37 protein-coding genes and 1 pseudogene are annotated in these 42,790 nt (G+C 61.0%); 18 read left to right on the top strand and 20 right to left on the bottom strand.

Features of this window, described 5'->3' with window-relative positions:
* Positions 1–63 precede the first annotated feature (63 nt).
* The 3 genes from NW858_RS07780 to NW858_RS07770 form a co-directional block, all read right to left on the bottom strand.
* Complete coding sequence (locus NW858_RS07780; protein ID WP_414338575.1) at positions 64–1,230, bottom strand: response regulator; 1,167 nt, start codon at positions 1,228–1,230, stop codon at positions 64–66.
* 91 nt (positions 1,231–1,321) lie between these two features.
* Positions 1,322–2,056 carry a ribonuclease PH gene (gene rph, locus NW858_RS07775; RefSeq protein WP_414333437.1) on the bottom strand — a complete coding sequence of 245 codons (735 nt, stop codon included), beginning with the start codon at positions 2,054–2,056 and terminating at the stop codon, positions 1,322–1,324.
* 175 nt (positions 2,057–2,231) lie between these two features.
* A complete protein-coding gene (locus NW858_RS07770) occupies positions 2,232–2,984 on the bottom strand; it encodes a DUF561 domain-containing protein (protein WP_414520235.1) in 753 nt (250 codons plus the stop codon).
* Between the two features lie 186 nt (positions 2,985–3,170).
* On the opposite strand from NW858_RS07770, the gene speB reads away from it, so the two are divergent.
* From speB to proC, 4 genes are all read left to right on the top strand, one after another.
* On the top strand, positions 3,171–4,076 hold the full coding sequence (gene speB / locus NW858_RS07765; RefSeq protein ID WP_414333441.1) for an agmatinase: 906 nt from the start codon (positions 3,171–3,173) through the stop codon (positions 4,074–4,076).
* A gap of 147 nt (positions 4,077–4,223) precedes the next feature.
* Positions 4,224–4,946, top strand: coding sequence for a YggS family pyridoxal phosphate-dependent enzyme (locus tag NW858_RS07760; RefSeq protein WP_414333442.1), 723 nt, complete (start codon positions 4,224–4,226; stop codon positions 4,944–4,946).
* Between the two features lie 572 nt (positions 4,947–5,518).
* Positions 5,519–6,088: a cell division protein SepF gene (locus NW858_RS07755; protein WP_414333495.1), complete on the top strand. Its 570-nt coding sequence runs from the start codon at positions 5,519–5,521 to the stop codon at positions 6,086–6,088.
* Between the two features lie 5 nt (positions 6,089–6,093).
* Positions 6,094–6,897, top strand: coding sequence for a pyrroline-5-carboxylate reductase (proC, locus tag NW858_RS07750; protein WP_414414347.1), 804 nt, complete (start codon positions 6,094–6,096; stop codon positions 6,895–6,897).
* On the opposite strand, the gene NW858_RS07745 is transcribed toward proC, so the two are convergent.
* Positions 6,883–8,100, bottom strand: coding sequence for an NAD(P)/FAD-dependent oxidoreductase (locus tag NW858_RS07745; RefSeq protein WP_414426842.1), 1,218 nt, complete (start codon positions 8,098–8,100; stop codon positions 6,883–6,885). The two genes, proC and NW858_RS07745, sit on opposite strands and share 15 nt — an antisense overlap.
* Before the next feature lie 138 nt (positions 8,101–8,238).
* Positions 8,239–8,751 carry a Holliday junction resolvase RuvX gene (ruvX, locus tag NW858_RS07740; protein ID WP_414333448.1) on the bottom strand — a complete coding sequence of 171 codons (513 nt, stop codon included), beginning with the start codon at positions 8,749–8,751 and terminating at the stop codon, positions 8,239–8,241.
* A 110-nt stretch (positions 8,752–8,861) separates the two neighbouring features.
* On the opposite strand from ruvX, the gene ahcY reads away from it, so the two are divergent.
* Positions 8,862–10,142, top strand: a complete 1,281-nt coding sequence (ahcY, locus tag NW858_RS07735; RefSeq protein WP_414333450.1) for an adenosylhomocysteinase — start codon at positions 8,862–8,864, stop codon at positions 10,140–10,142.
* Between the two features lie 78 nt (positions 10,143–10,220).
* Here ahcY and NW858_RS07730 read toward each other — a convergent pair whose 3' ends face one another.
* Entirely contained in the window at positions 10,221–11,432 is a 1,212-nt protein-coding gene (locus NW858_RS07730; RefSeq protein ID WP_414333452.1) for an argininosuccinate synthase, read from the bottom strand.
* A 180-nt stretch (positions 11,433–11,612) separates the two neighbouring features.
* On the opposite strand from NW858_RS07730, the gene NW858_RS07725 reads away from it, so the two are divergent.
* Entirely contained in the window at positions 11,613–13,541 is a 1,929-nt protein-coding gene (locus tag NW858_RS07725) for an FAD-dependent oxidoreductase (protein ID WP_414520234.1), read from the top strand.
* A 15-nt stretch (positions 13,542–13,556) separates the two neighbouring features.
* Here the strand turns inward: NW858_RS07725 and secF are convergent, their stop codons facing one another.
* Together secF and secD are read right to left on the bottom strand one after the other, a co-directional pair.
* Positions 13,557–14,552, bottom strand: a complete 996-nt coding sequence (secF, locus tag NW858_RS07720; protein ID WP_414333455.1) for a protein translocase subunit SecF — start codon at positions 14,550–14,552, stop codon at positions 13,557–13,559.
* A complete protein-coding gene (gene secD, locus NW858_RS07715) occupies positions 14,549–15,895 on the bottom strand; it encodes a protein translocase subunit SecD (RefSeq protein ID WP_414348413.1) in 1,347 nt (448 codons plus the stop codon). Before secD ends, secF begins: the two co-directional genes overlap by 4 nt.
* 257 nt (positions 15,896–16,152) lie before the next feature.
* Here secD and tatC point away from each other — a divergent pair, with 257 nt between their 5' ends.
* From tatC to NW858_RS07685, 6 genes are all read left to right on the top strand, one after another.
* Positions 16,153–16,935, top strand: a complete 783-nt coding sequence (gene tatC / locus NW858_RS07710) for a twin-arginine translocase subunit TatC (RefSeq protein WP_414333459.1) — start codon at positions 16,153–16,155, stop codon at positions 16,933–16,935.
* The gene (locus NW858_RS07705; protein WP_414333461.1) at positions 16,925–17,536 is read left to right on the top strand and encodes a nucleotidyltransferase family protein; all 612 of its coding nucleotides are present in this window, start codon (positions 16,925–16,927) and stop codon (positions 17,534–17,536) included. The genes tatC and NW858_RS07705 overlap by 11 nt, the downstream gene beginning before the upstream one ends.
* Positions 17,537–17,557: 21 nt before the next feature.
* Positions 17,558–18,898: an NAD(P)/FAD-dependent oxidoreductase gene (locus tag NW858_RS07700; protein ID WP_414520233.1), complete on the top strand. Its 1,341-nt coding sequence runs from the start codon at positions 17,558–17,560 to the stop codon at positions 18,896–18,898.
* Between the two features lie 108 nt (positions 18,899–19,006).
* Positions 19,007–19,873: a DUF2993 domain-containing protein gene (locus tag NW858_RS07695; RefSeq protein ID WP_414520232.1), complete on the top strand. Its 867-nt coding sequence runs from the start codon at positions 19,007–19,009 to the stop codon at positions 19,871–19,873.
* A 251-nt stretch (positions 19,874–20,124) separates the two neighbouring features.
* Positions 20,125–21,561: a hypothetical protein gene (locus NW858_RS07690; protein WP_414520231.1), complete on the top strand. Its 1,437-nt coding sequence runs from the start codon at positions 20,125–20,127 to the stop codon at positions 21,559–21,561.
* A 77-nt stretch (positions 21,562–21,638) separates the two neighbouring features.
* The gene (locus NW858_RS07685) at positions 21,639–22,556 is read left to right on the top strand and encodes a methylenetetrahydrofolate reductase (RefSeq protein ID WP_414333468.1); all 918 of its coding nucleotides are present in this window, start codon (positions 21,639–21,641) and stop codon (positions 22,554–22,556) included.
* Here NW858_RS07685 and dapB read toward each other — a convergent pair.
* From dapB to rpsL, 6 genes are all read right to left on the bottom strand, one after another.
* Positions 22,553–23,389 (bottom strand): 4-hydroxy-tetrahydrodipicolinate reductase, encoded by an 837-nt coding sequence (gene dapB, locus NW858_RS07680; protein WP_414333497.1) that lies wholly within the window; start codon positions 23,387–23,389, stop codon positions 22,553–22,555. The genes NW858_RS07685 and dapB overlap by 4 nt on opposite strands.
* A gap of 91 nt (positions 23,390–23,480) precedes the next feature.
* On the bottom strand, positions 23,481–23,798 hold the full coding sequence (rpsJ, locus tag NW858_RS07675) for a 30S ribosomal protein S10 (RefSeq protein ID WP_414328725.1): 318 nt from the start codon (positions 23,796–23,798) through the stop codon (positions 23,481–23,483).
* A 92-nt stretch (positions 23,799–23,890) separates the two neighbouring features.
* Positions 23,891–25,120 (bottom strand): elongation factor Tu, encoded by a 1,230-nt coding sequence (gene tuf / locus NW858_RS07670; RefSeq protein WP_414333470.1) that lies wholly within the window; start codon positions 25,118–25,120, stop codon positions 23,891–23,893.
* A gap of 31 nt (positions 25,121–25,151) precedes the next feature.
* The gene (gene fusA / locus NW858_RS07665) at positions 25,152–27,275 is read right to left on the bottom strand and encodes an elongation factor G (protein WP_414349227.1); all 2,124 of its coding nucleotides are present in this window, start codon (positions 27,273–27,275) and stop codon (positions 25,152–25,154) included.
* A gap of 153 nt (positions 27,276–27,428) precedes the next feature.
* A complete protein-coding gene (rpsG, locus tag NW858_RS07660) occupies positions 27,429–27,899 on the bottom strand; it encodes a 30S ribosomal protein S7 (RefSeq protein ID WP_414333474.1) in 471 nt (156 codons plus the stop codon).
* Between the two features lie 61 nt (positions 27,900–27,960).
* Positions 27,961–28,368 (bottom strand): 30S ribosomal protein S12, encoded by a 408-nt coding sequence (gene rpsL / locus NW858_RS07655; protein ID WP_414333476.1) that lies wholly within the window; start codon positions 28,366–28,368, stop codon positions 27,961–27,963.
* Between the two features lie 161 nt (positions 28,369–28,529).
* On the opposite strand from rpsL, the gene NW858_RS07650 reads away from it, so the two are divergent.
* A complete protein-coding gene (locus tag NW858_RS07650) occupies positions 28,530–29,231 on the top strand; it encodes a ComF family protein (protein WP_414333478.1) in 702 nt (233 codons plus the stop codon).
* On the opposite strand, the gene NW858_RS07645 is transcribed toward NW858_RS07650, so the two are convergent.
* Together NW858_RS07645 and NW858_RS07640 are read right to left on the bottom strand one after the other, a co-directional pair.
* Positions 29,232–30,170 carry a prohibitin family protein gene (locus NW858_RS07645; protein WP_414520230.1) on the bottom strand — a complete coding sequence of 313 codons (939 nt, stop codon included), beginning with the start codon at positions 30,168–30,170 and terminating at the stop codon, positions 29,232–29,234.
* Positions 30,171–30,276: 106 nt separating this feature from the next.
* Positions 30,277–31,080 (bottom strand): prohibitin family protein, encoded by an 804-nt coding sequence (locus NW858_RS07640; RefSeq protein ID WP_414333482.1) that lies wholly within the window; start codon positions 31,078–31,080, stop codon positions 30,277–30,279.
* Positions 31,081–31,316: 236 nt separating this feature from the next.
* Here NW858_RS07640 and NW858_RS07635 point away from each other — a divergent pair, with 236 nt between their 5' ends.
* Positions 31,317–31,598, top strand: coding sequence for a hypothetical protein (locus NW858_RS07635; RefSeq protein ID WP_414333483.1), 282 nt, complete (start codon positions 31,317–31,319; stop codon positions 31,596–31,598).
* A 20-nt stretch (positions 31,599–31,618) separates the two neighbouring features.
* Here the strand turns inward: NW858_RS07635 and NW858_RS07630 are convergent, their stop codons facing one another.
* From NW858_RS07630 to NW858_RS07615, 4 genes and pseudogenes are all read right to left on the bottom strand, one after another.
* Complete coding sequence (locus NW858_RS07630; RefSeq protein WP_414368027.1) at positions 31,619–32,254, bottom strand: 4Fe-4S single cluster domain-containing protein; 636 nt, start codon at positions 32,252–32,254, stop codon at positions 31,619–31,621.
* Positions 32,255–32,653: 399 nt separating this feature from the next.
* Positions 32,654–34,699, bottom strand: coding sequence for a PhoX family protein (locus NW858_RS07625; protein ID WP_414520229.1), 2,046 nt, complete (start codon positions 34,697–34,699; stop codon positions 32,654–32,656).
* A gap of 211 nt (positions 34,700–34,910) precedes the next feature.
* Complete coding sequence (locus NW858_RS07620) at positions 34,911–36,347, bottom strand: DUF2079 domain-containing protein (protein WP_414520228.1); 1,437 nt, start codon at positions 36,345–36,347, stop codon at positions 34,911–34,913.
* Positions 36,348–36,521: 174 nt separating this feature from the next.
* Positions 36,522–37,637: pseudogene (locus NW858_RS07615) on the bottom strand (anhydro-N-acetylmuramic acid kinase).
* A gap of 136 nt (positions 37,638–37,773) precedes the next feature.
* Here NW858_RS07615 and NW858_RS07610 point away from each other — a divergent pair.
* The 4 genes from NW858_RS07610 to fmt all read left to right on the top strand — a co-directional run bounded on the left by NW858_RS07610 (position 37,774) and on the right by fmt (position 42,750).
* On the top strand, positions 37,774–39,498 hold the full coding sequence (locus NW858_RS07610; protein WP_414520227.1) for an electron transfer flavoprotein: 1,725 nt from the start codon (positions 37,774–37,776) through the stop codon (positions 39,496–39,498).
* A 73-nt stretch (positions 39,499–39,571) separates the two neighbouring features.
* Complete coding sequence (gene mgtE / locus NW858_RS07605) at positions 39,572–40,972, top strand: magnesium transporter (protein ID WP_414520226.1); 1,401 nt, start codon at positions 39,572–39,574, stop codon at positions 40,970–40,972.
* A 76-nt stretch (positions 40,973–41,048) separates the two neighbouring features.
* The gene (locus NW858_RS07600) at positions 41,049–41,756 is read left to right on the top strand and encodes a hypothetical protein (protein ID WP_414520225.1); all 708 of its coding nucleotides are present in this window, start codon (positions 41,049–41,051) and stop codon (positions 41,754–41,756) included.
* Positions 41,757–41,781: 25 nt separating this feature from the next.
* Positions 41,782–42,750, top strand: a complete 969-nt coding sequence (gene fmt, locus NW858_RS07595) for a methionyl-tRNA formyltransferase (protein WP_414520224.1) — start codon at positions 41,782–41,784, stop codon at positions 42,748–42,750.
* The last annotated feature ends 40 nt before the right edge of the window (positions 42,751–42,790 follow it).

The raw sequence follows: 42,790 nt of genomic DNA, 5'->3' as shown, positions 1-42,790 counted from the left end.
CTCACCCCTGGCCCCTCTCCCACTGGGAGAGGGGAGGCGAGCGGTTAGCTCTTCGGGGGATCCCTAGAAATTGGAAAAGAAATTGGAAAAGAAATTGGAAACAAACAGAAGCCGCCTCACTTCTTCGTTAAGCTGGCTTTCGTTGAAGGGTTTGGTCAGGTAGCCAGTTGCTCCCGACCATTTGCCGCGGATGCGAGCTAGCAGGCCATCGCGCGAGGTAACCATTAGGATGGGGAGGGACTTAAACTCTTCCAAGCTGCGCACAATGCGGCAGAGCTCCAGGCCATCGATCCCCGGCATGGCGATGTCCATCAACAGCAGATGAGGCCGATGCTGAAACAACAGAGGGAGCACCTCGGCGGGGTTGCCTGTTGTAATCACTCGATAGTTGGACAAATATTGCCGCAGGATCTCTTGCATGACCACGCTGTCGTCCACCGCCAAGATGGTTATCGGGTTGTGGGGCTTGGTCTGCAGCAGCTCTTGGGGTGTTTGCAGGCTGACCAGCCCTTTTTTGACCCAGGCCGCAAAGAGATTGGCCACCTCCAGACGATCCCGACACAGCTTCTTGGCGATCACCTCTAGCGACTGGCCGTCTTTGGTGAGGGCGTGGAGCTTCTGTCGCTGCTCATCGGTGATGCGATAGCGGTTGACCCGCTCCCAGTTGACCACCGGTATCGCCAGCATCGTGGGAATGGCCACCTTCAAATCTGCCCATCGATCGTGGCGGCGGGCTGCTTCTTGCAACAGAGGCTCCAACTCAAACCCGCCGATGGGGGCCTCTTGGGCGACCCGTTCCTGCACTTCGAAGTAGCAGGCGCCTGACCGCTCAAACAGGTAGCGGTCGAAATCGGTGAGCAGGTTGAGCCACAGGGCATCTTCCAACTCTCCTGGCTTGAGCAAGCCCAACTGCGTGATGGCCTCCAGCAGCTCGGGCAGGGAACGGTTCTTCAGCAGGCGCTCTTGCACCACCGAGATGGCCCGCTGCGACCATTCCAAGTTGAGGCGGGCGATGAAGCGAGATAGGCGTTTCAGCAGGATTTGCGTGTTGAGGGGTTGATCGGCAGAAAAGAGGAGCCTGCCGTAGTAATAAGTCAGTACCCAGGGTTCTGCGACCTCGGCAGGATCCAGCCCTCTGAGGTGAAGGTGCAGGTAGCCAGTGGTAAACCGCCGGCCTTGCTGCCTGAGCAGGGGCGCAAGTTCCTCCGAACCGAATACGAAAGGGGACATGCGGCATTCTCCAGGCCAACTTCTTCAGGCCAATTGCCGGCCTTGTTCTAAGCTGTACCAACGCCTTGAAGGGTCGCCGTTGCAAAGCTGGCTACGGTTCCCAATTGAGAGCTTGCTGTTGCGCCTGCAGCAATTCTCGGATCCCGGCTTGGGCCATCTCCACCATTTGCAACAATTGCGGTCGGCTGAAGCAGCCGGCTTCGGCAGTGCCCTGAATCTCGATAAAGGATCCCTGCTCGTTCATGACAATGTTCATGTCTACCTCGGCTTGGCTGTCTTCCTCATAGCACAAATCTACGAGGACTTCCCCCTGCACAATTCCCACCGAAAGGGCCGCCACTTGCTGCCGCAGCGGCGATCCCTGAGCCGGATCCAGCAACCCCTGTTTGCATAGCCAAGTGACGGCGTCGTGCAGGGCCACATAGCCCCCCGTGATCGCGGCGGTGCGAGTTCCGCCATCGGCCTGCAACACATCGGCATCGAGGGTAATGGTGCGGGATCCCAGCTTCTGGAGATCCAGAGCGGCGCGCAGGCTGCGTCCGATGAGGCGTTGGATCTCGGCAGTACGGCCCGATGGTTTCAACATCTCCCGTGGCTGTCGTTGTGGGGTGGCTCCGGGCAACATGCGGTACTCCGCCGTCAGCCAGCCTTGACCGGTATTCTGCAAAAAAGGGGGAACTTCTTCCGCCACACTGGCGGTGCAGAGGACATGGGTATCGCCAAACTTCACCAACACCGATCCGGGCGCATAGCGGGTGAAGCGGCGCTGGAAGGAAACCGGGCGCAATTGAGCAGCCGTGCGGCCATCGGGGCGTTGCCAGCTCATGGGCAGTTCAAAAAGGGATCCCTCGCATTGTCAACCATGTCTGGGCTCAGGGATTGGAAACTATACAGAGCATGACTCGGCTGCCGGCGAGAAACGGATGCGGACGGAAGCGATAAAAAAATGCACCAGCACAAGCTGGCGCCAGCAGTTTAACTCTCACCGGTCAGGCATCAACCTAGACAAAGGCAGGGATCCGAGAGTCTCCCAGGGCCTCTACCAGCGCCCGCACTTGGGCCACCATGGCCACTTCATCCTGGAGCCGGCTGACAGCTTTGCCCACCCCCACACCTGAGGCACCGGCAGCGATGGCCAGGCGCACCGTTACCGTTGAGAGGCCGGAAGCGCAGATGACCGGCAGCGAGACCACACGGCTGATCTCATAGGCGGCAGCCAAGGTGGGGGCAGCCTTCTCGATCAAGCCCAGGGATCCCCCGTGAACCGGCTCGGCACTGGTGCTGCCCTCGGTTTGGATGAGATCGGCCCCCAGATCTTCCAGTTTCTCGGCCAATTCCGCCTGCTGATCCAAAGGCAGCGTGTGGGGAACGGTAACCGACAAAAGCGTGCGCGGCAGCAGAGAGCGGGTTTGGCGAGTGAGCTCCAGGACTTCCGCAGCGGAGAAGATGCGGCCCGAAGGGTAGAAGCTGTCGTAATTGCCGATTTCAGCCATGTCGGCCCCCGCTTGGACGGCGGCAGCCAATCGCTGCGGCTCCACCGCCGACACGCAGATGGGCAGCTCGATCTGGGCGCGCACCTGCTGCACCAATTCGGGACTGGCGGCGATGTCCACCCAAGTGGCTCCTCCCTCCTGGGCGGCACGGGTGACTTTCAGCACCGACTGCAGGTCGAAATTTTGCAGGCCGCTGATGATCTTGAGGGCACGGCGCCGGGCAAGGGCGTCGAAAAGGGCAGCTTGAGAGGCTGTGGTCATAGGCTCGTTAGCTTGTTGAAACGGGACACAAGAGGAGTGAAAGCAAATCGGCTGGGGCAACCTTTGCTCAGTCTAGAGGGTTTGCTGCCATCCTACAAGGGATCCGCCCTTGGCCGGTCACCCCAATCTTTGCGGGCTATCCCAAGATCTTTCAATACAATAGGGATCCCCTCTTCTGCTCTTGCCATGTACCGCTCTCCTTTCCCCTTCTTGGGCCTGGCTGAGCCGGATCCGGAGCTGGCCCAGGCCATTGTGTTGCCTATCCCCTACGAGGCCACCACCTCCTACGGCAAAGGCACGGCCAAAGGCCCTCAGGCGCTGTTGCAGGCTTCTGCCTATGTAGAGATCTACGACGAGGTGAGAGACTGCCAGCCGGCTCTCCACCCCGACTTTGCCGCAGAGACCTCCCGCTACTGGACGGCGCCGCCAGTGGAGTTCGAGGGGCTGGACGCCCACGAGTTGGCCATGGCCGCAATTCAGCGCCGCGCTGCCGAGTGGGTAAGGCCAGGGCGGTTCCTGCTCTCCATTGGCGGGGAGCACTCCATCACTGGCCCCTTGATTGCCGCCCACCTGCCCCACTACCCAGAACTGCACGTGCTGCAGATCGATGCCCACTGCGACCTGAGAGACAGCTACGAGGGATCCCGCTACTCCCACGCTTCCGCCATGGCCCGCGTGGTGGAGCAAGTGGGCGGCCGCCTCACCCAAGTGGGGATCCGCTCCCTCTGCGCCGAAGACCGCCAGGCCATTCGCAAGCACCGCTTGCACACCTTCTTTGCCCACAGCCTGCACGGCAAGCCAGCCCAGGAGTGGATCCCCGAGGTGATCGCCACGCTGGGATCCCAGGTGTACCTGACGGTGGATGTGGACGGGTTGGATCCTGCGGTCGTGCCGGCCACGGGCACCCCCGAACCCGGCGGCTTGGGCTGGTGGGAGACCGTAGAGCTGATCCGGGCCCTGGGGCAGCAGCGGCAAATCGTCGGCGCCGATGTGGTGGAGCTGGCGGTCACCGGGGAACGGGAAACCGATCGCCGCAGCGCCTTCACCGCCGCCAAGCTGGCCTATCAGATCCTGGCAGCGGCCTTGGGCTAGGCTCCAGAAGAACTGGGCTATGGCTGGGTTCCCCCTGTTTCCACCTGGCCGCTGGAGCACCGGCTCCAATCTCGAAGTATCCAGACAAAACGAGGACTGGACTCTCTCTGTCGAGATCTTCTGCTAGCTTCCTAGGTGGCCCTAGCCATGTCTCCGCCTTCTTCCAGCTCCCTTGAAGCGTCGCCGCCCCCCGTTGACGAAGAGCTCATCCACAGCCGCATTCAGGCCATCCGCGCCCGGATCCCAGGCCATGTGGAGATCATGGCGGTGAGCAAAGGCTACAGCGTCAACCACATCCGCGCCGCCTATCGAGCCGGGATCCGCCACTTTGGCGAAAGCCGAGTGCAAGAGGCAGCCGCCAAACAGGCGCAACTGCAGGATCTGACCGATATTGTCTGGCACTTGATCGGGCATTTGCAGACCAACAAGGTAAAGCCGGCCCTCAGACAATTTGCCTGGATTGACAGCGTCGATAGCCTGCGCCTGGCCAAGCTGATCAACCAAAAAGCCTGGGAGCTGCACCTTACCCCCAAGCTCTGCTTGCAGGTGAAATTGGCCCCGGATCCCAATAAATTCGGCTGGCTCATCCCCGATCTGTTGCAAAGCCTGCCGCAACTGAACCAACTGCTGCAGGTGCAAATTGTGGGCCTGATGACCATTTTGCCTTTGGGCTTGAGCTCAGAGGCAGCCCTAGAGCTGTTTCGCAAGCTGGCCGAGCTGGCGGATCACATCCAGCGCAGCGGCTACGAGCATCTGCAGTTGCACACCCTCTCCATGGGCATGTCCGACGATTACCCCCTGGCGGTGGCCGCAGGCTCCAACCTGATTCGGCTGGGGCGCGCTTTGTTTGCCGATGCCGAACGGAAATAGATAGATGGAGTCTCTATGAAGCCGTTAAATTGTGATTAAATTTTGTGTAAAGCCGCGCAACTCCGGAGTTGCCCTGCAGGGCACGCTCTGGGTTGGAGTTCGGCCTGAATCGGGCAAAAACAGGGCAATCCCGCCCAAAATTTACCCTGTCGGGGAAATTTTAGGGAAACTTGTAATCATTTGCGTCACTCCCGTTAACACGTGTTCAAGCTGGACAAGGAGCGCAGTAGACTCTGGCCAAAGCAGTGGCTGGACAAGTGGGATGACATCTTTACTTCTTCTGGGTAAACTCGACTCGTCGAGTCCATGGGTTTTGTTAGCCTGCCTCGGCAGCTTCTCGAGCAAACCCTGTCTCGGCCTTTTGAAAAACTTTAACTAAAAATAAAGATTGGAGATGCCCTTTGGCTTGACTGGGCTACTCAAGATCCAATCAAGAGCCTGAATCCTGCGCTTGCCGCAAACCATGACCTGTAGTGAGGATGTGGACGATGAATGTCAATGGAATCTGGAGCAGGGTAAGAGATTTTGTAGGCTTGACCGATCCCGTGGACGGCCTGGAAGAGTACCCTGAGATGGAAGGGCAGGATGATTACCAAGTGCTCTACGAGGGACGCCGTTCCCAACCGGCTCCTGAAGAGCAGGAAGCCAGTGCCCTTCCACGCGGACGTCGACAACGGGGAGCGGAAGCCGGGGAAGGGTCTGTCGGTCGAGAAGAGTCGCGGGGCCATCGGCGCAGTCAACATCGGGATCGCTTAGCAGGGGGCAGTATGGGGAGCAACGTAATTGGATTACCGGGCGTCAACCCACCCACCAGCGAAGTGGTGGTGCTGGAGCCGCGCAGCTTTGACGAGATGGCTCAAGTCATCCAGTACCTGCGGGAGCGCAAGACGGTGATCATGAACTTGACCCTGATGGATCCCGCCGAAGCACAGCGCTCGGTGGATTTTGTTGCCGGTGGCACCTACGCCATCGATGGCCACCAGGAGCGCATTGGCGAAAACATTTTTTTGTTCACCCCCAGCACGGTGACGGTCTCCACCCCCAGTAGCCAAGGGGTGCAGCCGCTGCAGCGTCCCTTGCACAGCCCTGCCCCTCTCTGGCCCAGCAGCTATGAACATTTGCAGGCGGTGGGCCAGCACTAGCCGACATGGAGCGACCGCTGCTGAGTGTGATCGGGGGGGGAGCCATGGGATCCGCCCTGCTGCGGCGTTGGGTGACTGCGGGGCTTTATCCTGCAGCTCAGGTGGCTTTGCGGGAGCCCGACCCGGACAAGGCCAAGACCCTACAGCAGGAGCTGGGCATTCGGCTGTTGGCGGATCTATCTCAGGCGGGAGAGTCTGAGATTGTATTTTTGGCCGTCAAGCCCCAGGTTTTCCCGCAGGTGGTGGCTGAGATGGGCCAGCCGTCCGCCGCGCAGTTGGTGATCTCGATTATGGCCGGGATCCCTTTGCAGCAGTTGCAGCAGGCTTTTCCCCAGCAGAGGGTGGTGCGCACCATGCCCAACACACCGGCGCTGGTGGGAGCAGGGATCACGGCTATCTGCTACGGGCCAGGAGTGACGCCTGATCAGAAGGAGCAGGTGGAAAGGTTGTTTCGGGCTGTAGGCCAGGTGGTGACGGTGGCCGAAAGCCAAATGGATGCGGTGACGGCCCTGTCGGGATCGGGGCCGGGGTATTTGGCGGTGATCCTGGAAGCGCTGATCGACGGGGGGGTGGGGGTGGGTCTGCCGCGTCCCCTCGCCACCCAACTGGCGATGCAGACCTTGGCGGGCACGGCTGCCCTTTTACAGCACGAGAAGCTCCACCCCGCCCTTCTCAAGGATCAAGTGACCAGCCCAGGGGGAACGACCATCGCCGGGATCCAAGTCCTGGAAGAGGGGGGAGTACGGGGGGCCTTGATGCGGGCAGTGCGGGCAGCCTACGAGCGCTCCCGCCAGCTACAGGGCTCCTAGGGCCTGCCAGAGCGGGCGGGTGATCCAGTTCCATCCCACCTTGAGCTGGTGCTCCAGGGTAGGTAGACGCACCAGGTAGATGGCTCGTCGGGCCAAATAGCCCAGGGGGCCGCTCAGGGTGAGGCCGCCGAGGGCGGAAAGCACCGCCGTATCCGTCCCCAAGCTGAGCATTTCCCCCAGAGAAAAGTAGCGGAACGGCAGCAGGGGCCGCTCCTGCGTGAGCAAGGCCCACAGGTTCCAAGCGCAATAGCCGGCCTGTTGAAAAGCTGCTTGGGCGGTGGCGGGCACCGGCTGGCCTTCGGCATCCACCACCGCCGCTACGTCTCCCAGGGCAAACACTTCTGGAAAGGGGGGAGTTTGCAGGGTGGGCAAAACCTGCAGCCGTCCCCGCTCACTTTTGGGCAGATCCAAGTTGGCGATCACCGCTGCCGGTCGGGTTCCGACGGTCCACAGCACCGCATCCACAAGATCCGTGGCTATCTCCTGGGCCTCCAGCCGCTGCAATTGTAGGCGGAAGGGGGGGGCGCCGTTCTCGCCCAGAGCCTCGATGCCCAAAACCTTGGTTTGCAACTCCACCTGCACCCGCCGTTGGGCCAACGCCAGTTGGGCCGCCTCCCGGCTGGAAGAAGCAAAGCCCGACAAAATCCGGGATCCCACCTCAATAAGACGGATCCGTCCCCGCGATCCCAGCCGATCTGCCAGCTTGCAGGCCAGTTCCACGCCGCTTGCCCCCGCCCCAGCAATGGCCAGAGTTATCGGCTGAGCCGGATCCCGCTCTTCCAACGTTTTCAGGTGGGCCCGCAGCCGTTGGGCATCGGCCAGGGTGCGAAAGGGAAAAGCGAACTCCGCCGCTCCCGGAACGCTCTGCAAAGGGGTTTCTCCCCCCAGCGCCAGCACCAGCGCGTCGTATTCTAGGCTCTGCCCGTCTTCCAGACCCACTCGGCGGGCTTGAAGGTCAATGGCCTGGACAGAGCCGCGGCGAAATTGCACCGACTCCGAGGGCAGCAGATCTTGGAAGCGGGGAGCCACCTCCCAGTCCTCCATTTCTCCGGTGAGCAGCTCGTACAGCAAAGGAGCAAAGACAAACCGCTCCTGGCGATCGACCAAGGTAATTTGGGGTGGCTCTGACCAGGGTTGCCGGCTCAGTTCCAAAGCTGTGTACAACCCGCCAAAGCCGCCCCCAAGAATGCAAATGCGATTCATGCTCAGATGCTCAGCTTGAGATTACCAAAATTGCGCGACAAGCCCCGACCTAAAAGATAGGCCCTGCCAACGCCAGCGGGCCGACCGGGGATGGCACACCTTATGCTTCATGCTTCGAGCTGACTTGCACTGGCCCGGCTAGACCTCTCCAGCGTAGTCTTTGCTGCCCCAGCCCCGCCAGCCCGGCACTTCCGACAAAGAAGCCCGTCGCTCGTCCAGCCAAGTTTGGAGAATCACTGCCGCCGACTGTTGATCGATCAAACCCTTCTGGGCCTTGGCCGGGATCCCGGCCTCGCGCAGATCCCACTCCGCCTGTACGGTGCTCAGGTATTCGTTGACGGTAATAACGGGAAGATCCACCGCCACCTGCAAAGCGCGCACAAACCGCTGCACCTTGCGGGCCTGGGATCCCACCGAGCCGTCCGCCAAAAGGGGGATCCCGACCACCACCACGGTGGCCCGGCGGCGGCGGATCCACTCCTGCACTTGGGCAATGTCTTCGGGCAGGGAACGGCGCCGGATCACCCCCAGGCCGGTAGCCAGCAGCCCCAGCCCGTCGGAGCCGGCCACGCCGATGCGACGGTTGCCCACGTCCAGACCCAGCGCTGAAAAGGGATCCCTTGTGGCAGAATAGTTCAGGTCTGTTGACATCTGTTTATCCCTCTTGCCGACATTGTAACGGCCTGAAACTCCCTGTCTCTAGCCGTGTAGCTCGGCTGAACCTCTATCCTTTTTCGACGACCCTTTTTGGAGCCTTCTCGATGACCAGCGCCACCCTGTCTCTCCCCAAGCACGAAGTTAAAGACCTCAGCCTCAGCTCCTTGGGCAAGCAACGGATCCAATGGGCGGCGCGGGAGATGCCGGTGCTGGCCCAGATCCGGGAGCGCTTTGCCCAAGAAAAACCCCTGGCCGGTCTGCGCCTGGTGGCCTGCTGCCATGTCACCACCGAGACGGCCAATCTGGCCTTGGCCTTGCAGGCAGGGGGAGCCGATAGCGTCCTCATCGCCAGCAACCCCCTCTCCACCCAAGACGATGTGGCCGCCAGCCTGGTGGCCGACTACGGCATCTCGGTCTTTGCCATCAAGGGGGAAGATGTAGAGACCTACCGCCGCCATGTCCAGATCGCCCTGGATCACCGCCCCCATCTCATCATTGACGACGGCGGCGATGTGACGGCGGAGCTGGTTCAGCATCGCCAGGAGCAGGTGTCGGAAATCATCGGCACCACGGAAGAGACTACCACCGGCCTGGTGCGCCTGCGGGCCATGTTCAAGGCGGGGGTGCTCAGCTTCCCGGTGATGACCGTCAACGACGCCGAGACCAAGCACCTGTTCGACAACCGCTACGGCACCGGCCAATCCACCCTGGACGGCATTCTGCGCTGTACCAACATTCTCCTGGCCGGAAAAACAGTGGTGGTGGCTGGCTACGGCTGGTGCGCCAAGGGGGTGGCGATGCGGGCCCGCGGCATGGGATCCCAGGTCATCGTGACCGAGGTCAACCCGGTGCGGGCTCTGGAGGCGGTGATGGATGGCTTTCGGGTTATGCCCATGGCCGAGGCCGCCCCTCTGGGGGATCTGTTCATCACCGTCACCGGCAACAAGCACGTTATCCGCGGCGAGCACTTCGACCGGATGAAAGATGGGGCGATGGTCTGTAACGCCGGCCACTTCGACATCGAGATCGACCTGGTGGCCTTGCAAGAGCGGACGGTTTCCCGGCAGAGCGTGCGCCCCTTTGTGGAAGAATACCGTCTCCAGTCGGGCAAATCGGTGTTCGTGCTGGGGGAGGGCCGGCTGATCAACCTGGCTGCCGCCGAAGGCCACCCCGCCAGCGTCATGGACATGAGCTTTGCCAACCAAGCGCTGGCCTGCGAGTACCTGGTGAAAAACCGTGGCCGGCTGGCGCCAGGGCTGCACCCCATTCCTGCGGAGATCGACGAGGCCATCGCCCGCCTCAAGCTCAAGGCCATGGGGATCCAAATTGACAGCCTTACCCCGGAGCAGATCGAGTACGGCAACACCTGGACGGCAGGAACCTAGAGAAAGCCCCTCACCCCCGCGGTGGAAAACCTGGCCCACCTGCGCCGTTGGGCCAGCAGGCAGGTGGGGCGGTAGAGCTCAAGCACCACCGCCCCGGTGCACCTGGGCCCAGACGCGGGTGGGCAGACCCCAGATGTAGATGAAGCCTTCGGCAGCGCGGTGGTCGAACTGATCCCCTTCCCCGTAGGTGGCCAGCTCCGCGTTGTAGAGGGAGTAAGGAGAGCGGCGGCCCACGCAGACGGCCTGGCCCTTGTGCAGGCGCATCCGCACCACGCCGGTAACACTCTTTTGGGTGGTGCAGATGAAGGCGTCCAGGGCCTCCCGCAGCGGCGAATACCAAAGGCCGTTGTAGATCAATTGGCTGTAGGTGGTCTCGATACCGTACTTGTAGTGGATGACCTCGCGGGTGAGGGTGAGGCTTTCCAGCTCGCGGTGGGCCTGGATCAACACCGTTAGGGCCGGACACTCGTAGATCTCGCGCGACTTGATCCCAACCAGCCGGTTTTCAATCATATCGATGCGACCGACACCGTGGCTGCCGGCTAAGGCGTTGAGCCGCTCGAAGAGGGCTCTGGGGCCAAGGCGCTGCCCGTCCAGCTCCACCGGGATCCCCTCTTCAAAGGCGATCTCCACATAGGCGGGCTCGTCGGGGGTTTGAGAAATAGGCCGGGTGAGAGCGTAGACTTCCTCCGGTGGTTCTTGGTCAGCGTCTTCCAGGATCCCGGCTTCGACGCTGCGGCCCAGGATGTTGAGGTCGATGCTGTAGGGGCTGGACTTTTGCACCGGCATAGGGATCCCGTAGCGCTCGCCGTAGGCAATGGTCTCCTCGCGGGTCATGCCCCACTCGCGGGCCGGGGCCAGCACCTTGAGCTTGGGGTTCAAGGCGGCGATGGCCAGGTCGAAGCGCACCTGGTCGTTGCCCTTGCCGGTGCAGCCGTGGGCCACGGCGTCGGCGCCCACCTCTTCTGCCACCTCCACCAACAGCTTGGCGATCAGGGGTCGGGCCAAGGCAGTGGAGAGAGGGTAGCGCTGCTCGTAGAGGGCATTGGCCTGGATGGCGGGGAAGGCGTAGTCGGCAATCAGGATCTGGACGGCCTCCCGCACCAGGGATTGCTCCGCCCCGGCCCTCAGCGCCTTGGCTTGGATGGCCTCCAGCTCCGCCCCCTGACCCAAGTCCACCGCCAGGGTGACTACCGATTCCACTCCCCACTCGTGCTTGAGATAGGGGATGCAGACGGAAGTATCGACGCCGCCCGAATAGGCCAATACTACTTTCTTTGCCCGTCCCATGCTGCTGCGGATCCCTGCTGGAAAAAAGTTGCTAGCCCATTATGCCTTGTTGCTCGGATCTTATACTCGGCCTGACCCTAGAGGCAGCTTTGTCGGCTATTCTCAAAGGGATTTCTCCCGGGCCTTGGATCGCGGTCCAAAAGGTTGCCGGCGCAAATTGGGGTGTGAGGTCAGGTGAGCATGGCCGGCAAGAGGATCCCGGCAGCACAGCAAAGACTCAGGCGCCAACGAGTGCTGGGGTTGGGGATCCTGTCTCTGCTGGGCTTCGTGGCGGGGATGGGGTTCGCCGCCCTCTCCCAGCCGGAAGGGGGATCGCCCGTCGCCGCTCCAGAGCCGGAGCCGCCCCGTTTTACGGCCCACGGCTGGCCGCTGCTGGATCCCTTGCCGCAGCCGGACGAGATCTGGGAGTGCGAGCTGGTGGTGGTGGGCGGATCCCTGGGGGGCGTGGCGGCTGCAGGCCAAGCCATGCGGGGGGGTGTGCAAACCTGTCTCATCGAGCTCACCCCCTGGCTGGGGGGGCAGATCACCTCGCAGGGGGTATCGGCCCTCGACGAGTCCCTCCCCATGCGGCAGCGGGGCAATTTTTCCCGCCACTGGCTGGAGTTTAAGGCCCTCATCGAAAGCCAGCCGCTGCATCTGCCCGCCTGGACAGGGATCCCGCCGGGAACCCGCGTGACCAAGATCAACAGTTGCTGGGTAGGGGGGCTGTGTTTTCCGCCCCAGGCAGGTTTGCAGGCGGTAGAAACCTGGCTGCGGCAGGCGGCTCAGTCTGCTCCCCAGAGTCGCTGGGCCACCCAGACCGCTTTTAAGGGGGCCACCTTCAGCGCCGACGGCTCCCGCATCGAGAGCCTCTACGCTGTGCAGCGGCAGCCGCGGGATCCCAATTTTGTGCCGCCAGGGCGGCTGTGGCGGGAATTGGTGAGCTGGTATGGCTGGCAGGAGACGGAAGTGTTTGCCAAGCGGGTGCTGCGGCTGCAGGCGCCACCGGGCCGCAACCTGTTTGTTATCGACGCCACCGACACCGGCGAGCTGGTGGGCTGGGCTGGGATCCCCTACCGGCTGGGCTCAGAAGGGCGAGATCTGACGGGGGAGCCCAATGCCGCCCCGGCCAGCAACCCGGAGTGCACCCAGGCCTTCACTTTTCCTTTCGTGCTGGCCATCCACGACGATGGCGGGCGCTCCCGCGCCGAGCTGGCCCAGTTGCAGCCGGGCTACTCCCGCGCCGAGCACCGCCGCCAGTTCGACCTGGAGGGGTTTCCCACCTTCAGCGGCCAGAGCTTTTTCAACTACCGCCGCATCGTCAGCAAAGGCCGCACGGATCCCTTCCACAGCACCCCGGTGCCGGGCGACCTGACGCTGGTGAACTGGAACCGCGGCAACGACTGGGGGATCATGAACCCGCCCCTAATCCTGACAGAAGAGCGGCTGGTGGCCTCAGGGCAGCGCCACAACTGGCTGGGGGGGCTGGACGTCTCCGCCCTCAAAGATGGAGAAAACCACGCCCTGCTCTTTGCCGAGTGGCTGATGGAAACCCAAGCCCGCGCCGGCTATCCCCTCTCGTTGGTGTTTGCCGAGGACTCTTTGCTGGGCACCCGCTCCGGCCTCAGCCTCTACCCCTACATCCGGGAGGGGCGGCGCATCCTGGGGCGAGCTGCCTACGGCCAGGCGGAATTCCAGATGCTGGAGCAAGACATCCGCGTCGGCACCAGCGGGGGACGGGACTTTAGCCCCACCGCTGTAGGGGTGACTCACTACGCCATCGACATGCACGGCTGTCGCTACCGCAACTGGGAGCCTTCCCTGTCGGCCAGCTCGGCGCCCGTCAACGAGTTTTCCGTCCGCCCCATCGTCATCCCCCTAGAGGCCCTGATCCCCCAGAAAGTGGATAACCTGCTCATCGGCGGCAAAGGGATCGCCGTCAGCCACATCGTCAACGCCGCCACCCGCACCCATTACGGCGAGTGGACCATCGGCTCGGCAGCGGGGCTCATCGTAGCCTGGTTGCACAGCCAGGATCCCGGCTTGATCCCCACCCAGATTGTGCCGCAGGGCAAGATGGCCGACTTGCAGCGCTACCTGGTTGCCCACGGACAGCGGCTGCACTGGTAGGCAGTTGCCGCCGCCCTACCCCTCTGCGCCGGAAGGCAGCGCCTCGGGATCCCCTTTTCCGCCATAGCGCCGCTGCCGCCACCACACCAGTAGAGGGCTGGCGATGAAGATGCTGGAATAGACCCCCAAGCTAAAGCCAATGAGCAGAGCGATGGCAAACCCCTTCAGGGTGGCTCCCCCAAAAATGGCAATGGCCACCAGGGGCAGCATCGTTGTCAGGGTGGTGTTCAAAGAGCGGGCAAAAGTCTGGTTTAGAGATAGGTTCACCACCTCGGCAAAGCTGACCTTGCGGCTGACCAGACGCAGATTTTCCCGGATGCGGTCGTAGATAACCACCGTGTCGTTGACGGAAAAACCAATGATGGTTAGCAGCGCCACCACAAACAGGCTGTCCACCTCCATGCCCACCGTTAGGCCCAAAAGGGCAAACAGACCTGTTGTCAGCACCACATCGTGCAGCAAGGCCACAATGGCAAACACCGCGTAATCCCACTGGAAGCGCAGGGCCAGATACACCACAATGAGCCCAAAAGAGATGAGCACAGCCACGAGGCCGGAACGCAAGAGCAAGCGCCCCACCGTCGGGCCTACCGTCTCCACTAGGTTGCGCTCAAAAGGGCCTACCTGTTGCCGCAGCGTCTCCTCTACCGCTAGGCGCTCCTGCTCAGTCAAAGGGGGCATGCGGATCAAGGCTTCCTGACTGGTCTGGGTGTCCAGTTGGATGATGCTGCTGCCCAGGTTGTGTTCCTGCAGCGCCCGCCGCAGCTCTTCGGTGGTGACAGGCCGCTCAAAACGCAGATCCAGCAAGGTGCCGCCGGCAAAATCCAGCCCCAGCCGCAGCGGTGTCCCTAGAGAGGCCAGAGAAAAGGCCATGCTGACCAGCCCCACCAGCAACACCGCCAGGGAAAGGGTAAACCAAAGCTTGCTGCGCCCGACGATGTCGAAGCGGTAGTCAAGCAACCGCCGGGATCCCACCGCCGGATCGGGGGGGGATAACTCTTGCGCCGTCATGATTGAGCCGCCTCCATGCGAACGCCGTAAAACTCAGGTTTGCGCAGGGCAGGGATCCCCATTGCCGCCAGCAGCAGGGTGCGGGTGCAGGTGATGGCCGTGAAAAAGCTTACCAGAATGCCAATGGCCAAGGTGACGGCAAAGCCTTTCACCAGCCCCATCCCCAGCCAGAAAAGTACGCCACAGACCAAAAGGGTGGTGACGTTGCTGTCGAGGATGCTGCTGAAGGCGCGATTAAACCCTTCCGAGATGGACTTATAGATGGACTTGCCCGCCCGCAGCTCCTCCTTGATGCGCTCGAAGATCAGCACGTTGGCATCCACCGCCATGCCGATGCTGAGGATAAAGCCGGCGATCCCTGGCAGGGTCATGGTCACCCCCAGCAGTTGGAACAGAGCAAACGTACAGAGGGCGTAGATGAGAAGAGCGAGGTCGGCAATGAGCCCCGGCAGGCGGTAGTAGGCCACCATAAAGACAAAAACCAGCACCAGGCCGCCAATGCCGGCATAGAGGCTGCGGCGCACGCTCTCTTCCCCCAACGTGGCCCCGACGGTGCGGTTTTCAATGACGCGAATGGGAACCGGCAGCGCCCCCGCCTTGAGCTTCACCGCCAGATCGGTGGCGGTTTCCACTGTGAAATTGCCCGTGATCACCGCTGTTCCGCCGGTAATGCCGGTGCGGGCAAACTCCGGCCCCACGATGGGGGCGCTGATCAGCACGTCGTCGAGAAAAATGCCAAGCGGACGCCCTGTTCCGGCCAACTCTCGGGTGAGCTGAGTAAACTTTTCTGCCCCTTCTGGCTTGAACTCCAACAGCACTTCCCAGCTCTGGGATCCGCGACGAGGGGCTTGGGGATAGGCGTTGCGCAGCAGATCCCCTGTCAGGCCGACCCGTTCAAACAGGGCGTCGGGATCCTCCCCCGCCGTTATCTCCCCCTGCTCGTTGCGGGGCAGGGCGCTGACCGGCACCAATCCCTTGCGAAACTCCAACTGGGCCGTATCGCCCAAAAGAGCAACAGCCCGATCCGGATCCGCCACCCCCGGCAGTTGCACGAACAGGCGGTCTTGGCCGCTGATCTGCACCAGAGGCTCGGCCACCCCCAGGCCGTTGATCCGCTGCTGGATCACCGCCTCCACCCCCTGCATCACCTCAGAGGTGATCTCGGGTACCTCTTCCGTAGGCAAAGCCTGCAGGGTGAGCTGCGTCCCTCCTTTGAGGTCAAGGCCGAGGCGAACTTCGCGGCTAAAGCCCAGATAGACGAGGGCAGCCACCACTGCCAAGATAAAGATCAGCCCTCGCAGAAAAGCGAGGCGACTGAGCCACAAAGCTGGAGATCTGGCCATACTGCTGAAAAAGTGAGGAATACGGGCGCACTCGATCCGAGGCCCTCAGGATTTCGGCACTTTTTGATCCTATCGCACACGGGATCCCCGGCTGGAGAGGGATGTTCCCCAGCCCCTGAGCCGGGGAGGAGCTCATCATGTCTGTCCTGGCAGTTCAACCCATCTCTACAGGCCTTGACCGAGCTCTCGGCAGGCGCTTTTCCCCGAGGACGGGGCAGAGCTAAGATAGCGGCGAATGTTTCGTTACGCCTTGGCCCATGACCCTTGTCTCTGAGACCGAGCCCTCGCCCCAAGCCACGGTAACCCCTGACTCTGAGCGGGTGCCGGATCCGGAGTTTCCCTACGAGGTCGAGATGACCTTGATGGAGCACTTGGAGGAGCTGCGCAGCCGCCTGTTGGCCAGCGTGATCGCGGTGGCGATCTGCATCATTGCTTGCTTTCTGGTGGTGAACCGCATTGTCGCCCTGCTGGAGGTGCCGGCGCGGGGGGTGACCTTTTTGCAACTGGCGCCGGGGGAGTATTTCTTCGTCTCCATGAAGGTGGCGGCCTATTCGGGGTTGCTGTTGGCCACGCCCTTTTTGCTCTACCAAATTGCCCGCTTCGTCTTGCCGGGGCTGAGCGTGAAGGAGCGCAAGCTGCTGGGGCCGGTGGTGCTGGGATCGAGCCTTCTCTTTGTGGCTGGCTTGGTCTTTGCTTACTATCTCCTCATTCCGGCGGCACTTAACTTTTTCATTCGCTATGGCGAAGGGGTGGTGGATCAGGCCTGGTCCATCGACCGCTACTTTGAGTTTGTGCTGCTGCTGTTGTTCAGCACCGGCTTGGCCTTTCAGGTGCCGATTTTGCAGGCGCTGCTGGGGGGGTTGGGGCTGGTGAGTGCTGAGCAAATGCTCAAGGGCTGGCGTTACGTGGTTCTGGGCTCGGTGGTGGCAGGGGCCATTCTCACCCCTTCCACGGATCCCCTCACCCAGAGCCTCTTGGCCGGGGCGGTGACGTTTCTATACTTGTTTGGCATTCTGCTGGTGAAGATCCTTGGCAAATGACCTGAAGCTGCATGCGCTGATCCTGGCGGCTGGGTTTTCCACGCGGATGGGAGAACCGAAAGCCCTGGTGCCCTGGAAAGATGGGCAAACTCTGCTTTCTTACCAGATTTTTCAGTGGCGACAGGCAGGGTTTCAACCTTGGGTGGTGCTGGGATCCCAGCATCTGGCGGCGGCCCAAGTTCACTTGGCGGGGGCAGAGGTGCTGATCAATCCGGCTCCTGAGCTGGGCAAGACCCACTCTATTCGGGTGGGGGTGGAAGGGATCCCTGCCGATTTTCGCGTGTTGGCCATTTCGGGGGTGGATCAGCCCCGTCCGGCCTGGATCTACCACAGCTTGCTGGAGTACCATCTGCGCCATCGCGCTTGGGCGACGGTGCCGGTGCATCGAGGACGACGAGGACACCCCGCCCTGATCGACGGGCGCTTGCGGGAAGAGTTGCTGTGTCTCCGAGAGGAAACCCTGGGCCTGCGCCGGTTGTTGCAGGATCTGGGTAAACGGGTACAGGAGGTGGAGCTCTATACCCCCGAGATCTTCTTGGAGTGCAACACTCCTGCCGACGTGGAAGCTGCCGCTGGCGGTCGCGACAGCGTTGCCCAGTAGGATATTCTCTTTCTTGTTCGCATGAGAAAAGCCCTTTATCCTGCCAGCACCTACGATCCTGCTTGTCCGGTCGGCAGCTACTGGGACAGCACGATAGAGAATGCCAGTTGGCGGCATCCGGCTCCTTTGCTGGGGCAGGTGGGCGCCGAGGTGGTCATTGTGGGGGGCGGATTGACGGGCCTATCGACGGCTCTGCACCTGGCCCGCGACCACGGCATTTCCGCCTGCCTGTTGGAAGCGGGATCCCTGGGGTGGGGGGCCTCAGGGCGCAACGGCGGCTTTTGCGGGGTGGGGGCGAGCCATCTCACCCATGCCCAGATGGTGCGGCGGGTGGGCCTGGCGGAGACGGAGCGCTACTACCGGGATCAATGGCAGGCGGTGGAGACGGTGCAGGAGCTGGCCGCCGTCGAGGGCTTCTCGCTGGAAGTGCAGGGACAAGGCTGCTACGCGGTGGCCCATCGTCCACAGGCCTGGCCGGAATTGGAGGCCGAATACCAGATCTGTACTCAGGTGGCAGGCTACCCGGCCCAGCTCCTCAGCCCCAAAGAGCTGCGGGAACGGGGCTTTGACAGCCAAGAGAACTATGGTGCTCTCCACATCGGGGTGGGGTTTGGCCTCAACCCCCTTAAGCTCACCCAAGGGCTGGCCCAAGCGGCCCACAGGTGGGGAGCGCAACTGCACAGCGCCAGCCCGGTCATCGCCTGGGAAAAGGTGGGATCCCAGCACCTTTGCCACACGCCAGGGGGAACGGTGCGGGCCCGGCACCTGGTCATCGCCACCAACGGCTACACCCCAGAGACCTTGTACCCCCAACTGGCGGGATCCCTGTTGCCGGTGCTGTCCAACATCCTGGTCACCCGCCCTCTGACGCCTGCGGAGCAAAAAGCGCAGGGGTGGTGGGATCCGACCCCGGTTTACGACACGCGGCGGCTGCTGTTCTATTACCGTCTTCTGCCGGACGGGCGCCTGCTGTTTGGGGGGCGCGGCGGCACCCGCAATACTCCGGCAGAACGACAGCGCCTGCAGGCTTGGATGACTCGGCAGCTCTACCGCCTCTTTCCCACCTGGGAGGGGGTGGAGATCGAGTACGCTTGGAACGGCCTGGTCTGCCTTTCGCGGCAGCTTCACCCCCATATTGGCCCTTCGCCAACGGATCCCAGCTTGTGGTATGGCCTGGCCTACCATGGCAGCGGCGTGGCCACAGCAGTGTGGGCGGGCAAAATGCTGGCCCAGGAGATCGCCGGCAGCCGGCCCCCCATCAGCGCTCTGTTTCGCCAGCCGCCTCGCGTTTTCCCTTTGCCCTGGCTGCGGCTTCACTACCTGCGGCTGGGGTATCTCTGGTGGCAGTTGACGGATGGTTAGCTCCGCCAAGTGTGCGGGGGATCCCTCTGTTCGGTGGAGCAGTCCTGCCTTAGCCTAGTCGTAGTTTGGGCAGAAAAATATCGCTTGTCGTCGCTCCTGAGGTACCCAGTGCTGTTCCCGTCTTGCCGTCGGCCTGCTCCAGATCCCTCTTCTCTCGAAGCCCAATCGGCAGCCCGCTGTCGCCAACGGCTCTCGCCAGTAGGGCAGCGGCTGGGATTGGCACTGCTGCTTGGCTTGCCCACCATGTTTTGGCCTTGGCCCGGATTTGCCCAGATTGCCGGATCCCTGCTCAGCCCTTTGGTGGCCGCCTGGATCCGCTCCGAGGTGCAGCAGGTGGACAACCTGCAGGTGCAGATCGCCGGCTCTGACGCCCAGATTTTGAACGGCCAGATCCCCCAGGCCCAGGTGTCGGGAGACAACCTTATCTATCAGGGATTCCAGGTCAGCCACCTGCGGCTGCAGGGCCAGGATATTCGCCTCAACGTGGGCGAAGCCATCCAAGGACGCAGCCCGCTGCGGCTGTTGGCCCCTGTGCCGGTGCAGGTGAGCTTGCGCCTCACCGAAGACGATCTTAACCGCACCCTTCAGGCTCCCCTCATCCAGTCTCAACTGGCCCAGGCACAGGTGCAACTGCCCTTTGGAGGTCAAGCGGTGCCCTTCTTGATCCGCCAGCCCCAGGTCACCTTGGAGCAAAATCGGCTGCGCATCCAGGCCCAATTGGTGACTCCCGAGGGGGTGGAGGTGCCGGTTACGGTGCTAACCGGGCTACAGGCCCAGGGCCCCAACCAGTTGCGGCTGGTCAACCCTCTGTGGGTGAGCGAAGGCCAAGAGATCCCCATCCCCGGCCTGGCGGATTTCCCCATTCAGTTGGATCCGGGCGTGCGCATCGACCGCCTGGAGTTGCAGCCCGGCCAAATCCTCTACGAGGGCATGTTGGTCATCTACCCGGAAGCGGCGGCGGTGCCGCAGGGGTAGGGGCCGGCGTTCCCCGCTTTGGCCCGCCTTCAGACGGTGCGGGCGGGCTCTGCTGCGACCAAGGATGTGATCGGGATCAGACCTGGGGAGCGGGCCTTTGCGGCAAGATCCTGCTAGCGGTTAGCGGGAAAACCCTTTGCGGGCCTCACGTAGGAGTGGTGTATTGAGGTGAAGCCATGATCCAGGGATCCCGGAGGCAGCCATCCAACTGCACACTCAAGCCCTTAATCTGCTGGGCGCTGCCGCTGATCTTGTCGGTCGTTTTTTTGGGGAGCTGTGCCGGCGATCCAGTTTCTACGCTGCCTCTGGACGGCACGGCTGCCGGCACCCGCACGGCCACACCCCCAGGGCGAACTTTCTCCGATATTCCGCCCGGTCGGGATCCCCGTCTGAAGCACCTTTGGGCCAGCTTTGTCATCACGTCTGAGCAGTTGCAATCTGCCCGCGAGGCTCCCGTTGCGCTCCATCCGCAGGCTCTCCTTCCCTGCACCGACTGCGAGGGTATTCCATGGCAACCGGGATCCCCACCCCCCACCCCCTCCTCCCGCGCCTTGGGCACCTATCGGCCTGACCAGCTCACCTTCTCCTTCCGCGGTGAGCCCCACCACACGTCCACCCGCCACAGCGGCAGCTGGCACCTGGATACTACCACGCCTCTGATTCACCCCGGCGAGGGGGTGCGCCTGGCGATCCAACGGGCTTTCTGGGGAGAAGACGCGCTGGAGCCGCTGCCGCCTCCCCAGGACTTCCACCCTCAGCAGATCAGCCGCGGCTGGTTCCAGGAGCGCAGTTGGATCTTCCCCTTCCCGCTGCCGGCTGCCAACACCACTGCTGCCTTGCGGCTGGATTGGCTTCTAACCTCCCCGATTCCGCCCGATTCTGCTCCCTTTCAACGGGGCAGGCCGCTGCCGCCCCCCACGGGCCGGCTGTATCACGGGGTCGCCTGGTCGGGCATGCCAACTTGGGAGCAGCTCTTGTCCTATCGCCAGGCCATCGGCCAGCCCCCTGCCTGGGCAGCCGTAGAACACCTGTGGGATCCCCGCCAGGACTTTCCGCAGTCGTTGGCCAGTCGCCTGCGGGAGAGCGGCTCTGTTCCCTACCTGCGCCTGCGGCTGGATCCGGCTCAGCTTTCCGCCTTGGCCAGTGGGGAACAGGACGAGACTTTGCGCTCTTGGGCCCGCGCCATCCAGCGCTTTGCCACTCCCATCATCCTGGCCGTCGTTGTGGGAGACGGGGATCCCGAATTGCAACGACGGGCCTACCGACACCTGATGCAAACCCTGCGCTCCGAGGCCAACTTGCTCTGGGTTGTGGAGCTGGAGGGAGAAGATGCCGCAGCCGTGTCCGCCTGGGCTGGGTTCTCTGAGATGGATTGGCTGAGCCTACCGGGGGATCCCGCCACCTTTGAACCGATGTACCGCCGCCTTGTGGCTCTCACCCCGGAAGTGCCTGTGCTGCTCCGCGGGCCGGCCTTGGGCTCAGAAGCCGCTCAACCTCTGCTGGCAGGTCTAGAAGACCAACGCTGGCCCCAGGTAATTGGCTGGAGCTGGGCCCTGGGCGCGGATGGGATCCCGCCTGCAGCAGCCCAGGACTGGCAGCAGCATCTGCAACAGGGGGATGCCAAGATATGGCTGGGGGAAATGCAGGTGCAACCCCCGCCCAGCCCCCTTCCCTCGCCCAAGCCCTAAAAGAGGGCAACCTGTCTGGAAAAATTGCCCGGAAAAGTCGATAATAGGCCAGCCGTTTTACCTTTTCTTCCGCAATTGTGGCCTTGACCCCCTCATCACCCCCCTTGTCTCGCTTTGCCCAGGCCATCCAGGAGGGGGAGTTCCTGCTCACCGCCGAGATCACACCCCCCAAGGGATCCGACACCAGCACCCTGCTGTCTCTGGCCCAGCAGCTCAAAGGTCGGGTGCATGCCATCAACATCACCGACTCCAACCGCGCCATGGCCCGCATGAGCCCCCTGGCCGCCTCGCTGCTGTTGCATCAGGTGGGCGTTGAACCCATCCTGCAGTTGGCCTGTCGGGATCGCAACCGCGTGGCTCTGCAGGGGGATCTGTTGGGGGCCTCGGCGCTCGGCCTGCGCAACGTGTTGGCCCTCACCGGGGATCCCATCCACATCGGCGATTGCCCCGACGCCCGCGCCGTGTTCGACCTGGAATCGGTGCGCCTGCTGCGGCTTATCCAGCGGCTGAACAATGGCCTCGACTGCAACGGCAAGCCCCTCCCCGACGGCGGCACCTGTCTGTTTCCGGGAGCAGCGGTAGAACCCCAATCCGGCAGCTTTTCCGGCCTGGAGCGGCGCTTCCAGCGCAAGCTGGAAAACGGGGCCCAGTTTTTCCAAAGCCAGATGGTGACCGACTTCGAGCAACTGGAGCGCTTTATGGACAAGCTGGGTCGCCCCGCCGGCAAGCCCATCCTGGCCGGCATCTTCCTGCTCAAATCCGCCAAAAATGCCCAATTCATCAACTGCAACCTGCCGGGGGTGCAAATCCCGGACGCCATCATCCAACGGCTGGCCAACGCTCCCCATCCCCTAGAAGAAGGGATCCGCATCGCCGCCGAACAGGTGCGCCAGGCCCGTCAGATCTGCCACGGCGTGCACCTGATGGCCGTCAAAGCCGAACATCTCATCCCGCGTATCCTGGACGAGGCCGGGATCCCCCCTCTGGCTGGCTAGCTCAACACCTGCTCCAGCCCGTAGACCAATCCCTTGAGCTGCAGCACCTTGCGGATCCCCAGGATCACCCCCGGCATAAAAGCCACCCGATCCGTGGTGTCGTGCCTTAAGGTAAGGGTTTGCCCCATGCCGCCGAAGATCACCTCCTGGTGGGCGACTAGCCCCGGCAGGCGCACGCTGTGGATGGGAATGTTGGGGCCGGGGATCCCGCCCCGCGAGCCGGGGAGCAGCTCTTTTTCTTCCACTTCGGGCGGGTTGAAGGCTTTGCCCAGTTGACCCAGCCGTTGGGCCGTCTGCAGGGCCGTGCCGCTGGGGGCATCCGCTTTGCGGTTGTGGTGCAGCTCGACGATCTCAACATGGTCAAAATATTGCGCCGCCTGCAGTGCCATCTGCTGCAACAAAATCATGCCGATGGCAAAGTTGGGCGCGATCAAACAGCCCACCCCCGACTTATCCGCCAGATCCCGCAGCCGCTCCACCTGCTCCGGCGTCAGGCCCGTTGTCCCCACCACCGGGCGCACCCCAAAGGCAATGGCCGAGCGGACATGTTCAAACACCGCCTGCGGATGGGTGAAATCCACCATCACACCGCGGCTGCTCCGCTGCGACAACCTCAGCAACTGCCCCGCTAGGTCATCGGTAATCTCCACCCCCAGGGATCCCAGGCCCAGCACCTCGCCGATGTCCAAGCCCAGTTGCGAGCGGGCTACCGCCCCCGCCAGGGTCATGTCGGGCGTCTGGGCAACAGCTCTCACCACCTCCCGCCCCATCTTGCCCAGTGCCCCCACCACCAAGACCGGGATAGGGGATGGGTTGGCTTCTGGAGTTGCCAACCCCTGATCGACCGGATCAACCGCTGCCGTCACCCCTTGCCACCCTCATCCACGCTCTACAACTGCGAAGACCGGGATCCCCGGAGAGCCATCACAACTTCACCTCAATATCCACCCCCGCCGGCAGATCCAGCTTCATCAAAGCATCGATGGTTTTGGAAGAGGGGGAATAGATATCGATAATGCGGCGGTGGGTGCGGGTTTCAAAATGTTCCCGCGAATCCTTGTCGGTGTGCGGAGAACGCAACACACAGTAGATGCGGCGCCGGGTAGGCAGAGGGATGGGGCCCACGGGCACAGCATCGGTACGACGGGCCGTGTCCACGATTTTGTCGCAAGAAGTATCCAGCAGCCGATGATCGTAGGCTTTCAGGCGAATGCGGATTTTCTGTTGGGTCAGGGTAGGCATGGCCGGAGAAAGAGAACGATACAACAAAAAACCGACAGGGATCGAGTTGATCTGGGGCAACCAGCGCTCAATCCCTGCCGGGAAAAGACAACTTACTTCAGGATCTTGGAGACAACACCCGCCCCGACGGTACGACCACCCTCGCGAATGGCAAAGCGCATCCCCTGCTCGATGGCGATGGGCTGGATCAGCTCCACCGTCATCCTGACCCGGTCGCCGGGCATCACCATCTCCGGCTGCGAGCCATCGTCAGCCGTAAAGGAGGAGATGGTACCGGTTACATCGGTGGTGCGTACATAGAACTGGGGACGATAGCCGGCAAAGAACGGCGTGTGGCGACCTCCTTCCTCTTTCTTGAGGACATACACCTCAGACTCGAAGTTGGTGTGCGGGGTAATGCTCTTGGGCTTGGCCAGCACCATGCCGCGCTCCACCTCGTTCTTCTGAATGCCGCGCAGCAGCACACCGACGTTGTCGCCAGCGATCCCTTCATCAAGGGTCTTCTGGAACATCTCTAGACCAGTAACGGTGGTGGAGCGAGTTTCCCGCAGCCCCACCAGTTCCACCGTTTCGCCCACCTTGATGCGGCCCCGCTCGATCCGGCCTGTGGCCACCGTGCCCCGACCGGTGATCGAGAAAACGTCTTCTACGGCCATCAGGAAGGGCTTGTCCACATCCCGCTCCGGCGTGGGAATGTAAGAGTCTACCGCATCCATCAGCTCGTAGATCTTATCCACCCAGGGATCTTCGCCGCGCTGAGTTTTGGGGTTGGCCTGCATCCTTTCCAAAGCCTTGAGGGCGGATCCCCTGATGATGGGGATGTCATCGCCGGGGAAGTCGTATTTGGAGAGAAGCTCCCGCACTTCCAGCTCCACCAGCTCCAGCAGCTCTGGATCGTCCACCATGTCCACCTTGTTGAGGAAGACCACCAAGCTGGGCACCCCCACCTGACGGGCCAACAGGATGTGCTCCCGCGTTTGGGGCATGGGGCCATCAGCCGCAGACACCACCAAGATGGCTCCATCCATCTGGGCTGCACCCGTGATCATGTTTTTCACGTAGTCAGCGTGGCCGGGGCAATCCACGTGGGCGTAGTGACGCTTCTCCGTCTGGTACTCCACGTGGGCGGTGTTGATGGTGATACCGCGGGCTTTTTCTTCCGGCGCTGCGTCGATCTCGTCATACCGTTTGGCTGTGGCCTGACCCAAAGCAGCCAAGGTGGTGGTGATGGCAGCCGTCAAAGTGGTCTTGCCGTGGTCAACATGGCCGATGGTGCCAACGTTGACATGGGGTTTGGTACGTTCAAACTTAGCGCGTGCCATGAATCGTCACTTCCTTTTTGGTTTCAGTCAGCTACTCATTTCCTTTGTTTTTGGCAATGATGGCTTCGGCGATACTGCGAGGAACTTCCTCGTAGTGGCTGAACTCCATCGTGAAGGTGCCTCGACCCTGGGTTTTGGAGCGGATATCGGTGGCGTAGCCAAACATCTCTGCCAACGGAACTTTGGCATTGACCTTGGTGATGCCGCCTTCCGTATTCATCCCCTCCATCTGGCCGCGGCGGGCGTTGATGTCCCCGATGACGTCCCCCACAAAGGCTTCAGGAACTTCCACCTCGACCTTCATCATCGGCTCCAGAAGGACAGGGCTCGCTCTGCGAGCTGCCTCCTTCAGAGCCATCGAACCGGCGATCTTAAAGGCCATTTCGCTGGAGTCCACCTCATGGTAGGAGCCATCCACCAGGGTGGCGCGGATGTCGATCAGGGGATAGCCTGCCAGCACGCCGGATTCGCAGGCTTCCCGGATCCCTTGCTCAGCCGGCCCGACATATTCTTTGGGCACAACGCCACCCACGATTTTGGAGACAAACTCAAAGCCTGTACCCGGCTCTGCAGGCTCCAGGTCGATAACCACATGGCCATACTGACCCCGGCCACCACTCTGGCGAACAAACTTGCCTTCGACCCGGCTGACCGGCTTGCGAATGGTTTCGCGGTAGGCCACCTGCGGGTTGCCGACATTGGCCTCTACGTTGAACTCCCGCAGCATCCGATCCACCAGGATCTCCAGGTGCAGCTCGCCCATGCCGGAGATGATGGTTTGATTGGTCTCGGGATCCACCGAGACGCGGAAGGTGGGATCCTCTTTGGCCAAGGCCTGGAGGGCCTTGGAGAGCTTATCGATGTCGGCCTTGGTTTTGGGTTCTACAGCCACTGAGATCACTGGCTCTGGGATAAACAGAGACTCCAAGATCACGGGAGCATTTTCGTCGCAGAGGGTGTCTCCGGTGGTGGTGTCCTTCAGGCCCACCACAGCCCCCAGATCGCCTGCCCGCAGCTCATCCACGTCCAAACGTTCATCTGCTTTCAACACCACCAGGCGGGAGATGCGCTCTTTTTTGTTTTTGGTGGAGTTGAGCACATAGGTGCCTTTGGTCAACACTCCCGAATAGACGCGAATGAAGGTCAGATCCCCGTACTTATCGCTCATCAACTTGAAGGCCAGCGCCGAGAAAGGCTCATCGTCGCTGGCCTTGCGCGCCACCTCCGAGCCATCCGGCAGCACCCCCTTGATGGCGGGAATGTCGATGGGAGAAGGGAGGTAATCCACCACCGCGTCCAGCAGCATCTGCACACCCTTGTTCTTGAAGGCAGAGCCGCACAGCATCGGCACAATTTGGCCGCTGATGGTGCCCTTGCGCAGACCAGCCATCAGGTCGGCTTCGCTCAGGTCTTCCTCGGCAAAGTATTTCTCCATCAGGGCTTCGTCGGTCTCGGCCACCGCCTCCACCAGCTTGGCCCGGTATTCCGCCACGAGATCTTTCATCTCCTCCGGAATGGGGGCGGGACGAATGTCCTTGCCGATCTCATCCATGTAGATACGGGCCTGCATCCGCACCAAGTCAACAATGCCACAAAACCCGTCTTCAGCTCCAATGGGCAGTTGGATGGGCACAGCGTTGGCCTTGAGGCGCTCCCGGATCTGGTTGTAAACCTTGAGGAAATTGGCCCCCATGCGATCCATTTTGTTGACAAAGGCAATGCGGGGCACGTTGTAACGATTGGCTTGCCGCCAGACGGTCTCAGACTGAGGTTGCACGCCGCCCACCGAGTCAAAGACGGCGATTACCCCATCCAGCACCCGCATGGAGCGCTCAACCTCGATGGTGAAATCCACGTGCCCAGGCGTGTCGATGATGTTGATGGTGTACTCCGGTGCGCCGAGGAGGGGCTGGGAAGGATTTTCGGGATCCCGCTTGGTCCAACGGGTGGTGATGGCCGCAGCCGTGATGGTGATGCCCCGCTCCCGCTCCTGAGCCATCCAATCGGTTACCGCAGTTCCGTCGTGCACTTCGCCAATTTTGTGCACCAGACCGGAATAGAAAAGGATCCGCTCTGTGGTCGTGGTCTTGCCGGCATCGATATGAGCCGCGATGCCAATGTTTCGGACTCGTTCCAGGGGAACTGTGCGTGCCACGTCAACCTCCCAATCCTCGTCGCCCTGCGATTTGGGCAACCTAAAAAATCCTTTACAATTCTAATCTTTTTTGCCGATTTTGCTCCACTTGCCCGAACTCTGGGTGGACAGAGCAGGGATCCCAGGGACTACCCACCGCCCTGCCAAACGGATTCAGTAGCGGTAGTGGGCAAAGGCCTTGTTGGCCTCGGCCATGCGATGCACTTCCTCCCGCCGCCGAATGGTGCTGCCGGTTTCGTTGGCCGCATCCATGATCTCATTGGCCAGCTTGGCGGCCATGGTGCGGCCGGGACGGGCGCGGGAAAAGGTGACCAACCAGCGCAGCGCCAGGGAAGTTCCTCGTTCTCCCCTCACCTCCACCGGGACTTGATAGGTAGCCCCGCCCACCCGACGCGCCTTGACCTCCACCAGGGGGGTGGCGTTGCGGACAGCATTTTCCAACAGAGGCAGTGGCTCTTGACCGGTGCGCTCCCGCACAATGTCCAGAGCCTCGTAAAGGATCCTGGCAGCCAGGGAGGCCTTGCCCCTCTGCATCAATTTGCGGATCAGCATGGTGACCAAGCGGCTCCCGTATTTGGGATCCGGTGGCACATCACGGCGAGGCGCACGGTTGCGGCGAGACATAAGAGGTGGGTTACCTGTTGCAGAAAGGGTTGGGAAAGGAGGACAAGCGAGATGCCAAAGGCTATTTTTTCTTGCCGGCGGCGGCTGGGGCTTGGCCGGGCTTGGGCCGTTTGGCCCCGTATTTGGAGCGGCCTTGCTTACGGTCTTTTACCCCTGCAGCATCGAGTGTGCCGCGGATAATGTGATAGCGCACGCCGGGCAGGTCTTTGACTCGTCCTCCGCGAATCATGACCACCGAGTGCTCTTGCAGGTTGTGGCCGATGCCGGGAATGTAAGCTGTGACCTCAAAGCCAGAAGTGAGGCGAACGCGAGCTACTTTTCGCAGCGCCGAGTTGGGCTTTTTGGGTGTTGTCGTGTACACTCGGGTGCAAACCCCCCGCCGCTGTGGACAACCCTTCAGGGCAGGGGACTTGGTTTTGCGGACGGCGACGCTGCGCTCCTCGCGGATCAGTTGCTGGATGGTGGGCATGGGCTGGCAAAGAAGGCTACAACTCAAGTTATCCGGCAGTATTGAATCCTAGCAAGGCGGGATCCCAGCGTCAACTTAGGGATCTGCTGCCGGGGCTGTGACTTGAGTCTTTTGACTAGACTGGAGCCATCGGCAGGAGGTGGGGAGAGGGGCAACAGGCGATGGGCTGGCTGGATTGGTGGATTGCGCTTCCCTGTCCGCTCTGCCAGCGCCCGGCCAAGGCTGTGTTTTGTCGAGACTGTCAGCAGCGATTGCAGGCGGAGCGGCTCGACTCTTGGCCAGTTACCACTTCGCCTTGGCCGCTTTATGCTTGGGGGATCCACCGGGGAGCGCTGCGCAGGGCTCTCTATTGCCTGAAATATGAAGGACAGCGGCGCATAGGCGCGGTTTTGGGGGAATGGCTGGGATCCCGTTGGCTCGAAAGCCGGCAACCTTCTTCAGGCTCTCGTAGGGCCTACGGCTCGGACTATACGGTCGTCCCCATCCCTCTGCATGCGGAGCGCCTGCGGCAACGGGGCTACAATCAGGCGGCCCTGATCAGCCAAGCCTTTTGTGAGCGGACGGGTCTAAGACATTTACCTGAAGCTTTGGTGCGGGTGCGGGCCACGGCGGCCCAATATGAGCTCAACCCGCTGCAACGCCAGCAAAATCTGGCAGGCGCCTTTGCCCTCCAGTACGCTCCCGCCACGCCAGTTCTGTTGGTGGATGACATCTACACCACCGGCTCCACCGTTCAAGCGGCGCAGCAGGTCTTGGTTGCCGCTGGGATCCCGGTGGCCGGGGTGATTGTTGTGGCCAAAGCGCAGCCGGCTGCCCACCACCCCACCCTGCCCCAGGAGCTCCGACGGCGTGGCCAGGCCTGACTATTGGGCCTGTTGCGCGGCTGCCTGTCGGGGATCCACGTTGAGGAACACGGTGGCATCCCCCTCGACGCGAATGATGCGCAGAGGTGGCAGTGAGTCCGCCGGGTTTTGGATGCGCTCCTGCAGCTTTTCGTAAAACAGCAGATCCGCCAGTTCCGCGTTTTCCGCTGCCGCCTGTCCCTTTAGCTCGATGGCCCGCTGGTTGGCTGCCGCTAGGATCAACAGCCGCTCGGTTTCTTTTTGTTGAATTTGCGCCCGCACTGCTGCTGTTTGTGCCGTGATCGAGGCCACCTGTTTGCGTTCAATGGAATCTCGCAGGGCTTGTGGAAAATCGGGGTTGCCCAGAAAGAGGCCCTCTACCTGGATCAGGGGCAGGGCTTGGCCATCGCGGTTGACGGTGGGCATCTCTTGGCGGATCAAGTCCAGGGCCCGCTGCTCGATGGCTGTGCGCTGGCTTTTGCGGTAAAAATCTTCGGAATCGAAAGAAGCAGAGATATCGCGGATCTTGGAGCGCACTACCGGCACCACCACTGTCACAAGATAGTTCTCGCCGATGGTGGCGTGCAGCTCGTCCAAAGTGGCAAGGTTGGGCCTGAGGGCAATGGCCACATCGACGGCAAAAGCCTGCCCGTCAGCAGTGTTTACCGTGATGGCATTGCTGATGGCATTGGCCGAGTTGGGGTTGTTGGTAAACTCCCAAACGCGGGTGAGCACGCTGTAGGTGATTGGCGTCTCGATCGCCGGGATCCGGAACATCACTCCCGGCAATTCTACCCGCCCCTTTTGCAACCCCGAAAAGGTATTAAACACCACAGTGGCATGGCCGGGCAAAGTGACATACAGGCAGGCGCGGAGCATCCCCAAAGCTGCCAAGAGGGCAATCCCGCCCAAAGTTAGCCAACCAACTTTACTCTGGTGTGCTTCTTCTGTTGAATACATAGTGGCTGATCCCGTTTTGAGGTCTGAGGGAAGAGCTGGAGCAGATGGGGCCAGGCCCGAAAACTGTTCGCGTCAGCGGGACGGAGTCCTTTTTCTATTAGGTTTTCTATTTGGTTATCAAAGTTTCCAGCCGGGATCCCAGGACGGAGGCTTTCACCACCTCTAGGTACTTGGGATTCTGGGTGAGGGCCTGGGCCTTGGCTCGCAATTGGCCGGCTTCTGCCTCGGCTTGAGCAATGATGCTGCGAGCATCTTGGCGCGCCTGCTCGATCTCAAATTGTTTTTGCGCCAGTTGGTTTTCGGCGATAGTTTTTGCTTCAATAGCGGCTACAAAATCGGGATCGAAATCCACATCCCGCAGCAGAAAGTCCAAAACCTCGACGCCGTATTCCTTCAGCAAAAGGGCCACTCGTTCGCGAATTTGTCCTTGAAGCAGCGGGCGTTCGGTGGAATAGAGAGCTTGGGCGGAAAAGCCGCTGGTCTCATTCAAGATGACCGACCGGACGATGGGGGCAATGCGATCCAAGTAGTTCTCCCCCAGTTGGGTGTAGACCTTGGGGGCATCGAGAATACGAAATTGCAGCGTCGCCTCAGCCGCAATCTGCTGCCCATCCTGAGAGAGGGCCACCAGCCGCGGCGCATAGGCGGTCGGGTCGTTGTCCTTCCAGGTCAGAGCCTGCGTTTTTACGTCGAAGGTAACGGTGCGCGAGACAAAAGGCGGCACCCAATGCAGCCCTGGCTGCAAAGCAGTCGGACTCACTCCCCCACCCCAGGTAAACAGCACCATATTCTCGCCGTTGCCCACCAAGCGCAGCGGCCTGCCCGCCGCCACCAGGATCAACGCCACTCCCACAAGAGTAGCTTTGGGCAACCAGCGACCCACCCGGCTTTCCCAACCTTCTGCTCGCATCTCTCCATCTCCTGCCAATGCAGCCATTCTCGCGGCTGTGAGAAGGTCGAGCTGAGAAACGGCTGCTATCTTTTAAGCTTTCTGCAGGGATCCCCGTCCTCTTTCTCAGACCCCCAGACGATGTTACTCGGTATCAAAAAGTTTACAAAAGATCACTTCACAATTCGCAAAGACCCAGGATAAGCCGGCAAAAAGGGAAGAAGATTAAAACATAATAAAGATTTGGGTTGCCGTTCATGCTGCCTACTATCGATTACGAGCGGCGAGATATCCAGGTGCCACCCTCCTGCATTGCCGTTGCGGCTCGGGCCTTGATCCGGCAGGGGGTATCCGTCTGCTGGCGGGAAGAAAGTCTATCTGCCCTGATTCGTCTGGGATCCAAAGGAGCCGGCGATCGAGCTGCCATTTTGCTGGTGGAAATGAGCCTCATGGGCCAGCCGGAGGAGCTGAAAAACTGGCTGGAGATGTGCTGGCAACTGCCCGCCTATCGCCGCGAGCCGTTGCGGGTGGGGGGATAGGGGATCCCTGGGGAGGCGCGCTAGCCTCGTTCGGACTCGTCGAAGAGAAACTGCCCGCCGTAGCCGGTGACGATGCGGGTTCCATCTTTGAGGATATGGATTTCCACTTGGTTGCTGGCCCAATTCAGTTGGTTTTCCAAGGCAGGGTTAAAGACATGTACCCGCTGGTTGCGGGAAGAGACCAGCGAGTGGGGGGAGCGAATGGCCTGGGATTGCAGATAGGGCCCGTCCACCAAAATATCCAGCTCCTGCAACAGCTCTTGGGCGCCGGGGGGAGCCTGGGGGGATCGCAACTCTTCCAGCGTGAATCCACTGAAGGCCATCGCCGTTAGCCCTTTCGCCTTCAGGAGCCGCGCCAAGCTGGCCAGGGCAGGAGCCTGCCAGAAGGGCTCTCCTCCCGAGAAGGTCACTCCCTCGTTTCTGGGGTTGCTGAGGATTTGCTCGGCCAAGTCAGCAACCTTGACCAGTTGGTTGACCTCAAACGGCCAAGAAGCGGGGTTGAAGCAGCCTGGGCACTCCCGCAGGCAGCCCTGCACCCAAACCACCGCGCGCCGGCCCGGCCCATTCACTTCCGATTCGTCCACATATCCCATCAGGTTGAGATAACCGGGAGGGATCCGGGCCTGAAAGTCCAGTGCGATCTTTGCCTTGGACATGGGTCACCTGCTGCAAAACGGCTTTGAGACTACTCTTAGCCTAGTGGGAAGCCGAACGCGAAAGCTGCAATCTTATAGTCATTTCAAATTTGGAGATGTCTCCACAGTGCTCCGCGCCGCTGACACCCTCACCCCCGGCCCCTCTCCCTGAGGGAGAGGGGAGTTAGAGCGGCGCGTTCGCGACAGCGTTGCGAAGCAATAACAACGTAGAGAAAAGTTTCATGGCTATTTGAATGACCATACGTCCCGCTATCGGAATCGGCGCCATTTAGCTATTTGTTGTACTTGCTGGCGTCTCATTGTTACTTGAATGTTATCTGAATTGACTACAAGAAAGCGGCAGAGAAGGGATCCCTGCCGCCCGATTTCCTGGGGAGTTGGCAACAGAATCAGTATTGATTAAGTACCGATAATGCCACCGTCATTTTTGGTAATCACCACCACCGCCGAGCGGGGGTAGATGTTGTTGTCATAATTGGGCCAGCGAGAAATGATCTTGCCGGCGGCAAAGTCTTCCTCGCTGGTGCTGGCACCAGGGTGCTGCACGTTGATGAACAGAGTGCGCTGGTCGGGAGTGGTGACCACGCCGGTGATCTCCTGTCCGATCGGCCCGGTCAAGAAGCGGCGAATTTCGCCGGTATCCGGATCGGCAGCCAGCATCTGGTTGTTGCCGAACTGGGCAAAATCTCCCTTGTTGAGGTTGCTCTCGCTACAATCCGTTTGGATCCAGAGGCGACGGCTGGCATCGAACCACAACCCATCGGGAGAGTTGAAGATGTTGTCCGAGCTGAGAGCTTGGCCGGATAAGGTGCGGCTATCTCCTGGCGGGCCGGCCAGGACGAAGATGTCCCACTCAAAGCGGGTAGCTTGGGGCTGGCCATTGGCTTCCTTCCAGCGGATGATGTGGCCCCACTGGTTTTTGGGACGAGGGTTGGCGGCGTTCACCTGGTCTTGTTCCCGCTTGCTGTTGTTGGTTAGGGTGAAGTAGACCATGCGGGTCTTGGGATCCACTGCTCCCCACTCGGGCCGATCCATCTTGGTGGCGCCGACGAAGTCTGCCGCGGTGCGGGTGTTTACCAATACATCCGCCTGGCTGGTGAAACCATTCTCGGGGGTGAAGCCGTTTTGCCCAAACACCAGCGGGATCCACTCCCCTGTGCCGTCTTCGTTGAACTTGGCCACGTACAGGGTGCCGTTGTCCAGCAGGTGGCCGCCTGCCGTCTCCTTGCGGTAGGGCTCGGCAGAGACGTACTTGTAGATGTACTCAAAGCGGGCATCGTCCCCCATGTAGAGCACAATCGGCTGCCCTTCCACCGGCGGCTGGAACACCACGCCCTCATGGGCAAAGCGGCCCAGAGCTGTGCGCTTCTGGGGCTTGCTGCTGGGATCAAAGGGATCGATCTCCACCACCCAGCCAAAGGTGTTGGGCTCGTTGCGGTAGTCCTGGGTGGCATCTGCAGCGGTGGGGGTGGCGTTGAAGCGGATGAACTCGTCGGCGTTGTTGCTGGCCAGCTCCCAGCCGTAGCGGGAGGTCTCGGTGCTCACGCCGTAGCGCTTGTGCTCGCGGGGCAGGTTGGGCTTTTGATCCGGCCCTTTGCTGGTGTTGGTGAAGTAGCCGGCCCAGTTCTCCTCGCAGGTGAGGTAGGTGTTCCAGGGAGTAACCCCGTGGGCGCAGTTGTTTAAGGTGCCCCGTGTCATCGTGCCATCGGGGCTGAACTTGGTCTTGACGAAGTCGGATCCCCGCACCGGGCCCTGGATCTCCATGAGGGTGAGGCCGGTGATGCGGCGGTTGAGGCGATCCCGCACCACAGTCCAGTTACCGTCCGCCTCCCGCTTGATGTGGACAATGCTCACCCCGTGGGCGTTTAGCTCTTTCAGCACTTGATCGGGATCGCGGCTGCCGTCGGGGTTGACTGGGTAGCTCTCGTCGTTAAGCTTTTGACCCTTGGCGGCAGCATGCATAAAGCGCGGCTCCACATACTCGTGGTTGAACACCAACAAGCCCTCGGTGGAACTGCCCTGCCAGGGATCCTTGCCCTCAATGGGGAAGAAGTGCATGCCGTCGTGGTGGCTGCCCACCTGCATCCCCTGCTCGGCGCCGGTGTTCTCCAGCTTGAACTCAGGGTAGGTGCCGGTGATAGGGGTACCCCAGGCCAGCAGCGGTCGAGCCGTGTAGCCTTCCGGTACCACCACTTTGTCCTCTGCGCTCACGGGGATCGCCTTGAAACCCAGCAAGGCACTACCGCTGGCCGCTTTGGCCGATTTACTAGCGTTGTTTAGCGCCGGTAGGCCAAAAAAGGTGGCCACTGCCGCGGCAACTCCCCCCTGCAACACTTGGCGCCGCTGCAGGCGAGTTTCCAGGATGCTGCTAAAGGTGGGGTTGGGCGAATGATTGCACAGAGGTTCGTCCCCATGGCGAAGCCTAGAATCCTGTGGATTATTCATGTTGAGTTCTCCCCTTCTCTTGTCTTGTCGATCTTTTATTCCCTGCGTTCTTCACGCATTGGGACAGGCCCCCCAAAGCTAGTACCTAGAAGTTAAGAAGAGACCAAGACCAAGTTAAGCCTCGCCAATATGAAGAATTTCTTTAGGTTGAGGCAATAGTTTTTAACAATTTGTTGGGCCGTTTCGACTTGTTTAGAGTGGCCAGCTAAGCCTAAAGTTCTTGTCGTATCCTAGAGAACAAATACACCCCATCGCGATGGTAGAGAAGCTGAAACGAGGTTTCTTTTTGTAAGGCGGCAAGCAGGGTCTGGGAGAACTCTGGGCTGCTGCGCCACCCCGGATGGCGGCTGTTAAGCAAAACGTAGTCAAAGGGATCCCATTGTTCGGGGGGAGATCCCTTGAAGTGGCTCTCATCAGTAAAGTAGATAACTTGCCGGTGGGTGAGGTGGGGGCTAATCTCATGGGTAGTGAGGACGCCCCCTTGGGTGGTGATGTGGGCAAGGGCCTCGCGAGTGGCCTGCCAAGTGTCAAGAGACTGAAGATAGATGGAGCCGAAAAAGGGGTATTTTGCCAGAGCTAAAAAAGCCAGCAAAGACCAGGCTAGCGCTGCTTTTCTGCTTTTGACGGAGCAAAACCAAAAGGGGAATGCTTTCGCGTTTTCGATAACAGCTAGAAAGAGAAAAGGAACAACAGGTAATGCATACTGATGCACCAGATCCCGATAGGCGGGATTGCTAGAAAGTATATTCAGCCCCAGGGTTGGCAGGGCAGGGATCCAGGGATCCCAGTGGCGCCAGGAGAGGCCCCAAGCCACAGGAATGATTAACAAAAATCCATAGAATAGGGTGTCGAGAGAGAAGACTTTGCCCAGGACTAATGTTGGCTTGAGGACCAAGTTTTGGATAATTTCAGGAACGGAACTGCCCAAATAGCTATAGTGAGAAACGGCTGCCGGCTCGCTGCCACTGAAGTGAGGAATAATCCAAAAAGCGGCCATGCCAAACCAAGCCGACCCTGTCGCTATGGCAAGCCAGCCGGCCACTTGGCAGCGCCTTTCAACTCGTCTGCTTTCAAAGAGCAACAGCCAAGCTCCCAGGGCAACGACATTGAGAGACAACACCGCCTTGCAGCCGAGGATACCGCCTAGGCACAGCAAAAACCCCCACAACTTGCCAGAGCGAATACAGAGTATAGCTGCCAAAAAAAGGGGAACGGCCAACACTTCTGGATGAAAATCAAAAAGGTTGGCGTTGAAGATGGCCGGGTAGAGAAGATAGGCGGCGGCAATTGTTCTCGCCCTGCCAGAATCAATCTCGACCTGGAGCGCCAGATGGTAAACGGCCAGCGCTCCCAGCGTTAGTGCCAGAGCTTGAATGCCGAACAGCCAATATACAGAGGGAACAATGCGATACAAAAGACTGAGAGGATACAAGATAAAAGCTGCGTGATCCCCAAGAATGTGGATCCCGCGAATAGTAGAAAAAGGAAACTCGCCACGGCTGATTAAATAAACAGCTTGGTCGAAAATACCGAGATCATATCCTCCTGACTGAAACAAGTGATGCCGCGCAACACTGCAGCTCAAGAGAATGAAGAAATTACAAAGCGCCATTGCCGTCAGGCACAAAGGTAGAGGACGATCTTTCATAAGAACCAGGGCTCTTGGATCCTGTAGATCTCGGCAAGGCAACTTTACCGTCTTTCTCAGCCTTGCGTCACATCCCAGCGAGTCTGGATTGGGCAGATGAACCGTCTCAAGCCCGGGCCTCTCTCTTTCTTCAGGAGTATGAGAAAGCTTATTGGGGACAACGGTACAGATGAGCTAGGACTGGTTACGACAAGAGGGTGTAATTTGGCCCAAGATGGTAGCACGTCTTGCTCCAGTTGCTTCCGGCAAACTGTTGGTCTCACCCTGCCAGGTTTTATAAGCTAATACCGCAAAAGCAAAGGCTTCTTTGGCTGCAGAAGGGATCCCCACTTGGTCGGAGGTAAGCAGGGTTGTGGCCGGCAGTTGTTCCTGCAACAGTTGCATGAGGACAGGGTTTTGGGTGCCGCCACCGCTGACGATAACTTGCTCTGGGATCGCGGGCAAGAAGTCTCTGTAAGCTTGGGCAATGGAGCGAGCGGTAAACCCCGTTAGCGTGGCAATGCAGTCGTGGGCGGAGGCAAATTGGGGCCAAATTCGTTCCAAGTAAAGGGATCCAAAGTACTCTCGGCCAGTGGTTTTGGGCGGTGCTTTATGAAAGTAGGGATCCCGCATCCATTCTGTAATTTTTTCCCAGTGGATCTGGCCTTGGGTAGCCCATTTTCCGTCGCGATCAAAAGCTTATTGTCCTTGGCTGGCCCGCATCACCGCCAAATCGATCAACACGTTGCCGGGGCCGGTGTCGAAAGCCAAAGGGGATCCGCCGCTGCTGAGGCTAGGGAGATAGGTAAGGTTGGCTATGCCGCCGATGTTTTGGGCCGCCCGATGGAAGTGGGGATGACTCAGCAACAGCCAATCCACAAAAGCCACCAAAGGTGCGCCCTGGCCCCCTGCTGCCATGTCCCGCGCCCGAAAGTTGCTCACCACAGGGATCCCGGTCAGCTCGGCAATCACCGCCGCTTCACCGATTTGTAAGGTCGAGGCTTCTGGCCCATCGGGGCTGTGCCAAAGGGTTTGGCCGTGGCTGCCGATGAGATCGACCTGTGGGGGGGTGAGGTGGGCCGCTTGGATCCCTTGCAGGGCCGCTTCCGCAAAAGCGCGACCCAAACGAAAGTTTAAAGCGCAGATATGGTCTACCGTGCCGGTTTTGGGATCCGCAGCCCGCAAAATCTCTGCCCGCAGCAGCGGGCAATAGGGGATTGTTTGGAAATGCAACAGCTCCCACCGGAGAGGATCGTTGCCCTCGATGTGGACGATGGCTACATCGATCCCGTCCACAGAAGTGCCCGACATTAAGCCAATGACAATCACCTATCCTGTCGAGGGCTCGGCGCAGAGGCTTGAGAAGGTCTAAAGTTTTGCCCCCTTTTGGCCTTCCCTCTCTAGGATACAGGCAGGGTATCCAGAGCCGCTGCGTGGGGAATTCTGCATGAGTGACGCCATCCGCTATGACCTGCTTTTGGTGGGAGGAAGCTCCTCCAACCTGATCCTGGCCCATCGCCTTTTGGATCTGGCCCAGCTCTCGGGGCTCAAAATCTCCATCGCCATCTTGGAAAAAGCCCGGCAATTTGGCGGGCACATTGTCAGTGGTGCCATCTGCAATCCCCAGGCCGTCGCCAGGCTCTTCCCGGATTTTGAGAGCCAAGGATTTCCCCACGAGGGGCGGGTGGAAGTCAGCCACCTGAGTGTACTGGGATCCCAAGAGCGCTGGGATCTGCCGGAAGCAGCGATCCCAAAGGGGTTGCGCAAGCAGGGGCAGTTCATCCTCACCCTTAGCCATGTCATCCGCTGGCTGGCCGAAACCCTGCAGGAAAAGGCCAAAGGGATCCCCAACGTTACCCTGGATCTGTTCCCCGGCTTTGCTGCCCACGAGATCCTCTATGAGGGGGAGCGAGTCATTGGGGTGCGGGTGAGCGACTCCGGCCAAGTTTACGAAGATTGCGTCTTTGCCGACCTCACTTGTTTTGGCGACAAGGGATTTATCTCCAAAGACCTGGTCGAGAAGTTTCACCTGCGCCCTCGGCCGCAACTGTGGTCGGTGGGGGTCAAAGAGCTGTGGCAGATCCCTCGCTCGCTGCAGGGGCAGGTGTGGCACACCTTGGGCTACCCGGTTTTGGATGGCAGCTTCAGCGGCGGCTTTGTCTACGGCCTCAAAGATAACCGCCTGGCCCTGGGCCTGATCATCGGCCTCGACAGCAAAAATCCCAACCTCAACCCGCAGCAGCGCCTGCAGGAGTTCAAAGCCCATCCCTGGATCCAATCCCTGATTGCCGGTGGCAAGTTGCTCAAGTACGGGGCTGCCGTCATTCCTGAGGGAGGCTACTACAGCCTGCCCACCCGCTTTGGCGTCGAAGGGGCTTTGCTCTTGGGGGATGCCCTGGGGGTGCTGGATGTGGGCAGCCTGGCTGGGGTGGATAATGCGATGGAGACCGGCTACCTGGCGGCGGGCCTCATTCACGACGGCTTTTTAAAAGGGGATCTGCGCATCCAAGAGGCCTACCAAAAAGCCGTGATGGAGAGCTCGGTGGGGCAAGATCTCTACCGCAGCCGCTATTTTCGGGAAGCCTTTTTGGAAAACTCCCGCCTGCTGGAAGCGTACCTGCCCCAGCTCTGCCGCAGCGTCGATGCCGGCCACCCCTGGCTGGGATCCCTGCGCTGGGGCCTGCAGGATCCCGTGCGTCGCGGCGGGGAACTCCTGCGCGCTTACACCCTGCTCAGCGGACGGGTCAGCGCCGGCGAGCCGCCCCCACGGGGGTATGTTGCCCCCCATGCCGCCATCCAAGCGGACTTTGTGGCCCCCACAGGTCTGGATCCTGAAGCATTGACCACGCGAGCGGGCTATTTCTCGCGGTCGGATGCCGTCTTTTTTGCCGATCCCCGCTACCCGGAAGGCAACCGCCACATCCTTGAGTTCAGCGCTGACACCTGCCGCCAGTGCATTGCCACCTACGCCAAGCTAAACCGCCCTACCCCCTGCGTGGCCGACTGCACCGCAGAAGTCCACCACATCCGCGAACACAATGGGATCCGCTCCCACGCCATGTCTCTGGAAAACTGCATCCAGTGCCGCACCTGCGAGATCGTCTGCCCCCACCTCAACCTACGGGTTAACCCCAGCTACGAGGGATCCGGCCCCGACTTTTATGGGCTCTAGGAAAACGGGGGCAGGGAGTACAGACTCAGCTTTGCTGGCATAGTTAAAGCTAGAGTTGCAGGGAGTGCAGCCGTTGAATTCCGCCCCGCTGATCCCACCCGCCCCCAGCCCTGAGTTGAGCCGCGAGCAATTTTGTGAGCTCTTGCGTGGCCAGCTCAGCTTGGCCCTAAGGGAAAACACCTTGGAACAAGCCAAATCTCTCCTGCTGCCCGTACAAGCGGTGGACATTGCCGAGGTAATCGGGGAGTTGCCGGAGGCGCAGCAGGCTCTGGCCTTTCGCTTGCTGCCCAAGGATCTGGCCATCCGCGTTTACGAACACCTGGACATAGATCTGCAACAGGCGCTGCTGCGCGAGTTCAGGAGCCACGAGATCCAGGACATCTTGGACAAGATGTCGCCGGACGACCGGGCCCGCCTCTTCGACGAGCTGCCGGCCAAGGTGGTTGCCGAACTGCTGCCCCAGCTCAGCCCCCAGGAACGGGAAGCCACGGCCCTGCTGCTGGGCTATGCCCCCAACACCGCGGGGCGGATCATGACCCCGGAGTACATTTCCCTGCGAGAGAACCTGACGGCAGCCGAGGCACTGGAGCGGGTGCGCCTCTTGGCCCGCGAAACCGAGACCATCTACTACCTCTACGTCACCGACCAGGAGCGACACCTGACGGGAACCCTATCCTTGCGGGAGTTGGTGATGGCCGATCCGGCCCAGCGGCTGGAGGAGGTGATGAGCCGGGAGGTGGTGTTTGTCAGCACCCACACCGACCAGGAAGAGGTGGCGCAGGTCATCCAGCGGTACGACCTGTTGGCGGTGCCGGTGGTGGATGCCGAGCGGCGACTGGTGGGGATCGTTACGGTAGATGATGTACTGGACATCGTGGAGCAAGAGGCCACCGAAGACATCTACTCCTTGGGGGGGTTGCAGTCTGGAGAAGATGACTATTTCGACCTCAGTTTTTGGCAGGCAGCCCGCAAGCGGGTGGTGTGGCTGCTGATTTTGCTGCTTACCAACACCTTTACCAGCACGATTATTGCCGGCCAGGAAGAAGTCTTAAGCCAGGTGATCGCCCTGGCGGCTTTTATCCCACTGTTGGTGGATAGCGGCGGCAACGTCGGCTCCCAGTCTTCGACGGTGGTGATTCGCGGCCTGAGCACGGCAGCGGTGCGCCTCAAGGACGGGTTGGGGGTACTGGCCCGGGAAGCAGTGGTGGGAGCCATGCTGGGGATCATGCTCAGCTTGATCACCATCGGCTGGGCCTATGCCCTGCAGCGGGATCTCCTGGTGGCGGTCATCGTTGGGCTAAGCCTATTTGGGATTTCTGTTCTCTCTTCGGTGTCAGGGGCGGGGCTGCCCTTTCTGTTTCGCTCCTTTGGTCTGGATCCGGCCTTGATGGCCGCCCCCTTCATCACCACGATTGTGGACGTGCTGGGGGTGTTGATCTACTTCTACGTTGCCCGTTTAATCCTGGGAATCTAGCCCTAGCCGCCAACCCCTCCAAGCCCTTGCCGAAATTGGGCTAGGTTGGATCTGGTCTTGTTGCGGATCCCTGCCGGTGTCTGCCCATTCTGTGGATGTCCAGGCGGCTCTGCCGGAGATCGTGGCTCGCTTGCAAGCAGCCCTGGGATCCCTGGGGCTGGGACATCTGCAGGTGCAGGCGCGTCTTTCCGGCCAACGTCTGTTGCTGCGCCTGGAGGGGGATCCCCTCCCGGATCCGGAGCGGCTGCTGCAGGGCCTCTTGCCAACCCTGGAACAACTGGCGCTGAGCTACCGGCAGCGACTGGTGGAGCTGTTCGGCTTTCCTCTGGGAGAAGGGATCCCGGAGTGGCACCGCGAGTGGCGCTACCAGCCGCCGCCCAACCCCAACAGCCCGCTGTACCGTGCCCAACGCGGGGATGGAGAAGCCATCCAGTATGTGCTCAACTACCTGCTGCGCCCGCAAGGGCTCCAGGCCCGCGTCCATCTGCACCCCAAGCTGAGCCTCTTACAGGTGAACTTGCAGGCAGCGGAAGTTCCGGATCCGGCCTGGGCCAAGGATTTTGTGCGGCGGGTCTTGACCCGTCTGGAATGGACCTTTGTGCAACGGCTGCGGCTTTCTGGGCAGAAGCTCGGCTCCTTCTTGCCGGCCTGGAGCCAAGAGTTCGATCTCAAACAGCCCGTCTTTTGGCAGGCTCCCCCGGCCAGGCTTTCTCCCTTTCCCTCTCCGGCAGCCGACACTCTAGATGACGAGCCCTCTCCGCCTTCCCCTGCCCCTCTAGACTAAAGGGCAGGGCTCAGAGGGGTCGGTCATGCGGGTTGTTTTCTTTGGCACGCCGGAGTTTGCCCTGCCTTCCCTGCAGATCCTGTTGCAGCGGCAGTCTTCCTTTGAAGTAGTGGGCTTGGTCTGCCAGCCGGATCGGCCGCAGGGACGAGGGCAGAAGGTGCTCCCGCCGCCCACCAAGGTCCTTGCCCAAGCCCATGGGATCCCGGTGTGGCAGCCTGTCCGGCTGCGGCGGGATGCGGAGGTGCTGGCGGCGCTAGAGGCGCTGGCTGCCGATGTGTTTGTGGTGGTGGCCTATGGCCAAATCCTGCCGCCGGCGGTGCTGCAAATGCCCAGGTTGGGCTGCGTCAATGTCCACGCCTCCCTTCTGCCGGCTTACCGCGGCGCTGCCCCCATCCAGTGGGCCATTGCCAACGGCGAGACCGAGACCGGCGTCACCACCATGCTCATGGACGAGGGCCTGGATACAGGAGCCATCTTGCTGCAGGCCAAGCTGCCCATTGGGCCGGAGCAGACTGGGCTGGAACTGGCCTCCCAACTGGCCCAACTGGGGGCCGAGCTACTGGTGGAAACCCTGGTGAAACTAGAAAAAGGAGAGATCACCCCCATCCCCCAGGATGACTCGCGGGCCACCTATGCCCCCCTGCTCAAAAAGCAGGACTTCCAGCTCGATTGGCGGCGCCCAGCCCAGGCCTTGCACAACCAAATCCGCGCCTTTTCTCCCGACTGCTTTACCGGCTTGCAGGGAAAACGGATTAAGATTGTCCGCTCTGCCGCTCCCCAGTTGCATCCACCCCCTGACCCTCTTCCCCAGGGCAGCCCCGGAGAAGTGGTGGGACTGGCCAAAGGAGAAGGGGTGTATGTGGCTACCGGCGAGGGATCCCTTCTCATCCGGCGGGCCCAACTGCCCGGCAGAAAAGAACAGTCGGCCTGGGACTTGGTCAACGGCGGCCAGCTCAGGGTGGGCATGCGCTTTGAGGCGCTGCCGGATCCCTAGCCCCCCTCTCCCCCTGGGAGAGGGGGGCTAGGGATCCGGC

It is taken from the genome of Synechococcus sp. H55.10, assembly GCF_047502715.1.
Taxonomy (GTDB): domain Bacteria; phylum Cyanobacteriota; class Cyanobacteriia; order Thermostichales; family Thermostichaceae; genus Thermostichus.
The sequence above is the reverse complement of the archived record's forward strand: the minus strand, read 5'-3'. Positions and strand labels throughout refer to the sequence as shown.

What these genes read in the sequence shown, in the direction of transcription:
- NW858_RS07780 (WP_414338575.1), bottom strand. Translation starts at nt 1,230, where the DNA reads ATGTCCCCTTTCGTATTCGGTTCGGAGGAACTTGCGCCCCTGCTCAGG.
- rph (WP_414333437.1), bottom strand. Translation starts at nt 2,056, where the DNA reads ATGAGCTGGCAACGCCCCGATGGCCGCACGGCTGCTCAATTGCGCCCG.
- NW858_RS07770 (WP_414520235.1), bottom strand. Translation starts at nt 2,984, where the DNA reads ATGACCACAGCCTCTCAAGCTGCCCTTTTCGACGCCCTTGCCCGGCGC.
- speB (WP_414333441.1), top strand. Translation starts at nt 3,171, where the DNA reads ATGTACCGCTCTCCTTTCCCCTTCTTGGGCCTGGCTGAGCCGGATCCG.
- NW858_RS07760 (WP_414333442.1), top strand. Translation starts at nt 4,224, where the DNA reads ATGTCTCCGCCTTCTTCCAGCTCCCTTGAAGCGTCGCCGCCCCCCGTT.
- NW858_RS07755 (WP_414333495.1), top strand. Translation starts at nt 5,519, where the DNA reads ATGGAAGGGCAGGATGATTACCAAGTGCTCTACGAGGGACGCCGTTCC.
- proC (WP_414414347.1), top strand. Translation starts at nt 6,094, where the DNA reads ATGGAGCGACCGCTGCTGAGTGTGATCGGGGGGGGAGCCATGGGATCC.
- NW858_RS07745 (WP_414426842.1), bottom strand. Translation starts at nt 8,100, where the DNA reads ATGAATCGCATTTGCATTCTTGGGGGCGGCTTTGGCGGGTTGTACACA.
- ruvX (WP_414333448.1), bottom strand. Translation starts at nt 8,751, where the DNA reads ATGTCAACAGACCTGAACTATTCTGCCACAAGGGATCCCTTTTCAGCG.
- ahcY (WP_414333450.1), top strand. Translation starts at nt 8,862, where the DNA reads ATGACCAGCGCCACCCTGTCTCTCCCCAAGCACGAAGTTAAAGACCTC.
- NW858_RS07730 (WP_414333452.1), bottom strand. Translation starts at nt 11,432, where the DNA reads ATGGGACGGGCAAAGAAAGTAGTATTGGCCTATTCGGGCGGCGTCGAT.
- NW858_RS07725 (WP_414520234.1), top strand. Translation starts at nt 11,613, where the DNA reads ATGGCCGGCAAGAGGATCCCGGCAGCACAGCAAAGACTCAGGCGCCAA.
- secF (WP_414333455.1), bottom strand. Translation starts at nt 14,552, where the DNA reads ATGACGGCGCAAGAGTTATCCCCCCCCGATCCGGCGGTGGGATCCCGG.
- secD (WP_414348413.1), bottom strand. Translation starts at nt 15,895, where the DNA reads ATGGCCAGATCTCCAGCTTTGTGGCTCAGTCGCCTCGCTTTTCTGCGA.
- tatC (WP_414333459.1), top strand. Translation starts at nt 16,153, where the DNA reads ATGACCCTTGTCTCTGAGACCGAGCCCTCGCCCCAAGCCACGGTAACC.
- NW858_RS07700 (WP_414520233.1), top strand. Translation starts at nt 17,558, where the DNA reads ATGAGAAAAGCCCTTTATCCTGCCAGCACCTACGATCCTGCTTGTCCG.
- rpsJ (WP_414328725.1), bottom strand. Translation starts at nt 23,798, where the DNA reads ATGCCTACCCTGACCCAACAGAAAATCCGCATTCGCCTGAAAGCCTAC.
- tuf (WP_414333470.1), bottom strand. Translation starts at nt 25,120, where the DNA reads ATGGCACGCGCTAAGTTTGAACGTACCAAACCCCATGTCAACGTTGGC.
- rpsG (WP_414333474.1), bottom strand. Translation starts at nt 27,899, where the DNA reads ATGTCTCGCCGCAACCGTGCGCCTCGCCGTGATGTGCCACCGGATCCC.
- rpsL (WP_414333476.1), bottom strand. Translation starts at nt 28,368, where the DNA reads ATGCCCACCATCCAGCAACTGATCCGCGAGGAGCGCAGCGTCGCCGTC.
- NW858_RS07650 (WP_414333478.1), top strand. Translation starts at nt 28,530, where the DNA reads ATGGGCTGGCTGGATTGGTGGATTGCGCTTCCCTGTCCGCTCTGCCAG.
- NW858_RS07645 (WP_414520230.1), bottom strand. Translation starts at nt 30,170, where the DNA reads ATGTATTCAACAGAAGAAGCACACCAGAGTAAAGTTGGTTGGCTAACT.
- NW858_RS07640 (WP_414333482.1), bottom strand. Translation starts at nt 31,080, where the DNA reads ATGCGAGCAGAAGGTTGGGAAAGCCGGGTGGGTCGCTGGTTGCCCAAA.
- NW858_RS07635 (WP_414333483.1), top strand. Translation starts at nt 31,317, where the DNA reads ATGCTGCCTACTATCGATTACGAGCGGCGAGATATCCAGGTGCCACCC.
- NW858_RS07630 (WP_414368027.1), bottom strand. Translation starts at nt 32,254, where the DNA reads ATGTCCAAGGCAAAGATCGCACTGGACTTTCAGGCCCGGATCCCTCCC.
- NW858_RS07625 (WP_414520229.1), bottom strand. Translation starts at nt 34,699, where the DNA reads ATGAATAATCCACAGGATTCTAGGCTTCGCCATGGGGACGAACCTCTG.
- NW858_RS07620 (WP_414520228.1), bottom strand. Translation starts at nt 36,347, where the DNA reads ATGAAAGATCGTCCTCTACCTTTGTGCCTGACGGCAATGGCGCTTTGT.
- NW858_RS07610 (WP_414520227.1), top strand. Translation starts at nt 37,774, where the DNA reads ATGAGTGACGCCATCCGCTATGACCTGCTTTTGGTGGGAGGAAGCTCC.
- fmt (WP_414520224.1), top strand. Translation starts at nt 41,782, where the DNA reads ATGCGGGTTGTTTTCTTTGGCACGCCGGAGTTTGCCCTGCCTTCCCTG.